This window comes from Micromonospora ureilytica (genome assembly GCF_015751765.1).
In the GTDB taxonomy this organism is placed as follows: domain Bacteria; phylum Actinomycetota; class Actinomycetes; order Mycobacteriales; family Micromonosporaceae; genus Micromonospora; species Micromonospora ureilytica.
Map to the genome: position 1 here is coordinate 2,803,641 of NZ_JADOTX010000001.1, position 57,671 is coordinate 2,861,311.

Here is a 57,671-nt window from a genome sequence, read left to right on the forward strand (position 1 = left end):
GCGAGGTCGAGCAGCAGAGCCATAATCACGAGGAGTCTCCGTCGATCGGGTGATCAGCCGGTGGGAGCGTACCCATGGACCCGGTCGGTTGAAACGACCCGGACGGCACGCTCCCGGCACGCACCGCGACGGACTTCGGGCTGGGCCCCTCAGCGTTTGCAGCGCCACACCAGCGGCCGCCACGCCTCGTTCTCGTGGACGGCACCGACCACCGTCAGACCGTCGTCGCTGATCGCTTCGGCCGTGTACGTGCCCGCCTCGGTCGCCCGCACCTCGGGCCGGCCCGGCAACCGGCGGGAGGTGCCATCCGGGGCCACGACCAGCGGCGCACCGTCGACGACCAGCACCTCACCATTGCCGGCGACGCCGCTCGCCCCCGGGAAGGGCAGCAGGCTCACCGCTCCGGTGGCGAGATTCCACAGCACCGGCAGCATCTGCACGAGGCTGTTGCGCCGGCCGCCGGGAACCATGCCGATCGCCCATTCGCCGTGCGCCGAGTCGACCGACGCCCGCGGGTAGCCGTCGGGCACCGCCAGCGCCGCCCCGACGCCCTGCGGCGTCCACCGGTAGGGTCGATCGCCCACCGTGCCGACGATCGTGCCGTCCTCGGTGATCCCGGTCGCAGACGATCCCCGTTGGCCGACCATCCGGTACTTCTGGGGCTGGTCCGTCGACCACAGCACGGCCTGGTGCGAGTCGTCGGACCTGCGGGCGGTCCCGACGATGTCGCCCCGGCCATTGACGGCGTGCACGAGCACCGCGTCGTAGCCGGTCGGGGTGGCCAGGAAGCGCAACTTCCCATCCCGGTACAGCCAGCCGGTGCCATCGCCGTTGGTGCCGACCACATCGCCACTGGCGTTGACCGCGGCCGCGTGCCGCGCGGCAGCCGGCAGGACAACCGGCCGGCCGTCGGTCCACCGCACGACCCGCCCGTCCTCCTGCCCGGTTCCGATGTCACCGACGATGTGCCGCCCGGTGGGGTCGACTCCGTTGGCCACCGCGACCGGACCGCCGACCGGCTGCGACAGCCACTCCGCCTGGCAGGTGACCGGCGGGCGCGGAGCGGCCGACCCGGTTTCGGCGGGTGACACCGCGAGCGCCGACGTGGCAGGAGCCGGCGGGCTGGCGGTCCCCCCAACCTGAACGGCACCCACGGCGCCCACGACACCGACCCCGGCGAGCACCGTCAGCGCGGCGATCCCGCCGACGCGCCGACGCTGGCGGCGACGCCGGCCGTCGCGGACCGCCCGGCCCAGGTCGACCCGCGACTCGGGTACCGGCACCGACCGCAGCAGCTCGGCGATCCGCTGATCGTCCACCGTGGTCATCTCGGACTCCTCACTGACATCTCGGTGACGTCGAGCACCTGGCGAACGGCCGCCAACGCCCGAGCCGTCTGCGATTTCACGTTGCCCTCGGAGCAGTCCATCGCGGCGGCCGTGTCGGCCAGCGACAGGTCGCACAGGAACCGCAGGACCAGCACGGTGCGCTGGCCGCGCGGGAGGCGAGCGAGCGCGGCGAGCAGGCTGTCCCGCTCGGCCAGGTCGTCATGCGGCGTCACCGGCGAGCGCTCCGGCTCCGGCACCCACCCCAGCAGCCGGACCTTCGCCCAACTCAACCGCTTCTCATCGACGAGCTTGTGCACAAGCATCCGATGCACGTACGCGTCGACGTTGTCGGCCCGGCTGACCCGGCGCCAGTTCACGTAGAGCGCCGTGACCGTCTGCTGCACCACGTCGTCGGCCAGATGGGCGTCGCCGCACATCAGGAACGCGGTCCGATGCAGGCTCGGCAGTCGCGCGGAGACGTACTCCACGAACTCACCCTCGGCATCCACCATCGAGGCTCCCTCCTCCGCAAGCTCGACGGGACCGGACGACCATCAGGTTGCGTCCCCGTCGAAGAAGGCGGGAAGCCCTAGCCGACGGCGGTGGTCAACCGGCGGACCGCCTCGGTGATGAGCTCCGGCGCGGTGGCCAGGTTCCAGCCCGCGTCCGGCTGAACGCCCCGGGCCACCGCTGATTCGTCCACTGTGGTTGTACCGGAAGGACTTTCCGACGCTATCGCGCATTGACCAGCGTCTTTGCGTGTGGACTCCGATCCGTTTCGGAATAAACGTCGAAAGAATGCTGCGGGCCGCTGGTTCGTAACCTAGGCTCCGGATTGCCCACACCGACGGCCCGCCCTCACGCCGTGCCAGCCACCGAACCTCGCACGCCGGCCATCGCAACCCTCGACGCCGATTGGAGTATTCGATGACCTGGCGTCCCACCATTGCCGCACTTGCCGGCCTGTGCCTTGCGGTCAGCGCCACCACACTGCCCGCCGGTGCTGCCGCCGCTGAGCATGTTAGCGCTCACGCCGCGCTCGCCGGCCCGCCCGGCGCACCGCCCGGAGTCTGCCCGACGGGGGCCAGCTACGGCTCACCGCTGCCGGCCGGCACCCTGACGGCTCCACGAATCCAGGGCGGGTTCACCTTCCTCGAAGGGCCGGTCTGGGTCGCCGACGGCGGCTACCTGCTGATGTCCGACATGGCCGGCGGCACCGGGCCGTACAACGTCCAGCCGTCGACGATCCGCCGGTTCACCCCGCCGGCGACCTTCGACACGTTCATCGCCAACTCCGGCAGCAACGGGCTGGCACTCAGCGCCGACGGCCAGCAGCTCGTCGCGGCCACCCACGACCAGCGGAACGTGTCCGCGTACCAGCTGAGCGACCAGGCCCGCAGCACCGTCGCACCGAACTACCAGGGCCGGGCCTTCAATTCGCCGAACGACGTGGCGGTCCGATCCGACGGCGTCGTCTACTTCACCGACCCCAACTTCCAGCGCGGCAACCGCCCGGACCAGATGAGCGGGCGTACCAGCGTCTTCCGCGTCTCCGGTGGTCAGGTGTCGCTGGTCGACGACCGGTTGCGCCAACCCAACGGCATCTCGCTCTCGCCGGACGGGTCCACGCTGTACGTGGGCGCCTACTCCGAGAACAAGATCTACAAGTACGCGGTCCAGCCGGACGGCAGTGTCGGTGCCCGCAGTGTCTTCGTGAACTACATCGGCGGCCCGGACGGCGGCACCATCGACTGCGCCGGCAACGTGTACTGGACCTCGGGCGGCGACTCCCTGGTCCACGTCTACTCCCCCACGGGCACCCAACTCGGCACCATCCGATCCGGCAGCTCCGGCACTACCAATGTGGCGTTCGGCGGCCCCGACCGGCAGACCCTCTTCGTCACGTCGGGTCGGTGGGGCGACTCCGGCCTGTACAGCGTGCGGCTCAACGTCCCCGGATACCCGTACTGAGCGACGGCTGGAGGGCGTGCCGCTCTCGTCGTAGCCCGACGTGGCGGCACGCTATCCGGCGGTCGCGGCAATGAACACCACCGCCCCGACCACCACCAGCGTGGCGGCCAGGAAGGTCTGCCGGCGGGCCCGACGCAACGTCTCCCGGACCTGCCAGGCGTGCGCGGTGGCGAGCAGCCAGCGCAGGTACGGGTCGGTCCGGGCGATGTTGCGCCGCGCGGTGGCGAGCCCGTCCCGGAGGGCGGCCTGCTCCTGCGGCGGGGCCGTCGGCAGGCGGCTGGTGATCTCCGCGGCGATCCGGCGGTGCCGCAGCAGGCCGTCGACGTCACCCGCGTACCCGCCGAAGTGGTACCAGGGCTCGGCCTCCAGTCGCTCGCGCAGCCCGCGCAGCTCCGGGCTGGTGAGCGATGCCGGCGTGGTCATCGGCGGGACGAGCACCTCGCTGGTCCGCCAGATCGCCCAGGCCACGCCGAGCAGCGTCACCAGCAGGCCACCGCCCGCCCACGCCGCGTGAGCCCAATCGGTGACCTTGCCGGCGGCGATCAACGGGCCACCGCCGAGCAGCAGCGCGCCCACCGCGCCGGCCGAGGAGATGATCCACCGTGCCGCCGCCCGGCTGTCCGCGACCGAGTCCAACGGGGACGGCAGTGTGTCCAGCCCGGCGCCGCTCGTCGGTGACTCCCCGGTCATCGGGCGTCGTCGCGGAAGACGACGCCCAGCGGGCCGTTCTCGTCGTCGGGCAGATCGGTGTACGGCACCCAGCGCTGGCCGTCGAAGAACTCCAGCTCACCGCTGTCGTTGATCCGCACGGCGTTGATCTGCGCGAGCTCCTCGGGATTGTCGGTCATGGATACAGTATCGGTCAGTCCGGCAATCCGCCCCGGGGTCGGGTCGGCCGCCGGCTGACCGCAGGGGGCCTCTGTGATCCGGTTGACCGTCAGCGCGACCGACGTGGTCCTGGCCGTCGGGGACGACCGGTGGCGACACCCGGTGGGGCCGGCCGATCAACGCGTGGCCGACCTGCTCTGGCGACTGCGCGGCGATCCTTCGGTGGAGCTGTCGTACGAGGTCGGCGTTGCGCTCGGCCGCCGCTTCCTCGACGCTCCCGGCCCGGCCCTGCGCGCGGAGCTGGCCCGGCCCGGTCGGCACCGGCTTGGCATCGAGGTCGTCGACAGTGCCCTGGCCGACCTGCCCTGGGAGACCCTGGTGCTGCCCGGCGACGACCTGCCGCTGGCGCTGCACCCGGACGTCGACGTCTGCCGGACCGGCCCCGACACACCGGTACCCGCGGTCCGGGTGGACGGCCCGCTGCGGATGCTCGCGGCGATCGCGAGCCCGGACGACTCCACCCAGCCGCTGCTGGACCACGAACGGGAACTCGGGCGGATCCTCGGCGCGGTGGAACCCGGGCACCGGCACGGGGCACGGGTGCGCGTCCTGGAGTGGGGTAGCGCCGCCGCGATCCGGGCCGCCCTCGCCGAGGAGCCGTTCCACGTTCTGCACGTCTCCAGTCATGCGCGCCCCGGCGCGCTGCTGCTGGAGACCCCCACCGGCACGGAGGATCGCGTGGACGCCGCGCGGTTCCTGGCCGAGGTGCTGCCGCCGGGTCGGACCGTGCCGTTGATCGTTCTCGCCGGCTGTTCGACCGCTCGCCAGGATCAACGGGAGTTGCCCGGGTTGGCCGGCGCGCTGCTGGCCCACGGCGCGCCGGCGGTGCTGGCGATGAACGGGACGGTCAGCGACGGGTACACCATCGAGTTCTGCGCTCGGCTCTACAAGCGGCTGGCCGCCCGGAGCGAGCCGGAGCTGCTGGCGGAGGTCTCCGCCGTACGCCGCGAGCTGGCACCGACCGCCGCCGAGTGGTGGATTCCGACGCTGTTCCTGGCTGACCACGGGCTGCGGCTGGCCGGCGGCCGGGACGGCGCGGCCGGCGCCCCGCCGCCCGGCCAGTCGGTCGTCGGGGACGGTGTGGTGCGCGCGCCCACGGACTTCGTGGGCCGCCGGGAGATCCTGCGCCGGCTGTCCCGGGGAAAGCTGCGGGTGCTCGTACACGGCATCGGTGGCATCGGCAAAACGAGCCTCGCCGCGGAGCTCGCGCAGCGGTTCCGCGACGCAGGCGGCGTCGTGGTGGCGACCCACGGCGACGCCACCGTCGACGGGATCCTCGACGAGCTGCGCCGCCAGGTGGAGAGCCGGTGCGCGGAGGTGGCCCCGGACGAACCGCTGCGGCGATGGCTCGTCGCCCTCGCCGAGCCGGGCCAGGACTGGCGCCGACGGCTGACGTCGATCGGCGTCGGCGGCCCGCCACTGCTGCTCGTCCTCGACAACGCCGAGGACGCCCTGGACGCCGAGCACCGGTTGGCCGACGCGGACCTGGCCGCGTTCCTCGCCGCCTGGGCGGCCCGGCACGAGTTGGTCGTGACCAGCCGGCACCCGTTTCCGGTCACCGGCCTCGAAACCTGCCATCTCGGTCCGCTCTCCTGGCAGGAGACCCGCAAGCTGCTCTGGCGGCTGCCAGGGGTCGGCCGGCTGGCGCCGGCGGAACAGCAGCGGATGTGGCACCGGCTGGGTGGCCACCCGCGCGCATTGGAATACCTCGACGGCCTGCTGCGCGACGGCAGCGCCCGATCCGACGAGGTGGCCGGCCGACTGGCGACGGCCGGCGGCGGCCGGGACGCCGGGCCGGCAGAGATCGGCGCGCCGCTGGCCGAGGCCGGCGCGCTGGCCGCCGAGGACGTGCTGCTGCCCCGGCTGCTCGCCCGCCTGGAGGCCGTCCCGGCGGCCCGCCGGTTGCTGCTCGGCGCGGCGGTGTACCGCACACCGGTAGACCGCACCGGCCTCGCCTGGCAGCTCGCCGACCCGGTGGACGGCGGCGACCCACCACCGGAGCCCGCAGGGCTGGACGAGTCGGTCGAGACCCTCGCGCACCTGGGGCTGCTCGCCCCGGTGACCGGAGGCCACCTGGTGCACCGGTGGACGGCGGCGAGCCTGCTGCGGATCGCCGGCCGCGACGCGGTGGCCGACTCGCATCGCCGGGCGGGCCGTTACTGGGGCTGGCGGGCCCGGTCCGGCAGCGACCAGCACGACTACATCCGTCGAACTGTCGAGGCGCGCTACCACCACCTGGCGGCGGGTGACACCGACGAGGTCGTCGCCTACTCCGAGCTGGCCTGCCAGGAGTTGCACGCGGCCGGGCACTGGGCCTGGGAGGAGAAGATCTGGCGGGAACTGCTGCCGATGGCGCCACCGGGCTCGGCGCGCGCGGCGAGTTTCCACAAGGGACTGGGCGACGTGCACCTCAACCGGGGCGAGTACCCGCAGGCGACCGAGCGCTACGAGGCGGCGCTGGCCGTCTACCGGGCTCTCGGCGACGACACCGGGGTCGGCAAGCTCCTGCACCACCTGGGCCTGGTCGCCGACAACCGGGGCGACCGGGCGACCGCGGACCGGCTGTACCAGGAGGCGTTGACGATCCTGAGCCGGCTCGACGATCGCGCGGCCGTCGCCCGGACCCTGCACCAGCTCGCCGGAATCGCCCGCGGCAACGGCGACGCCGAGCTGGCCATGTCGCGTTACCTGGAAGAGCTCGCGATCGTCCGGGAACTCGACGACCTGGACGGGATCGCGGCGAGCCACCACCAGATCGGCGTCCTCGCCTTCGAAGCCCGGGACCTCGTGAAGGCGGAGCAGTGCATCGAGGTGGCGATCACCACCTACGGGCGGTTGGGCGTCCGGGTCCAACAGGGCAGTGGCCTGGTGATGCTCGGGCGGATCGCGCTCGCCCGCTTCGCCTACGACATCGCCGAGTCCCGGGTCCGCGCCGCCCTGAAGATCTTCGAGGAGGTCGGCAGCAACGGTCACATCGCGGAGTGCACGCTGCTGCTCGGTCACCTCTCCCGCGACCTCGACGACCTCGAATTCGCCGAGAGCTGCTTCGCCCGCGCCCGGACGATCGTCGCGGCCCTCGGCGAGGACCCGCTGCTGCGCCGCTGCGACGAACTGCTCGGCTGCGTCCGAACCGTCCTCGGCCGGGCTGCCGAGGCGGTGCCGCACACACTGAACGCGATCGGTGGGGACGACGAGCCGCCGCACCAGTCGGCCCTGGAATGGTTGGCCGTGCAGCGCCTGGAACTGGGTTTGCCGGCCTTCTCCGACCTGCTGGCCCGGCACCTCGACCCCCGGCGGGCGGCGCAGCGGGTCGAGTGGGTCGAGTCGTACCTGCGGTTCCGGTTCGACGGTTCGCACCCGACCCCGCTGGGCAGCGGATACGTCCTGCTCGCCATCGCGGCCGCCCAGGCGGGCGAGTTCGGCACCGCCCGGATGTGCCTGCTGCGGGCGTTGCCGATCTGCGCGGCCGCCGGCTACCGGGCGGGGGTCGCCAAGTGCCATGAGGACCTCGGCCGGGTGGCGCTGGAAACGCGCCGGCTGGCCGAGGCCCGGTCCCGCTACGAGCAGGCGCTGGAGGTCTACCGGGTGCTATGCCACGAGCCCAACCAGGCCATCGTCCTGCACCAGCTCGGCCGGGTCTGCGAGGAGCAGGAGGATCTCGTCGGCGCGGACGGTTTCTACCGCCGCTCCATCGCCATCAAGAAACGGCTGGGGAACCGGTCGGGTGTCTCCAACAGCACCTTCCACCTCGGGCGCGTGGCCGGTCTGCGCGGCGACCGGGCCCTGGCCGAGCGGTGCTACCGGACCTGCCTGCGGATCGACCGCGAGCAGGGCAGCTGGGAGGAGGTGGCGCTGGACCAGGTCGCGATCGGGCAGCTGCGCGTCGAGCAGGGCCACCCCGCGGAGGGGATCCCGCTGATCGTCGAGGCACTGAGCATCGACCGGCAGATCGGGTCGACGAACGCGGCGCTCGACCTCAACGCGCTGCGCGAACTGCGGGCCGGGCTCGGCGACGAGGCGTTCACGGCCATCCTCACCGACGCCTTCGGCCCGGCCAGCACCGCCGAGGTGCTCGATCTGATCGCGGTGCTACCGACCGCGGCGGAGCCCACCTGACCCGCCGCCACCGTCGCTGGGCCGCTGGCAGAACGTCTTCTGCCAGCGCGGCCCAGCGACCCCCCACCAACAAGCGGCGGCCGGGCCGGGGCGGTCCCGCCGCCGCCGACCGACACGCCAGCCAATGCCGCGGCGGGAGGAGCCCCCGTTGTGCTCCTCGCGGAGCTGACCCCTCCCACCGATGACTTCCCCCCGGGCTCGGCCGGCCGGACCGCATGCTCATCCGGCGCGCAACGGGCGTTGAGCCGATCGGGTTCGCACTCAACGCACGTTGCTCCAAACAGGAGCGAGCATACGCTCACGTTCCGTGCAGGTGTCAACCTCTGTTTCGCCGCGTAGCGCATCTGCGACACTGTCGTTTAGGCGGCTGGAGGGTGAAGAATCATGGTTGACGATCGACACGCAGAGCAGGAGCTGCCATCCCTCGACACGCTGGCCGCGAGGTTGGAGTACCTCTTCGACAAGATCCGCCCGACGCCCGACGAGCTCAGCGACTCCGACGAGCCGGGGCGCAGATACACAAACAAAGAAGTCGCCGACAAGATCAACGAAGTGGCGGCCGATACGGGTGTGACGATCAGCGCCGCCTACATCGGAGAGTTGCGCCGTGGCGTGGCCAGCGATCCCCGCACCTCGCACGTCCGCGCCCTGGCCGCAGCCTTCGGGGTCAACTCGGGCTACTTCGTCGACGACGCGGCAGCACGCCGCATACAGGACCAGATCACCCTGCTCAACCAGTTGCGCCAGATGGATGTCAAGCGGGTGGCTCTGCGCCAGGTGCTGGCCGACAACGGGCTCTCCGCGACGGACACCCGGCTCATCGAACAGATGGTGGCCCGACTGCGCGCCGTAGCGGCAGCTGCCGGCACTGGCACGACCAGTTCCACACCGGCCGATCGCGGCTGAGCATGCAGATCCTTCGGTGGCAGTACACCGACGAGCGGGAGAACGCTGACGTGAGGTTGCACCGACTACGCAGGCGCTGCGAGCAGCTCGTCGCCGAGCTTGAGGTGCCCGAGCCCTTCGACATCCAGAAGCTGTGCGACGTCCTCGGCGAACGGCGTGGCCGGCCCATCCACCTGGTGCCGCTCAGGCTGCCGGCACAGACCGTGTGCGGGATGTGCGTGCCAACCGGCGACTTCGACGCCATCTTCTTCGAGCAGGACACTTCGCCGCTGCACCAGTTGCTGATCATCGGTCACGAGTTGGGTCACCTGCTCGCCGGCCACCAGGCGACCGAGGTGCTGGACGCGGACGCCTCCCGGCTGTTACTACCGGACCTCGACCCGCAGCTGGTCCAGCGCAGCCTCGGTCGAAGCAACTACGCCGCCGACGAAGAACGCGAAGCCGAAATGATCGGTTCGCTGCTCCTCCGGCGGGTCCGCGGCAACCGCAGCGACATGGATGACGCGCCGTTGCACGGCGAGGACGTCGAGCTGTACGGCCGACTGCGGCACTCACTCGAACATCCCCACTGGTAAGGCCGAGATGGACACCGTCCTCTACGCCGTGTGCGCCGTAGCCGGCTGGATCGCCCTCGGGTACATGGTGCGACTCCAGCGCCGGCATCCCAGCCAGGCCCGCCGCGCGATCTGCTTCGGTCTCGGGGCGTTCGCCGCCGGGATCACTGTCGCCATCCCGCCCATCGCGACCGCGATCGACCAGGTATCGGGGCTGCCCAACCTGGCCAAGGTCATGGCCCATGCCGGCGCTCTGACCATCTCGGCGAACGCCGAGATCATGCTCCTGCACTTCGCGCTCCCCCCGGCGACGGCCGCCGCCCGGGCCCGCAAGTGGATCTGGGTCACCGCGTGCGCGTTTCTCGTCATGCTCGGCCTGTTCGTCTACACACTCACCTACGACGATCCGGTGCTCCTGACGGTCGAGTACGCGACCGACCCCGTCGTGACCGCGTACCTGCTGATCTTCCTGTTGCTCGGCTTCTTCGCCTACTGCTTCGACATCACGCGACTGTGCTGGAGCTTCGCGAAGATCTGCGGGCGGCCCTGGCTGCGCCGTGGCCTGCGCATCACCGCAATCGGCGCCGCCTTCGCCCTGCTCTACAGCACCAACAAGATCGGTTATCTCGTCGCCTACTGGGCCGGCTACCAACCGGCCGGCGAGCGGCAGATCGCGGCGGTCCTGGTGACCATCGGCGCTCTGCTCATCACGATCGGCCTGACCATGCCGGCGTGGGGGCCCACCCTCAAGGTCACCCGCCGGTGGGAGGACTACCACTCCTACCGACGACTCGAACCACTCTGGCGCGACCTCGTCGCGGCGTTTCCCGAACTCGAACTCGACCCCACCCTGCGCCGACGCCCGGCAGCCGTCCGCGACACCGACTACGCCCTGACCCGCCGGGTGGCCGAGATCCGCGACGGCCGCCTGGCGCTCCGCCCGTACATGGAGATCAGTGTGACGGCGCTGGCCGCACGGTTCGCCGAGCAGGCCGGGCTGACCGCCGAGGAGCGGCAGGCATCCATTGAGGCCGCCCACCTGGCCTGCGCCCTGCGTCGCCATGGCGCCGGTCTGGTGGCCGCGAACCCGCAGCCCGCCGACCAGCTGCACCGCCCGGACGGTGGCTACGCCGGTGAGGTCGCCTGGCTGACGCTCGTCACCGAGGTCTACGCCCGCTCGCCGGTGGTCGCGCGGACGATCGCCGCGACCCGAGAACGCACTGCCCCGGGCGCCCCGCATCCCACCGCTGGAGACGCCCGCCGATGAGAGCCCGCTACGACAACCTGACCCGTACCCGTGCTCTCGACCCGGAGCGCGACTACCTGGCCATCTACCAGACCATGCTGCGCCACGAGTTTCCGTGGGACATGAAGCTCGGGCTCAACCTCGCCTTCAACAGGTCGTTCTCCGTCCCCGCCATCGCGAAGGTGCACACCACCACCGGTGAGCTGACCGAACGCACTCAGAAACGGATCGACGACACCGGCCTGCTGATGTACGAGATGGTCCTCAACGGCTTCGAACAGCCTCGGGGCCGCGACGCGTTGCGGCGCGTCAACCAGATCCACCGTCCGTACGACATCAGCAACGACGACTTCCGCTACGTCCTCGGCTGCCTGGTCGTGGTCCCCACCCGCTGGTTGCAGGAGTACGGCTGGCGCCCACCCTGCTGCCACGAACGCCACGCCACGTACCTGTTCTACCGGGAGCTCGGCCGACGGATGGGCATCACCGACATCCCCGGGTCGTACGACGAGTTCGAGACCTGGTTCGACGCGCACGACGCCGCTCACCTGCAACCCAACGAGGACGCGGCGGCCATCGAACGAGCCACCCGCATGCTGATGCTCACCCGGATCCCCCGGATGCTCACACCGCTGGGAAACGCACTGGTCAGCGCCATGTACGACGCGCCACTGCGGCGCGCAACGGAGGTCGACACGCCGGCCTGGCCGGTCCGGGCGGGTTTGCACATGGCCTTGAAGACCCGCTCGCGGTGGCAACGCTGGTGGGGAACGCCGCGGACGACGGCGTTGTTCGCCGACGGGATCAAGGCCAGGAGTTACCCCGACGGGTACGACATCAACAAACTCGGCCCGCACCACGAATAGCACGTCGGGGCACACGGGGGGCCGCGGTCCGCCGACTGCCCACCGGGGGCAGCCGGCGGGCCGGCTTTCAGCGGATGTCGGTGGTGGTCCAGCGTGGGGAGGCGTTGGTGACCGGGACGGTGTCACCGACGAACGTGGTCACCGCCTCGGTGTCTCGCCGCGCGCTGGTGCCGACCCAGATCTCGACGTCGCCGGGCTCCACGACGCGGGTGAACGTGCGGTCGGAGAAGGCCAGGCGGGTGGCGGGCACCGTCAGCTCGACAGAGACGGACCGGCCCGGTTCCAGGTGGACCCGCCGATAGCCGAGCAGCTGCGCCACCGGCCGGGTCACCGAGGCGACCAGGTCGCGACCATAGAGCTGGACCACGTCGTCGCCGGCGACCGTGCCGGTGTTCGTCACCCGCACGCTCACCCCTACCGTCCCGTCGGTGGGCACCGTGCTGGGCACTGTGAGATCGGTGTACGCGAACGTCGTGTAGGACAGGCCGTGGCCGAACGCCGCCACGGGTGTCGCCAGCAGGTTGGTCCCCGCGTTCCCCGCGCCGAGGGTGGGGTGCAGGTAGGAGTACGGCTGCGCGCCGGCCGACCCGGGCAGGGTGACCGGCAGCCGGCCCGACGGGTTGACCCGCCCGGAGAGCACGCCCGCGATCGCCCCGGCGCCCTCCTCACCCGGGAAGAACGCCTGCACCACCGCCGCGCAGCGTGAGACCGCCCAGCCGACCGCGTACGGCCGGCCGGTGAGCAACACGAGGACGACAGGTGTGCCGGTCGCCAGCACCGACTCGACCAGTTCGCGCTGGACGCCGGGCAGTTCCAGGTCGTCCCGGTCGCAGCCTTCGCCGACGGTGCCGCGCCCGAAGAGGCCGGCGTGGTCGCCGACGACCAGGACCGCAACGTCCGCGTCGGAGGCCGTGGTGACGGCCTCGTCGAAGCCGGACCGGTCGTCGGTGTCCACGTCGCAGCCGCGTGCCCAGGTGACGAGATCGCCGCCGAACTCGGCCCGCACGGCGTCGAGCACTGTGGACACCTCGAAGCCGGTCTCCACGCCGGGGTGCTGGACGAGGACGTGGTTGAGGAACGAGTAGCACCCGAAGAGGGCACTCTGCCGGTCGGCGTTCGGGCCGATGAGGGCCACCCGTCGTCCCGCCGGCAGCGGCAGCACGTCCCTGTTGGCGACCAGCACGACCGATTCCTCGGCGAGCCGGCGGGCGATCGACCGGTGCTCGGGCGAGTCGAGGTCGATCGCCTCAGGCGGCTCGTCGCTGAAGGTTGCGTCGAGCAGACCCAGGTCCAGCTTCTGGCGCAGTACCCGCAGCACCGCGCGGTCGACGAGAGCCTCGTCGAGCGTGCCCGCCCGCACCGACTCCCGCAGGGTCAGATAGGCGTCGCCGGTCGGCAGTTCGACGTCGAGACCGGCGGCCAGCGCCTGCCCGGCCGCGTCCGCGTGGTCACTCGCCACGTGGTGCAGCAGGTTCAGGAACGCGACCCCGTAGTAGTCGGCCACCACGGTGCCGTCGAAGCCCCACTGGTCGCGCAGGATGCCTGTCAGCATGGTCGGGTCGGCGGCGACGGGCATCCCGTCGATCTCGGCGTACGAGTGCATGACGCTGCGGGCGTCACCGTCGATGACCGCCATCTCGAACGGGGGGAGCAGTACGTCGGCCAGTTCCCGGCGGCCGATGTGCACCGGGCCGAAGTTGCGCCCGGCGCGCGAGGCGGAGTAACCGGCGAAGTGCTTGAGGGTGGCGTGCACCCCCTGCGACTGGAGGCCGCGCACGTACGACGTGCCGATGGTGCCGACCAGGTACGGGTCTTCGGCGATGCACTCGTCCACCCGGCCCCAACGGGGGTCACGGATCACGTCGAGCACCGGAGAGAGTCCCTGGTGGATGCCCAGGGCCCGCATCGAGGCGCCGATCGCCGCGGCCATCTCGGTGACCAGTTCGGGGTCGAACGCGGCGCCCCAGGCCAGCGGGGTGGGAAACGTGGCCGCCTTCCACGCGGACAGCCCGGTGAGGCACTCCTCGTGGACGATCGCCGGGATGCCGAGCCGGGTCCCGGTGACCAGGTCGCGCTGGAACTTCCACAACCAGGCCGCGTGTTCCGCCGCGTCCACGGGGCGGGTGCCGTAGGTGCGGGTGAGGTGACCGAGCCCGTGCCGGGAGAACTCTTCGAGCTTGGCGTTCCCGCCGAACTCCCCCTGCATCGGTGCCACCGCCTCGCCGTCTTCCTTCTCCCAGAAGCCGACGAGCTGGGCGATCTTCTCCTCGATCGTCATTCGGCCGAGGAGATCGCGCAGGCGGGTCTCACCGTCGTGCCCGTCCGGTCGTCCGTGTTCCGGGCCTACCTGGGCCGGTGCCGGCCCGCCCACCACCGCGTGGACCTCAGTCATGCTGTGCCTTCCTGTGGTTGTGCTCGTACCGCTGCCGCTCAGCCCTTGACCGCGCCCTGCAGGCCGCCGACGATCTGCTTTTCCGCGAGCGTGAAGAAGAGCAGTGCCGGCAGCATCGCCAGCGAGGTGAAGGCGAGTACACCTGCCGTGTCGGTGGTGTACTGGCTGGAGAAGTTCTGCACGCCCAGCGGCAGGGTGTGCAGGCCGACGTCGCTGAGGACGAGCAGCGGCAGCAGGAACGAGTTCCAGCTCGCCACGAACGCCAGGACGCCAACAGTGACGAGCGCGGGCCGCGACAGCGGCATCGCGATCCGCCAGAGGAAACCGAGCCGACTCGCCCCGTCGATGGCGGCGGCGTCCTCCAACTCCCTCGGGATGGCCGACAGGAAGGGACGCAGGATCACGATCGTCAGTGGTAGTGAGAAGGCGACCTGCGGGAGGATCACCGCGTAGTAGGAGTTGATCAGGTTCAGGTCGCGCAGCATGAGGTAGAGCGGCAGGATCGCCGCCCCGGCCGGAAACAGCAGACCGAGTGTGAAGAAGGTGTAGAGCCCTTCCCGCCCGCGGAACGTGTAGCGGGCGAGCACGAACGCGGCGGCCATCCCGAGGACGACGACGGCGAGCGTGGTGCCGAGGGCGATGACCGCGCTGTTGAACGCCTGTTGCCAGAAGTTGCTCTGGGTCAGCACCCTGGCGTAGTTGTCCCAGACGAACGGGTCGGGCAGGCCGGCCGGGTCGGCGACGATCTGCGGGGTGGTGCGGAAACCGCCGATGACCACGTAGACGACCGGGGCGATCGACACGGCTGCGATCGCGAGGGCGAGCGCGTAGGTGAGCGGGGTGCCCCAGGAGACCTGACGGCGCCCGGTGGACGGGGGGAGAACGGAGTTCACGGCCATCGTCACTTCGCCCTTCCGGTGATGGCGCCCTGGATGTCGCGGCGAAGCAGGAACCGCTGGAACAGCAGCGCCGCCACGAAGGAGATGGCGAACAGGATGACCGCCACGGCGTTGCCGTAGCCCCAGAGCCGGGCGAAGAACCCGTTGTCCACCATGTAGGTCGCCATGGTGGCCGATGCGCCGAGGGACCGGACCGCGGGCACCGAGGTCACCCAGATCATGTCGAAGATCTGCAGTGAGCCGATCATGGACAGGAACATCCAGATCCGGATCGTCGGGCCGAGCAGCGGGATCGTGACATGTCGTTGGATCTGCCACCAGCTCGCACCGTCGATGGCCGCGGCCTCGATCAGCTCGTCGGGCACGTTGGACAGCCCGGCGAGGAGAAGGATGATGGCGAAGCCGACGTACTTCCAGGTGAGGACCGCCAGCAGGGTCCAGATGACCACATCCAGGTCCGCGAGCCAGGCCTGCACGAAGCCGCCCATTCCCAGGGACCGCAGCAGCGCGTCGACCGTGCCGTCACCGGTCAGCAGCAGCTTCCACATGATGCCGACGGTGACCTCGGCGAGCACATAGGGCACGAACACCAGCAGGCGGAACACGGCCCGCCCACGGAAGCGACGGTTGAGCAGCAGGGCGACGCCCAGGGCGATCGGCCCCTGGATCAGCAGCGACCCGAACACGATGATGGCGTTGTTGCGCAACGCGTCAAGGAAGATCGGATCCTGGAAGGCGAGGGTGTAGTTCCGGAGACCGACGAACTCGGTGGGAGGCCCGACACCGCGCCACCGGAACAGGCTGTAGTAGACCGCGAAGCCCATCGGCACCAGCACGAACATCACGTAGATGACGACGGCCGGCGTGGTGAGCCCGATGATCTCGTACCACTTGCGGCGGGTGTCGGCTCGGCGGGCGGAGTCGCGCCCGGCCTTGTGGTGGCCCGCCGGCGACGCGGAAGCGCCGCCGGCGGGCATACGGATCTGGTTGGCGGAGGTCACTTGCTTGCGGCCGCCTTCATCGCCGAGACGACCTTCTCAGGCGTCCCGTTGCCGGCGAAGATGGCGACGATCGCGTCGTTCATCGCGTTGCCGACCGTGCTGCCGTAGGCCGTGTCCAGCCAGAGCTGGACGTAGCTCGCCCCGGTGGTGGCGTCCAGGATGGACTTCAGCGCAGGATCCTTCACGCCGGCCTCGGCGCCCTTGGCGACAGGCAGGCCAGTGCCGGTCTCGGCGTAGCCCTTCTGCACCTCGGGGCTCACGAGGTACTTGAGGAACTCGACGCACTCGGCCGGGGCGTTCTTGGCACAGGAGAACCCGTCGCCACCGCCGAGAGCCGCCTTCGGGTCACCCGGCGAACCGGCGATCGCCGGCACGGGGAACCAGCCGAGGAACGACGCGAGCTTCGCCTTGTCCGTGGTGACGGTGTCCAGCGTGCCGCGGTTCCAGTCACCCATGAGCTCCATCGCGGCCTTGCCGTTGGCGAGCATGCCGTTGGCGCTGGTCGGGTCGTTCTGGCCCGGCGTGGCGATGAAGTTGGGCTGGAACGGCTTGGTGTCGATGAAGGACTTGAGGTCCTGACCGGCCTTCACGAAGCACGGATCGTCGAAGTTCTTCTCCGCGGAGGCCTTCTTGAGGGCGTCGACCGAGCAGGCGCGCAGCGCCATGTTGTACCACCAGTGCGCGGCCGGCCACTTGTCACCGGCGCCCACGGCGATTGGAATGACATTCGTCGCCTTGAGCTTGGTGACCGCGGCGTTGAGCTCCTCGAAGGTGGTCGGAGGCGCCGCGATGCCCGCCGCAGCGAACATGTCCTTGTTGTACCAGATGCCTTCGATGCCCATCCGGTACGGCAGGCCGTACTGCTTGCCCTTGACCTGCCAGATCTCCGCGGCGCTGCCGATGTTGCCGACCTCGGTCTTGGTCTGGTCGGTGATGTCCTTGAGGTAGTCGGCCTCCACCTGCTCGGTCATCTCGCCGCCGCCCCAGGCCTGGAAGATGTCCGGCGGGTCGCTGCTCAGCAGCGCGGCGGGGAGCCGGGTGCGCTGGAGCTGGTTGGTCTCGATCGCCTCAATCTCGATCTTGACGGTGGAGTGGAGTGCGGAGAAGTCCTTGGCGACCTTCTCCCAGTAGGTCTTGCCGGGCCCGTCCTGTGAGGCGTTGTGCCACCACGTCAGGGTCACCGGGTCCTTGTACAGCTCGCTCTGAGGGGCCGCCTCTTCGCCGCCGCCGCTACACCCGGCGACCACGAGAACACCTGTCATTAACAGTGCCAGGACGGCACTTCTACGCTGCTTCGTTGCCATCGATGTCTCCTCGACTAGTCAGTCGCGGTACTCGGCCTGCGGCGAAGTTTTACAGTCATGTAACTTGATGTCAATCGGTATCGATAACGTTTTCGAGTCGGTGACGACGCACCCCCGACGGCGGCCCTATCATCATCGACGTGGTGTTTCAGCAGCGCGTCAAGATGTCGGATGTGGCACGTACCGCCGGCGTCTCGGTTGCGACCGTATCGAAGGTTGTCAATGGGCGGTACGGCGTGGCCCAGGCAACCGTGGAGCGTGTCCAGCGAGTCATCCACGAGCTCGGCTACGAGGCGAGCCTGGGGGCGCAGAGCCTGCGCAGCCACCGCACCAACGTGCTGGGCATCCTGGTCGCCGAGTTCGAGCCGTTCTCGACCGAACTGCTCAAGGGGGCGTCCCAGGAGGTCGCGGGCAGCGGGTACCAGCTGCTGGCCTACTCCAGCGGGGACGGCGAGGGCGCCGCCGTAGGGTGGGAGCGGCGTTCACTCGCCCGTCTCTCCGGCACTCTCATCGACGGTGCCGTGATCGTCACGCCGACCGTGGTCGAGACCGAACACAGCTTCCACGTCGTGGCCGTCGACCCCCACACCGGGCCGTCCGACCTGCCCACCGTCGATTCGGACAACTTCGCCGGCGCCGTGCTGGCCACCAACTACCTGCTGTCGCTCGGCCACCGGCGGATCGGGCACATCAGCGGACGCACCGACCTGAAGTCGGCGCAGCTGCGCGAGGCCGGCTTCCGCAGTGCGATGGCCGACGCCGGCGTGCCGGTGGACGAGCGGCTCGTCCGCGTCGGCGGGTTCCGGATCGAGAGCGCCGCCGGCACGGCCGCGGAGCTTCTCGCCCTCGCCGACCGGCCGAGCGCGATCTTCGCGGGTAACGACCTCTCGGCGATCTCCACGATGACCGTGGCCCGCGACATGGGCCTCTCGGTGCCCGACGACCTGTCGGTGATCGGCTTCGACAACGTACCGGAGTCGGCGCTGGTCAACCCGCCGCTGACGACCATCATGCAACCGCTGCAGCGGATGGGCGCCGAGGCGTTACGCCTGCTCGTCGACCTGATCGCCGGCGTCGAACGCGACACCCACATCCGGCTACCCACCGAACTGGTCATCCGCTCCTCCTGCCGCCCACTCGACTGACGTCCCGGGGCACGGGGGCACGCGGGGCACGCGACAGGGTGGCGGAACGTGAATCTCACCTAAGTCGAGAATTATCCCCCTAGGTTCGATGCGCAGGACGCAGCCGAACCGGGGAGAGACGTGGACAGCTATCCGGCGATCGAGGATCACGGACTCATCGGCGACCTGCAGACCGCCGCGCTGGTGACGTGTGACGGGACGATCGACTGGTTCTGCGCGCCGCGGTTCGACTCGCCGAGCATCTTCGCCGCGCTGCTGGACAAGGAGAAGGGCGGCTACTTCCAGATCGCGCCGCACGACGTGCGGTACGTGACCAAGCAGCTCTACCTTCCCGGCACACCCATTTTGATCACCCGGTTCATCAGCGCCGACGGTGTGGCCGAGGTGATGGACTTCATGCCGGTCACCGGCGAGCAGGTCACCGACGCCCACCGCCTGGTCCGCATCGTCACCATGGTCCGAGGCAGCATGCGCTTCCGGGTGGAGTGCCGGCCACGGTTCGACTACGCCCGCGAAGAGCATCAGCTGGAGCGTCACCGCAACGGCTACGTCTTCCGCAGCCGGTCGGCGACGCTGACGTTCAACCCTGTCGACCCGGTGCGGCGGTTGATCTCCGAACAGGGTGACATCCACCTCGAGGGCGGCGACCTGGTCGCGTACGGCACGCTGAACGAAGGCGACACCGGCGGGGTGGTCCTGGAGACGGCCGGTAGCGAACCGCGCATCATTCCGCCGGAAGAGATCCAGGCCATGTTCGAGTGGACCCGGGACTACTGGCGGCGCTGGCTCGAACGCTCCCGCTACACCGGCCGTTGGCGGGAAATGGTCGAACGCTCCGCCATCACGCTGAAACTCATGACGTACGCGCCCACCGGCGCGATGATCGCCGCGCCCACCGCCGCGCTGCCCGAACTGGTCGGCGGAACTCGCAACTGGGACTACCGCTACACCTGGGTGCGCGACACGTCGTTCTCGGTGCACGCGCTGCTCGGCCTCGGCTTCACCGAGGAGGTCAGCCGGTACATGAACTGGTTGGACGAGCGCATCCGCGAGGCCGGCGACCACCAGGACCCACTGAAGATCATGTACCGGGTGGACGGCTCCTCCGACCTGCACGAGGAGGTGCTGGACCATCTGGAGGGCTACCGCGGCTCGCGGCCGGTGCGGATCGGCAACGGCGCCGCCGACCAGCTCCAGCTCGACATCCACGGTGAGGCGCTCTACGCCATGCACCTCGCCGACGAGCAGGGCATCCGCGTCTCGCACCAGGTGTGGAAGAGCACCGTCCGGCTCGTCGACTGGCTCTGTCACAACTGGGACCAGCCCGACGCGGGCATCTGGGAGAGCCGCCACCACCCCCGCAACTACACCTTCGGCCGGGTGATGTCCTGGGTCGCGCTGGACCGGGCCATCCGGCTGGCCACCCGCACCGGCCGCCCCGGGGACATGACCTGCTGGACCGAACAACGCAACCGCATCTACGACCAGGTCATGGCCCGCGGATACGACCGGGCCCGCGGCACCTTCGTGCAGGCGTACGACGAGACCGTGCTGGACGCGGCGCTGCTCGCCATGCCGGCAGTCGGTTTCGTCACGCCGAGCGACCCGCTGTGGCAGTCGACCTTGCAGGCGATCGAGCGCGAACTGGTCTCCGACAGCCTGGTCCACCGGTACGACCCGGTCCACTCCCCCGACGGTCTCCCCGGCCACGAGGGCACCTTCAACATGTGCACCTTCTGGTACGTCGAGGCGCTGGCCCGTTCCGGCCGCCTCGACGACGCCCGACTCACGTTCGAGAAGATGTTCACCTTCAGCAACCACCTCGGCCTCTATGCCGAGGAGATCGCCGCGACCGGCGAGCAGATCGGCAACTATCCCCAGGCGTTCAGCCACCTCTCCTTGATCAACTCCGCGCTGACGCTCAACGACCTGCTCGACACCGAGGCCGACGCCCGCCGCCGCCGGTGACGCGGGCACGCTCGGGTCAGCCGCCGTCGTGTGCGGAGCCGACGGCGGGAAGGGCTTGACGCGCCCACGTGCAGCGCGCATCGTCAATACGTATCGACCATCTCCAATGTATTGACGCGGGGGGAACCAATGAAGGTCTTCGTCACGACCGCCTCGGCCGCGGCCCTGCTGCTCCTGGCCACGGGCGGCGTATCCCACGGCCAGCCAGCAGCCGACGCGCCCTGCGCCGGACAGATCCACGCCAATCCGGGATTCGAGCACGGCACCACCGGCTGGACCGCCGGCCCCCGCATCGTCGTGTTCGGCGACGCGACCCGGCCGGCACACACCGGCCACGCGTACGCCGCCTTCGCCGGGCTGGACGTGACGCGTGGCGACCTGCTGCGCACCACCGTCACCGTGCCAGCCAACTGCGACCTGACGGTCCGCTTCTGGGTGCGGACCACCACCACGGAGACCAGCCGCGGCGACTACCTGAACGTCGGAATGGCGGTCACCGGGATACCCCCGAAGACGAGGTTCTCGCTGGCCTTCGACGGCGGGGCGCAGTGGCGGCAATACAGCATGTCGACCGGGACGGCGACGACCGTGCGCACCGCGACGGTCAGCTTCGTCGCCAGCGAGACGGCCGGCAACGGCGCCACGGCCTTCGACGTCGACGACGCGACCTTCACGCTGAGCTGACGTGAGCGGGGCCGGGCTTCGCAACCGCGGTGCGCCCCTCGTCGGTGGTCGGAAAGCACCCGCAGATCAGATAAGGACTGGACTGTCAATAAGCGAATCGAGATCGGTGAGGCCACAAGCAACCCCGGAACTGCAAGGCATTGAGACGCCGATCTCTGCCGCCGGATTTCCTGGTCGTTGAGGGACATCGACCCTATGCTTGCCGCCGAATGCGCTGCGGCTCATCCGGGCCGAGGGTTACCCCGATACAAGGATTCGCGAATGCGCCGGAAATCTGATTTGAGCAACAGCACCGCCGGCGTCCATGACGTAACACCGGACGGCCAACTGCCGACCTCTACCACCGAGAGCGTCGCGCTCCGATCCGCCGTCGCCGAGGAGCAGGCGTTTCTGGACCTGGCCACGGCACGGCGCGACAGGCTGACCGACCGCCTACAGGCCGAGCTTTCGTCAGAGGCCCTGGACGCGTTGGAGCAAGCCCGGCAGCGCATGCTCCGCCAGCAGCACGACGAGTTGGTGCGAGCAGGGGAAGGGCTGGTCTTCGGCCGCCTCGACGGCCTTGACGGCACCGTGCGACACGTGGGCCGTGTCGGTCTCCGCGACGACGCCGAGGGCAGCGAGCCACTGCTTGTGGACTGGCGCGCTCCGGCGGCTCGACCGTTCTACACCGCGACGGCTGTCGACCCACAGGGTCAGGCACGACGCCGACACATACGCACGACGGGATCGACAGTCGTCGGCGTGGATGACGAGCCGCTGGACGGGACCATAACTGCGGAACTCGTCGGCGAAGGCGCCCTACTGGCCGCCCTCGACCAGCGGCGCACGGGTCACATGTCGACGGCGATCTCCACCCTGCAACGCGAACAGGACGACATCATCCGTGCTGAGGCGACCGGCCCGCTGATCGTTCAGGGCGGTCCCGGGACGGGCAAGACCGTGGTTGCCCTGCACCGCGTCGCGTACCTGCTGTTCACCCACCGAAAGATGGCCGAGCAGGCGGTCCTGGTGCTCGGCCCCTCGCCGCGGTTCCTCCAGTACATCGCCCAGGTGCTGCCCGCGCTCGGTGAGACCGCCGTCGTCTCGGCGACCTGCGACACCCTGCTGAACGACGTCCACGTGGGTCGCGACGAGAGCCGACTTCTCGCCGAGATCAAGGGCCGCGCCCTCTGGCAGCCCGCGCTCGAGAACTACGTCGCGTCGCTGCTCCCCCGGGCCCGCGAGCTGAAGCTGCGCTGGGAGGGCGAGTTCTACCTCATCCCTGCCGCAACGGTGGCGCAGGCGCTCGCCTCGGCGGTACAGGGACGCCCGTACCACCGCGCCCGCGCGGCCTTCGCCGAGCAGTTGCACCACCTCCTTGCCGATGTCGTCGCCGAGCAGCGTGAGGCGCTGATCAACGAGATGGAGGAGGGCTTCGAGGACATCCTCGCCCGCGTCGACAGGAGCATGGGGCATGACCACCACTCCACCCGCACGTCCACCGGCAGTGACATCGACGGATTGCTCTCCGACGAGGAGACCGAGCAGCTTCGTCGTCGTATCGCCGAGAACGCCACCATCGCCCGGTTCATCGAGGCGTGGTGGCCCACCCTCGACCCCGCAACCCTGCTGGGTGATCTCCTGACCGACCGCACCCTGCTGGCCCGGTTCGCCCCGCAGCTGTCCCCCGAGGAGATCACCGCCGTCGCGACCGAGCCCGCCCCATGGGCAGCGAGCGACATTCCTCTGCTCGACGCACTCGCCGACCTGCTCGGCGAGGTCGACGCCCCGCAACCACCTGGCGAGTTCGTCGCCGACCGCGCTCGCCGGCAGCGCGGCTGGGTGTATGGCCACGTGGTCATCGACGAAGCGCAAGAGCTCTCCGAAATGCAGTGGCACATGGTGCTGCGGCGTTGCCCCAGTCGCTCCATCACCGCGGTCGGCGACATCGACCAGGCCGAGGCAGCGCACCGGCACGCGAGTTGGGCAGAAGCGGTGCGGGCCGTTCTGGGAGACCGCTGGACCGCCGCGGAACTCACCATCTGCTACCGGACCCCGCGCGAGGTCATGGACCTCACCGGACCGGTCTTGAAGGCGGCTGGCAGCCAGAACGCGCCGCCCCGAGCGGTACGCTCCTCCGGCGTCGCCCCCTGGGAACTCACGGTCACGCCCGCCGAGCTTGCCGGTGCCGCCGTTGAGGCGGTGCGGCAGTTGCAGCAACGGTGGCATGGCGGCACGGTCGGCGTCATCGCCCCCGCGGACCGCATCGCCGAACTCCTCGCCGTGGTGAGTGATGTGCCGGTGCTGACCGCGACCCAGTCCAAGGGATTGGAATGGGACGCGACGCTCCTCATCGACCCGCAGGGCATCGCCGCCGAACCGCGCGGCTGGAACGGCCTCTACGTCGCGCTCACCCGTTGCACCCAGGAACTCGGACAGCTGATTCTCACGCGCTGAGTTGTCTTGACAGCGCCGTGGCATCACCAAATAATTCAGCCATTGAACAAATCTCGCCCGTTGCCCGGCTCCGTCGGCGGACGGAGGGTTCACCATGTCAACAACGGAGGAACGGTGCCGCTCGTCGCCGGGGTCGACTCGTCGACCCAGTCGTGCAAAGTCGTCATCCGCGACGCCGAGACCGGGAAGCTGGTGCGCGAGGGCCGCGCACCGCACCCGCCCGGCACCGCGGTGCCGCCGGCCGCGTGGGAGGCCGCGCTGTCCGACGCGGTCGCGCAGGCTGGCGGTTTGGACGACGTGGCGGCCGCCTCGGTCGCCGGGCAGCAGCAAGGCATGGTGTGCCTGGACGCCGAAGGCGCCGTGGTTCGGGACGCCTTGCTGTGGAACGACACCCGCTCGGCCGGCGCCGCCGACGACCTGATCTCGGATCTCGGCGGCGGCGAGGCCGGGCAGCGAGCCTGGGCTGAGGCGGTCGGCCTGGTACCGGTGGCCAGCTTCACCGTCAGCAAGCTGCGCTGGCTGGCCTCGGTCGAGCCCGAGAACGCCGCCCGTACGGCTGCAGTGTGTCTGCCGCACGACTGGCTGACCTGGCGTCTGGACGGCGCGACGGGGCTGGATGCTCTGCGCACCGACCGCAGCGACGCCAGCGGGACCGGCTACTGGTCGGCCGCGACCGGTGCGTACCGGTCGGACCTGATCCAGTTGGCGTTCGGTCGGGATGGTCTGCTGTTGCCGCAGGTGCTCGGGCCGACCGGCCGGGCCGGGCAGCTGCGCACCGGCGCGCCGCTGGGCCCCGGCGCCGGCGACTGCGCGGCTGCGGCGCTGGGTGTCGGCGCCGAGTCGGGCGACGTCATCCTGTCGATCGGCACCTCCGGCATCGTGTCCACCGTTTCTGATGTGCCGGCCGTCGACCCGAGCGGGATCGTGGCCGGGTTCGCCGATACGACAGGCCGTTTCCTGCCGGTGGTGTGCACGCTCAACGCCGCCCGGGTGCTGGACGCGGCCGCGACCATGCTGCGGGTGGACCATGCGGAGCTGTCCGCGCTGGCGCTGTCCGCCCCACCGGGTGCCGACGGGCTGACCCTGGTGCCCTACCTGGAGGGCGAGCGCACACCGAACCGCCCGCACGCCACCGGGGCCGTGCACGGCCTGACCCTGCGGACCTCGACCCCCGCACACCTGGCCCGTGCGGCGGTGGAGGGCATTCTGTGCTCACTTGCCGACGGGCTGGACGCGATGATCGCGCAGGGCGCCACTGTCAACCGGATCTTCCTGGTCGGCGGCGGCGCCCGCTCGGAGGCGGTGCGCCAGATCGCGCCCACGGTCTTCGGCTGCCCCGTGCTCGTTCCCCCACCGCTCGGGGAGTACGTCGCGGACGGCGCCGCCCGCCAGGCGGCCTGGGTGGTGTCGGGCGGGCAGCAGCCGCCGGCGTGGACGATCGGGCAGGTCGAGGTGTACGACGCAGACGCCGTGCCGGCAGTCCGCGGACGGTACGCAGTCGCCCGCGCCAACGTCCTCGACCACGCTGGCTGACAGCACGTCCGCCGCGTCCACCCGATCATGAAGTCCCGCGAGGGGTGGGGCGAGCGGCGGTCCAGACCGTCCGGGAGGGGTGCTTGTTGGTGAGCGCTGAGCGGGTCGCGTGCATCGATGCCAGGAGCTGCAGCCGGTCCGCGTCGGCGCTGCCCGGCTCGGCGGTGAAGACGAGCATGAAGGGTCCGGGGTTTCCCGGTAGGGGGTAGGTGTCCCAGTCCAGGACAGTGTCGCCTACTCCGGGAATCCGGAAGGTCTTGGTACCGCTGACCGACTCACGTACGTCGTGCTGGGCCCACAGCCGCCGAAACTGGGCGCTGCGGATGCTCAGCTCACCAACGATCGCGGCGGCGCGTGGGTGGGTGGCGTCGATGGCGACGGCGGCGCGCATCATGCCGATGTAGTCCAGAGCCTGCCGTTCCCAGTCCGGGCAGCTACGCTCGCCGGTCAGCGTGTCGTCGAACAGCAGGAGGAGCATGTTGAGCCGGTCGGCAGGGTAGGCGTCCGGGTCGCCGAGCAGCGCCTGCGCCATCGGGTTCCAGTCGAGCAGGTCGAGATGCCGGCCGAGTATGACCGCAGGAGTGTCCATCACCCGCAGCAGGCGCCGTGTGCCCTCCGGCACCCGCTCCGGATCGCGATTCACCCGGGCGGGCATCGACCGGCGGGCGGCGTGGGCCAGGGTGAACAGGTGCCGACGTTCCTTGTGGTCGAGGCCGAGCGCGCCGGCAAGCGCGTCCAGGACGTCGTCGGACGGGCGTACCTCCCGGCCCTGTTCGATCCGCTGGTAGTAGTCAGTGCTCAGCCCGGCCAGCAGGGCCAGTTCCTCGCGCCGTAGCCCGGTGACCTTACGCCGGCCGCCCGGCTCCAGGCCGACGTCGTGCGGACGCAGCCGACTACGCCGAGCGCGAAGGAAGTCGCCGAGCTCACGAGCGTACGGATGAAGGCTGTTCATGCCGCAAGTGTGCAGCGGCCCGGACCGCCGAAGGTAGGTCCCTCAGACCTAGGCAACCGAGAACGACTGAACCCATCAGGATCGCTCCTAACGTCGATGGGGCCAGCGCACCGACACCTCCAGGAGCAGCAGATGACCGGATGGACCACCGACCACATCCCCGACCAGCACGGTCGGGTCGCCGTCGTGACCGGCGCGAACTCGGGCCTCGGCCTGGTCACCGCCACCGAACTGGCCAGCCACGGCGCCCACGTCGTGCTCGCCGTTCGCCACACTCCCGCCGGCGAGGAGGCCGCCCGCCGCATCGGTGGCGACGTCGAGGTACGCGAGCTGGACCTGGCCTCCCTCGCCTCCGTGCGGACCTTCGCGGCGAAGCTGGCTGTCGACCACCCGGCGATCGACCTGCTGGTCAACAACGCCGGCGTGGTGCTGCTTGGCCCACGTCGCACCTCCGCCGACGGATTCGAGCTGCACCTCGCCACCAACATGCTGGGCCACTTCGTACTGACCGGCCTGCTGCTCGGCAACCTGGCCGCGGCGCGGGAAGCCCGCGTGGTCAGTCTCAGCTCGATCACCCACAAGAACGCGCACCTGGACTTCAATGACCTGATGTTCGAACACGACTATCGGGCAGCCACCGCCTACGGCCGGTCCAAGCTCGCCACCACGATCTTCGGCATCGAACTGGACCGCCGCCTGCGCTCCGCCGGAACGCCGATCGTCAGCGCCCTGGCCCACCCCGGTCTCACCCGCACCAACCTGACTCCGCGTGCCTGGGAACACCGTGGCCGATTCGGGCGACTGATCGCGTCGGCCGGTCTGCTGGCAACCCAGCCGGTGGCGCAGGGCGCGCTGCCGCAACTGCGCGCTGCGACCGAGCCCGGTGTACGGGGTGGCCAGTTCTTCGGGCCGTCCGGGCTCTGGGAGACGCGAGGCAGAGTCACCGAGGCCCGGCTCAGCCAGGAGGCCGCCGACCCGGCCGTCGGCACGCGACTGTGGGCGGCAGCCGCGGACCTGACCGGCGTCAACTACCTCTGACCTACGACGGTCACCGGCTGGCCGGCAGCAATCCGCAGGACGATGCCCGTGGGATCGCTGTCTCGAGCACATCGTCGCTGAAGACTTCGAATCCACCCACCTGGTCACCGCGAATGGGTCTCGTCCCGGCGCGGACAGCGCCGGGACGAGCGGTCGGTTCACCGTCAGCGGCCGTATGTCTCCAACAGCCGCAGCCACACTTCGCTGACGGTCGGGTACGCCGGAACCGCATGCCACAGCCGGTCCAGCGGGACCTCACCGACGATGGCGATCGTCGCGGCGTGGATCAGTTCCGCCACGTCCGGACCGGCGAGGGTGAAGCCGACGATCACCTTTCGGTCCTCGTCGACGACCATGCGAGCGTGTCCCTTGTAGCCATCGGTGTGCAGGGAAGCTCCGGCGACGGCCCCGAGGTCGTAGTCCACGACCCGGATCCGCAGCCCGGCGGCCGCGGCCGCGGCCGCCGTCAAGCCCACCGACGCGATCTCCGGGTCGGTGAAGACCACCTGCGGCACCGCACGCTCGTCTGCCGTCGCGACGTGCCGACCCCATCGGCCGTCCTCGACCTTCGCACCCTTCGCCCGGGCCACGATCACATCGCCCACCGCCCGCGCCTGATACTTGCCCTGATGGGTCAACAGCACCCGCCGGTTCACGTCGCCTGCGGCATACAGCCACTCCCCGCCGCCGACGACGCGCAAGGTGTCGTCGACCGCCAGCCACGCACCGGGCGCCAGCCCGATGCCGTCCAGGCCGATGTCCTGCGTGTTCGGTGTACGACCAACGGCCACCAGCACCTCGTCAGCTTCGATCCGTTCGCCGGAGGCGGTGCCGATGCGGACGACTCCGCTGGCGTCACGCTCGACCGAGACGGCCTCCGCGCCGAGGCGTACCGAGACACCGGCCTCGCGCAATGATTCGGTGACCAGTTCACCGGCGAACGGCTCTGCCGAGGGCAGCAGGCCATCGCGGGCCAGCACCGTCACCGACGACCCCAGAGCGGCGAACGCTGTCGCCATCTCGGCCGCCACCACGCCACCACCGATGATGGCGAGCCGGCGGGGAACCGACCCGGCCGAAGCGGCCTCGCGGCTGGACCACGGCGCCGCCTCCCGTAGACCCGGGATGTCCGGCAACAGAGCGCTGCTGCCGGTGGCAACGACCACCGCGTGCCGCGCGGTCAGCCTCGTCGTGACGCCGTCGACGCCGGCCACCTCGACAGTCCGGGCGGAACTGATCCGCCCATGACCGCGGTGCAGCGCGATGCCAGCCGACTCCAACCACGAAACCTGCCCGTCGTCCTGCCAGTGCGACGCGAAGGAGTCCCGCCGGCCCAGCACCGCCGCGACGTCCAGGTCTCCCGTCACTGCCTCACGCGCGCCCGGCAGCTGGCGAGCCGCCCGCAACGCGGACGCACTGCGCAGCAACGCCTTGGTCGGCATACAGGCCCAGTACGAGCACTCACCACCGACCAACTCCCGCTCGACAATGGCGGCGGTCAGTCCACCTCGCACGACCCGGTCGGCAACGTTCTCCCCGACCGGACCGGCACCGATCACGACCACGTCGTACTCGATGGTGGTCATGTCAGTTGCCCTTCGCGGCGCGGCCGAGGCGGACGGCCGCGATGAGGAAGAAGATGGCGCCGGGAATGGCGTACCCAGCCGCGTTGGTCAGCGAAGGGTGATCCGCGGACGCTCCGACGATGAACGACCCACCAGCCAGAACCGAGATGCCGCCACTGATGATCATCGGCCACTGTCCGCCCATCTTCCGACGGGTGACCCCCACGATCAACTGGACCAGACCGGCGACGATCGCCCAGGCGCCCCACACCCGCAGGACGGCGGGAATACCGGACGCCCCGGCGACACCCACTCCGACCGCCGTGATCAGGCTCACCGCGACGTTGACATAGAGCAGGGTCGGCGAGCCGGTGGCCCGCGACGAACGAAGGTCGTAGATGGCGGCGCCCACGTCGAACAACGGGTAGAGCACGAACAGCGCCACCGCGAGCGGACCGATCTCCTTGGCGGTGGCGATCGTCACGCCAGCCCAGACGATGGCGAACGCGAAGCGGACGAAGTACAGCCGCCGCAGCGCGGACGCGGTCTGGGAGATACCGGGGGAAGCAGCAATGGTGGTCACGGGTGACCCTTTCAGCGGAGGGGTTAGAGAGACCGATCGTTCTGTCTTTCGAGCATGACAGACGCAACCCGCATCGTCAAGACCGACCGTTCTATCCGCCTCAGCGGAGGACCGCTCGCCTCCCCCAGACCGAACGTTCTGTCCGCTAAGATGGCCGCATGACGCGTGGCAAACCCGACGCTCGTCCCTCTGAAGCGCGCCTCCGGCTGCTCAACACGGCAACCAGGCTCTTCTACTCGGAGGGCATCCACTCCGTCGGCATCGACCGGATCATCGCCGAGGCGAAGGTGACCCGGGCGACCTTCTACCGGCACTTCCCCAGCAAGGACGACCTCATCCTCGCCTACCTGCGTGAAGTCCATAAGATGGAGCGCAGCACGGTCGACGCGGCAATCGCCACCGACGACTCATCCCCCGCCGACCCACTCCTTGCCATTGCCGGGTCCATCGCGCAGAACATCCAGTCCCCCGGGTTCCGTGGATGCGCCTTCCTGAACGCCGCGGCGGAGTATCCGGCCACGGAACATCCCGTACGCCAAGAGATCATCGCCCACCGGCAGTGGTTCCTGGACACGCTCAGCACGCTGATGGGGCGGGTTCACCAGGAGACGGCGGATCCCGCCGCGCGCCATTTCGTCATGCTCCGCGACGGCGCCATGGCGGCCGGATGCCTCTTCGACCCCGCGCTGGTGTCGGAGACCTTCCTCCGCGGCGTCGAAGGTCTTCTTCTGATCAATGCCGAGCGCCAGTCGACCGAGTCCGCCGGCTAGTACCACAACGGCCCTCGGCACGTCGCCTCACGCCTCGGAGTCGCGAACGTCGGAATCCTCCCGACCGACCGGCGGGGCGGGAACCTCCACCGGCCGTCCCCGGCTGCGCAGCGCGTCGATCAGCGCGACAAGGGCCAACACTCCGGCGACCACGCTCAGCCCGACCATTGGCGCCCAGCGGGTCAATGCCGGCGTGACCAACAGCAGAGCCACCAGTCCGAGCAGGCGGGAAAGGGAAAGTCGGCCAAATATCTCGTACTCCAGCCGCATACGGGCGACGAGGAAGAGCATCGGACCGCCCACCACGAACAGAAGCCAACTGGGCCGCGGCTGCCCGAACGGATGATCGATCACCAGCTCGTAGCCGACCGCCGTGACGAGCACGCTGAGAACGATCAGCAGATGCGTCCGTTCCGACGCCGCGCCCAGGCGGCCGGGCATGACCGCCCGATCCAACGCGTCGGTCAGCAGCAGACCGGCGCAGTGGAAGTAGATCCGCCAGAGCAGCGCGCTGGTGGCGAACGCGACAGCGAAGGCGGCTGCCCGCTCGGCGGAATAGTCCGTGCCGCCGAAAACCACGCCGATGACCAGAATCGACTCGCCGAGCGCGATGAGAAACACCTGCTGGTATCGGTCGGCAAGGTGGGTCCCCGCGATCCGCCAGCGGCTCACCTTCGAGGCCCCGAGCCACGGCAGCGGCCAGCCCAGACCCCAGGCGAGGTAGTCGACGGCGAGGGCGGCAGCCCACAACGGCAGGCGAAGTCGGTCCGGACCCAACGCGCCGACCAGCCACAGAGGCGCGCTCGCCGAAGCCCACACGGCAAGCCGGAACGGCACCAGCCGTCGTGGGTGGCCATGCAGCGCGGCGGCGACCACCAGCGGCCGCACCACCATCACCATCAGGTACGCGGCCACGAACGGCAGCGCCCGCTCCTCCATAGCGCGGGGCAGCGTCACCGCCATGATCAGGCCGGCGAACATGGTGCCGACCACGACGGCCTGAATGATCGGCTGCTCAGGTTCGTAGCGGCTGGTGATCCAGGCGGTGTGCGACCAGATCAGCCAGAGCGCCAGAAAGAGCAGCAACGTACGTCCGAACCCGGTGACGAGCGCCCAGCCGGTGTCATCGCTCAAGCCGGCGAATCGTTGCGAGACCCGGGTGAGGGCCACCACGAAGGCCAGATCGAAGAACAGCTCCAGGAACGTCGCGCGGCCCGAACTGGTCGGAGGACGCAGCAGCTCGGCACCCCGCCCCGCCGTCATCGTCCGCCTCCGTCCGCCCCCTGTCACCAACGAGCCGGCAGCCGAAGGAGTTGCGTCAACCCGAGCCGGGCGGTCGCTGGTGTCAGGCGGGTGGCGTCGAGGGTCGGCGGCTGAAGAATCCGTCGACCAGGTGGTCGGTGAAATCCGCGTCGACAGACTCTCCGGTCACCAGGACCCGGTAGAAAATTGGTCCTACCATCTGATCGAGCTCGGCCGCGACATCGAGGTCGGCGGAGATTTGGCCCCGTTGCACCGCCCGATCCAGCGGTAGGCGGTCCCGTTGGCGCTGCTCGTCGAGAAACCGGGCGCGGAACGCTGCTGCGAAGGTCTGGTCGTGCTGGGCGTGGCCGATCAGTGCCTTGAAGACGGCGCCGGGATCGGAGTGGCTGAGAAAGTCAGCCAGTTGGCGCAGGTGCACGCGTAGGTCGCGGTCCAGGTCACCAGTGTCGGCCGGGGTCAGGTGCTCGGCCGCGTCTTGCAGGAAGGCGTCCATGAGGACGTCCGTCTTCGACGACCACCAGCGGTAGACGGTCTGCTTGGCGACACCGGCGCTGGACGCGATTTCTTCCATGGTGACGCCCGCAAAGCCCTTCGCGGCGACCAGGTCGTCGGCAGCCTCCAGCACCGCCTGCCGGGCACGTTCGCTGCGCCCGTGCCGGTTGCCATGGTGGCGGCTTACTGCTGGCCTGGCTGGTTCGTGCCCCATCATCGCCCTCCTCCTGTCGCAGACGATAGACCAACGCCCTAGACGTGACGCAACGTTGCGTCTAGCCTAGGCGCCATGACGTTCACTAACACGCTGCACGACACCCGCGTAGCCGCTGCCCTGTCCGCGATGTTCCGCCGAGCCGAACACGACGACGCCATGACCAGGCGTTATCAGGCGCAGCGCACTCCCGGAGCGGCGCCGATGACGCACCGGGAACACTCCGACGCCGCCGCGCAGGTCTACATGCCGATCTCCGCCCGCGGCGGGCAACTGATCTACAACCTCGTCCGGGCTGTCCGTCCGGCCACCGTCGTCGAGTTCGGCACCTCCTTCGGGATCTCCACCCTGTATCTGGCCGCCGCCGTCCGCGACAACGGCACCGGCCGGGTGATCAGCACCGAGTTGAGTGCGACGAAGGTCGCTGCCGCGCAGCGCACCTTCACCGAGGTCGGCCTGGATGAGCTGATCACCGTGCTCGAGGGCGACGCCCTGCAGACCCTCACCACCCTTGAAGGCCCGGTGGATTTCGTCCTGCTCGACGGCTGGAAGGATCTTTGTCTGCCGGTGTTGCGACTGCTCGAGCCCCGCATCGCACCGGGCACCCTTGTCGTCGCCGATGACGTGAACCTGCGTTCCCTGCAGACATATCTCGACTACGTCCGAGAATCCGCCAACGGATACCACAGCGTGACTTTTCCCGTTGAGGACGGAATGGAGATCAGTTGCCGCCTCTGAAACGACACTGGCCGATGATCAGTTCCGGTGCCACCTCGATCAGGGCGCCCGATGTCGCCGTGCGGTCGGCTCGCTGATCCCATCCGTGACGGCGGCGGCCACCTGGCCGCATCACCCCCGCTTCGCCCGGAGCCGCGCGCCACCGTCGCTGGCGCGAGTTCCAGTCCCGCTCCGGCCGTCCGGCTCGGCTGCCGCCTGCTCGCCCGACTGCGGTACGCCGATGCGCCATGGCGCCGCTCCGACCTTCGAAGCCACTGTCGACCGCGCAGATGGCGGATGAGTTGGGAATAGATTTAAATCTATGTAAGGTGGGAACGCTCCCAGACCGCGTCCACCACCCACTTATTCGAGGAGCTCACCATGTCGCGACGGCGAAGTCGCCCGGCCACCATGCTGGCCGGGCTGCTCATCCTGACCCTGTCCGCGTTGTTGTTGCCACCGGCGCCGGTGACCGGCGCTGCGGCGGCCGGCACATCTCACACCCGCGCTGCGCCTCTCGCCGAGCTGACCGTGGTCTCCGAACGGGTGGCTTTCGGTCTGCAGCGTCCGATCGCGATCACCGGGCTCCCGGACGGCCGGATGCTGATCGCGGAGAAGAACGGCACCGTCCGCGCCTATCACCCCGACACCGGCCTGGCGCCCGACCCGGTGCTCGACCTCACCGCCCGGATCGACCCGTCGGACAACGAGCGCGGCCTGCTCGGCATCACGCCTGCGCCGAACTTCGCACGGACCGGGATGCTCTACGTGGCGTACACGAGCCTGCCGGCCGGCGCGCTGACCCTGGCGCGAGTGTCCCTCAACGCTCCTGATCGGGTGCAGGTGCTGCTCACCCAGGAGCACGCCGAGTTCGGCAACCACAACGGCGGACAGGTGGCGTTCGGCCGCGATGGCTACCTCTACTGGTCGCTCGGCGACGGCGGCAACGCGAACGACCCGTTCAAGAGCGGTCAGAACCTCGGCACCCTGCTCGGCAAGATTGTGCGGATCGATGTCAACCGCAGCTGTGGGGGGAAGCCCTACTGCGTGCCCTACGACAACCCGTTCGTCCGCACGTCGGGCGCGCGGCCGGAGATCTGGGTCTACGGGCTACGCAACCCGTGGAAGTTCTCCATCGACCCGGCCGACAACTCGCTGTGGATCGGTGACGTCGGCCAGGGCCTGATCGAGGAGATCAACCACGTCCGCCCGTCGCAGCGTGGCGCGAACCTCGGCTGGTCCTGTCGCGAGGGCACCCCGGTCTTCGACGAGACGCAGTGCCGGCCGGGCGTGCGGCTCACCGACCCGGTCGTCGAGTACGACCACTACATGACGGAGAACTGCTCCATCATCGGCGGCCTGGTGTACCGGGGGTCCGTCACCCCGGAGGCGCGGGGGACCTACATCGCGAGCGACTACTGCTCGACCCGCGCGTTCGCCGTGCGTCCCAAGTCCACGGGTGGCTACGAGTCCGCCGAGATCGGCACCTTCCCCACCCAGCCGACGGCGTTCGGCGCCGACGTGAACGGCGAGCTGTACGTGCTCAGTGACCTCCCTGGCTGGCTGAGCAAGGTGCGGTTCGAGCGGATCCAGCCAGCCCCCACCGGCGGCCCGGCGAACCGCTGAACCTCGGCACCCTCCGCAACACCCAAGGGGACGGCCGCCTTCGGGCGGCCGTCCCCGATCAGCCGGTCAGAGGCCGGCGGCGTGCGCGGCGGCGGTCCCGCCGACCACAGGTAGGACGATGTTGCTGCTCTTCAGCGCGACCTGCAGGTTCGCGGCGGTGGTGTCGGCCTGGCTGGAGTACTGCGGGTAGCTGGCCACGATGATCACGCCGATCCGGTGGCCGGGCTTGAAGACGTAGTCCTCCGGCAGCAGCGGGAAGCTGAAGTTGTACGACTCCCCCTGCACCAGTGGCACGGAGACGCGGATCGACTGCCGGTTCTGCGCGTCCATGATGCCCTTGGTGACCAGCTCGTAGTCTGCCGTGGCCACCCGCTTCGTCGTCTGCTTGTAGCAGCCGTCGTCGGTCGGGCTGCTCTGGCCCCAGCAGTCCTCCGTGGTCAGGGTGATGATTCCCTCGCCGGAGGCCCGGTGCGCGACCCGCTCGTCGGTGCCGTAGTCGACCAGGATCGCGCCGAGGTTGGTGTCGGTCTGGTCGGCGGAGGCCCGCAGCTGCACGGTGGGGGTGCCGGAGATGTGCAGCGGCGCGGAGAGTGGCGCGGAGAGGAAGGCCAGCCGGTTGGGCTGCACCACGTCCGGGTTGAGGATCATCGTGTTCTGACTCTGCGTGCGGTTGTCCTGGAACGCGCCGGTCGCCGGCTTCGCGGTGGGCACCAGCCCGAGGCCACCCGCGCCGGTGGTGCCGGGCTGGAGGTACACCTCCGTGTCAGCCTTGCCGGGGATCGGCCAGTCGGCGTGGGTCTCCCACACGTCGGCGGACCGCTCCAGGTCCACCCGCGGCTCGTCCATGATGCCGTTGGCGACGTTCTGCAGCCAGAAGTCGAACCACCGGTGCAGCGTCGACACCCACACCGCGCGGCGCGAGTCGAACGGGTCGACGTGGCCCTCCTGGGACAGCCACAGCTTGCGCGGCACGTTGTTCTCCGCCAGGGCGTACCAGAACTTGCTGAAGTGGTCCGGGCGGACGTTGTCGTCGTTGAGGCCGTGGTAGAGCAGCACGCTCGCGGTGACGTTGGGGACCTTCTTGACGTAGCTGCGCTCGTTCCAGAAGGACGTGTAGTCGCCGTGCTCGTCGCCGTCGGCGGCGCCTATCGCGTCGCGCACCGGCTTGCAGTACTCCCGGCGCTCGGGGTTGGTGACCGTGTTGGCCAGCGAGGACACGTAGCTGTTGCCACGGGTGACCACGCCGTTGCTGCGCACGTAGTCGTAGTACTCGGTCGGTCCGCTGATGGGCACGACAGTGGTCAGGCCCTTCACGCCGGTCACCGCCGTGGCCATGGCCAGTGAGCCGTCGTACGACTTGCCGATCATCCCCGTCTTGCCGTTGTGCCAGTCCGCCTTGACGACCTCACCGGCGGCGTTGCGGGCGGTGGCCCTGCCGTTGAGCCAGTTGATGGCCTGCTTGGCGCTCAGGTTGTCCTGGTTGGCGTTGGTGGTCGGGCAGCCGGTGGAGTTGTTGGTGCCGACCATGTCCAGCAGGATGACCGCGTAGCCGCGCGGCACGAAGTAGTTGTCGTAGAACAGCGGCCACTTGTCGAGCAGCCCGTCGCCGTCGAGGTCCGCCTTGCACTCGGACTCGTTGCCTCGGCAGACCGTCGAGTAGTACGGGCTGGCATCCATCACCACGGGGGCCTTGAGCCCCTGCGCGGTGGCCGCCGGCCGCATCAGGTCGAACGCGATGATGTCGCGCAGACCGTCGTTGTCGCTGTCGAAGGTGGAGTCGATGAAGAGGCGTTCCCGAATGGCGTCGGCGTAGCCGAACGCCGGCTGGGTGACCCCGTCCTGGACGACGATCGACGGCGGGCCGTCCGCCGCCAGCGCCTGCGGCGCCGCGCCGAGGGCGGCGAGCACTGTCGCGGACAGTACGGCCACGCCTCTGCGCCAGCGCGTTCCCACTGTAGACATGCAATCTCCTTGATATGTCCGAGGCTGCGTACGCTACGAGCCGGTGGCCTGCGCCACCATCTGCACGTGTAGGAACTTCGCCGGGTGTGGTTCGACGCGGTGCCTGGGCGACGGGACTACGGCTGGCCGGCCAGCACCAGCTCCCGCAGCCGCCTGTCGAGGGTTGGGGCGTCCAGGCCACCCGGCCAGCCGCGGAGCAGGGCGCCGCCCTTGGCCACCAGCACCACGGCCGGCGGCTCCCGCACCGCGTACGAACGCCAGATCGTCTGCTGGTCGTCCAGGACGACCGGATACTCCACCCGGTGAGCGCGTAGGTACTCCTGGACCTCGTCGGCCTGGTCCGCGCCGGCCACGCCGACGAAGACCACCCGGTCCCGGTAGGTGCGGGCAAGCTCACTGAGGGCGGCCTGGCGGCTGGCGCAGGTGGTGCACCAGGAGCTGAAGAAGGTGAGCACGACGGGACGTTGCGCCCACAGCTCGGCGGCGGCGAACGGTGTGCCGTCGGTCAGCGCGCCGGTGAACGCCGGGGCGGCCGGGGCGGTGCCGGGCGCCGGGCGCAACGCCAGGTCGGCGGGGAGCGGCCCGGGCAGCGCCGCCGCCCCTCCGGCGGGAGCCGGCGGGGGCTCGGGCTCGGGCGTACTGCTGCATCCACCCAGCAGCGCCGCCGCCAGCACCAGCGGCAGGAGTGCCTGTCTCATGACGGGACCACCGCCACCAGTGCCGGGCCCTCGCTGCTGTCCGGCGTCAGGTCGAGCGCAGGGCGGCCGTCCACCTCCAGCCGATAGGAGGCCCGCTGCGGCACCCGCACTCCGACGGCGAATTCGCAGTAGGTGGGCAGGCGCTCGACCCCCAGATCCTCGGCGAAGGCGGCCACCGCGGTCCCCGCCGACAACTGTCCGCTGGCCAGCGCCGCCCCGTCCGGGTCGAGCACGCGGAACGGCGCCCGGTTGTGGAAGTGCTGGTACGGACCGGTGCCGGCGCAGTCCACGCCCGCGGCCCGGATGTTGATGTCGCGGACCAGGACCCGGACGGTCATCGGATCGACCGCCTCCTGGGCTGCGCCGACGGCGCCGCAGCCGGTCGCGCCGGCCAGCAGCAGGGGCAGCAGAGTCGTGATGCTTCGCCGCACGTCATTCTCCTTCCGCCCGCCTGTCGGGTCCGCGGCGGAAGGCCGCCGCGGACCCGACAGGAACGGGGTCACCCTCGGGCGCAGGTCAGGACTTCTCGACCCGGCATTGCTTGGTCACCGTCTTCGTCGGGTCGCTCTCCGAGGTCGCGGTGAGCTTCACGAAACCGGTGTCCGCGGCGGCGGCGGTGGCGCCCACCGACACCGTGACCGTGGTGGCCTTGCCGAACTGCGCGGTGGCGAGCTGGTTGGGCAGCCAGGTCCGCCAGCCCTTGCCGGCCACGTCCGCCGACAGGCGGTAGACGTCCGACTTCAGGTACGCGCTGACGTTCTCCGGGTGCTGCTGCCCGCCGGCCGAGTACGAACCGGTGTTGGTCAACTCGAACGAGCAGGTCACCCCGCGGTTGGTCGGCTTGCCGCCGCCGGTCACCTCACCCTTGCCCAGCAGCACGCCGTGACTGCTCGGCCCGCCGGTGCCGTCCAGCGAACGCACCGCCACGGTGTAGGAGAGCGAGCCGGCCGAGTCCCGCTTGAGGTCGATGACGTAGAAGTGCAGCCGGTTGGCCTCGTCGACGTACTCGTACTGGCTGCCGGTGTCGGCGCCGGCGTGGAACAGCGCGTCGGAGAGCTGCCGGTAGTCACCCATGGTGATCTTCTGCGGGGTGCCGTCCGGCCGATAGAAGTCGATCATGTCGATGTCCTGCGGGTTGGCGTCCACCACCCACTGAAACGGCGCGCTGTCGGCGTTCTTCGTCTTGCTCAGCAGCACCCCGCTGTCCGGGGTGAAGGAGTCCGCGCCCATCCGGTCGACGACCTCGACCGTGTAGTTGTTGAAGCTGCCACCGTCGCACAACGGGTCGGTGGTGACACCACACGTCGGCGACAGGTCCTTGTTCAGCGCGATGTTCACGCCGCTCAGACCCTTCGGGCCGGCGTCGACCGCCCGGGCCGTGACCTGCGCGACCACCATTCCCGAGGAGGCCAGCGACTCCCGCGAGAGCCGCAGCACGTGCTCCTCACCGAGCAGACCGATCTTGAGCTTGTCCCGCACGGTGTGCAGCGAGCCCATCGAGCCACCGTTGGTCGGCGGGATCTGCCAGCGGGTGTGCGGACCGCCCGGGCCGTTGAACGACCCGCGCGACATCATGCTCCAGATCCCGGTGTACGCCCTACGCAGCGGCTCGCCGTACGGGTTGTTGTAGTTGTCGCCGATGCCCAGCAGGTGGGTCAGCTCGTGGGCGTAGACGCCCATGCCGGAGCTCTCCCCCTGCGTCGAGGAACCGCCGCCGGCGTTCGGCCACAGTGTCGCCGCCGCCTTCCACGAGGTCCAGTCCACGTAGCGGGTCTTCGCCCAGTTCGGCAGGTTGGGGTCCGGCGGGCCCCAGGCGTCCGGCACGTCCTCCTTGTTCTGGAAGATCATCTGCCCGAACTCCTGCCAGGTCGACGACTCGTCCTGGCCGGCGCTGAGGATGAACACCAACTCGTACTGGTTGGCGACCTCCTCGCCGACGGCCGCCCGCCAGGCGCCCAGGCCGTCGGTGCGGATGTTCTTGCCGCACACGTCCCCGCTCGGGCAGGCACCCGGGTTGAACCCGTTGTCCAGCCCGTACTGGTAGGACTTGGCCGGCATCTGGTACGGCCCGAACCCGGCGAGGTCGACGCCGTAGCGGCCGTTGGAGTCCTGCATCCAGTACTCGTGCAGGGTGTGGCCCTTGTTGAGGGTGTTCGGGGTGTTCAGGAAGTCCTGGTAGAACTTCGGCACGTCCGCGCGAGGAATGTTTGTCGCGACGGACTGCGGGTTGCCGAAGACCGTCGAGCGGGCCCGCTGGGAGACGGCGAACGTCTCGTCCGGATAGTCGAGCGCCACCAGGGCGATCTTGAAGTTGCGGACCGAGCCCGAGACGCTCGGGTCGGCCCAGTTCCTGCCAGGCACGGCCTTGAAGTCGTTCCAGGTCATCGTGTCCGGGTTCTGCCAGACCTGCGGGTCGACGACCTGGAACGGCGCGGCGCCGCCGGCCGGGTTGGCCGGGGCCGCGGCGGCCTGCGCCGCCCCGGTCGCCACGAGCGTGGTCACCACGGCTGCGGCCAGCACGGCCCGCCTCAGCCGGGTTCGATGGGGGGTAACACGGTGCACGGAACCACCTCTCGTCGGAGGAAAACGCGGCGCCGGCGTCCCGGTGGGGGGTAACGAGGAACACCGGTCAGCAGGCCGCGCAGCGAAATCTAGGAGTACGGGCCGGTGCCGGTCACCGTGCAGATGTCGGCAGGTGGGCCGGCGACTTCCGACACCTGAAGGACCGGCGCCCACCGGCGATCAGCCAGGGCCGACCTCGGAAGCCGGTTCGGCCGTTGCCGCGAGGGCCCGCAGCACGTCCCGGCGCACCTGGTCGGCGGTAGGCCCGGACAGGGGTCCGCACGGTGGACGGCACCGCCCGCCGAACCGCCCGGCGCACTCCATGGCGAGCTTGACGGCCTGCACGGCTTCCGGCCGGGAGGCCCAGCCGAAGATCGGGTGCAGCTCGGCGTAGAGCGGCAGCGCCCGGCCCAGATCGCGGGCGACGCACAGCTCGTACAAGCGCACGGCCTGGCGGGGCAGCGCGTTGGGCAGGGTAGCGACCCATCCCGCGGCGCCGCACAGCACAAGTTCGAGCACCACGTCGTCGGCGCCGACCAGCACGTCGACGTGCGGGCAGAGGTCCCGCAGGCGATGCAACCTGCGTACGTCGCCGGTGACCTCCTTGACCGCGACGATCCCGTCGATCTCGGCGACGGTCGCCAGCAGGTCCGGCGTGAGATCCAACCGGGTGTCGTACGGTTCGTTGTGGGCGACCACCGGCAGGCCGACCGCCGCCACCTCCCGGTAGTGGGCGACCACGTCGGCGGCGCGGGCGGCGGGTCCGTCGGGTGGCCGCGCGAGCACGCCGTGGGCGCCGGCCTCGGCGGCCTGCTCCGCCCAGCGGCGGGCCTGCCTGCTGCCGTAGCCGCCGACGCCGGGCACCACCGCGCAGCCGGACGGCGCGGCCTCCACCGTCGCCCTCACCACGGCGGCCCGCTCGTCGTCGGAGAGGGCGCGGTACTCCCCCATCGACACGCACGGTGCGACCCCGTGGCACCCCTCGGCGGCGAGCCAACTGACGTGTTCCTGGAGCTGGTCGAAGTCGACCGACAGGTCGGCGCGGAACGGCGTGGTGATGGCGACCAGCACGCCCCGCCAGGGCCTACCAGCTCCCACTCGACAATCCCCCGCCCGTCATCCCACCCGCACCCGTGCACGCCGACGCTGGCGCGGTCCGTACCGGAACCCTAGGAATGTCTGTCGCCCCCGGTCTTCGGACAGATGCCGGAACCGTCGCGACGCCGCCCGTCTTTATGTCGTGACTTCGACAGTGGACCTTGCGCGATGCCCCACCCGCACCGGAGGGTAAGGACTGGCGGTCGCGCGATCCCTGTCACGCAGCGCAACCAGGGGAGATATATGCACGGTGAGCTCCAGCGAATCGTCGACGCCGTCGCCGCCCGGGTGGGGCGACCCGCCCTCATCGAGGACCGGCGACAGCGGGTGGTCGCCTACAGCGAGCACGACGGTCCGATGGACGACGTCCGCCGGACGTCGATCCTGCGCCGGCAGACGACGCCGGAGGTGATCGCCTGGTTCCGAGGCATGGGTGTGCTCACGGCGCACGCGCCGGTCCGCACCCCCGCGTGCGCCGAGCTGGACCTGCTGGCGAGGGTGTGCGTGCCGATCCGGCACGACGACCTGCTGCTCGGGTTCGTCTGGTTCATCGACGCGGACGGTTCGATGACCGACGCCGACATCGCCACCGCGACCGGCCCCTTCACCGACCTGTCACTGGCCCTGTACCGGGAGAACCTGCTCGGTGAGCTCGCCTCACAGCGGGAGACCGAAGCTACCCGCGCCCTCCTGGTGGAGAGCCGGCAGGCGCGCGAGCACGCGGCGCGGGCGCTGCTGGAGGAGGGCGTCGTGGTCGCCGACGGGTCGACGGTCGCCCTGGTCGCCCAGCTCGTGCCGGCCGCCGGGCGGCAACCCGACGAGGTGGCCCGGATCGCCCTGGAACAAGCCCTGGTCACCACCCGCCGGTGGATCGGAGTACGGGAGACGCTGCACCTCGTCTGGCACGACCACGGGGTGCTGCTGGTCTGCGGCGACCGGATCGCCGGCCGCCCCTCGCCGGAAGCCTCCGCCGGGCACCTCACCGAAGCGCTGGGCACCGCGACCCGGGGGCTGGCCTCGGTGGACCGGACCGTGACCGGGATCGGCCAGCCTCGCGCCGGGCTGTCGAACGCGGTCGAGTCCTACCAGGAGGCCGCGCAGGCCGCCCGGGTCGGTACGCAACTGCCCGCGCTGGGCCGGGTGGTCTCCTGGGCCGGACTCGGCATCTACCGGGTGCTCTCCCAACTGGACAGCCAGCACCTCGACGTCGCGGGCGTCCATCCCGGGCTGGAGCGGCTGCTGCGCGACGACGCCCACCAGGTGCTGCTGGAGACCCTGGAGGCCTACCTCGACCTGGCGGGCAACGCGCACGCCACCGCCGAGAAGCTTCGACTGCACCGGACCACCCTCTACTACCGGCTGCAGCGGGTGGAGCAGCTCGCCGGGACCGACCTCAAGGACGGCAACGAACGGCTGTGCCTGCACCTGGCCATGAAGCTCGGTCGGCTCAACGGCCACTACCGAGCGGCGTGACACCGCTGGCCAGGCAGGCGCCGTGGTCCCTGGCTGCAACGCGCTGCGTTGACCCGGCAGCACCCCGTAGTTAGCGTCAACAAGACCCGTCCACTTGAGAAAGAACACCACCCCGTCAAGGAGGATCAATTGAGACTGCGACAGCGAAGGCCACGCCGCGGGCTGATTCCGCAGGGTAGAGGTGTCGCGGTCCTGGCACTGGGTGCGCTTCTTTCGGTCTCGTTCGCGGTGACGCCCGCGCACGCCGCCGGGGATCAGCTCAACGATGGTCTGGTGCATCGCTTCGCCCTCGACGAGACCAGTGGGACGACATTGGTCAACTCGGGTAGCGCGGGAGCGGCGGCGAACGCCACGCTCGTGAATCCCGAGAAGGCAGCCTTGACCGGCGAAGGGGTCAGGTTCAACCCCGACTCCTACGAGAGCGCCCTCGACGGCGCATACGTGGCGCTGCCGAACGACATTACCGCCGGCATGTCCAACCTCACCGTCGACTATGACGTGTGGGTCGACCCGGCGAACGTCGGCGAGCACCAGATGTGGAGTCTTGGCCGCAAGTCCGGCTCGTGCGACGTCGACACCGGCGCCGAGGGCTCCATCTTCGCGTCGAACACCCAACGGTTCCGCGTCGCTGTGGGTCCGGCGAACCTCCAGCAGAACCGGGTCCGCATGCTTGAGGGAGCGTGGACTCATGTCACCTACACCCAGTCACTGAACCCGAACGGAACGAGCTGGACCGGCAGCCTCTACCTCGACGGCGTGCTGCACGCGACGTCGACGAACCTGACCACGGCGCCGTCGGTGAACGCTGCGGGGACCAACTGCAACTTCCTCGGTCGCTCGCAGACGTCGGGCCACTACTCGTTCCGCGGAACATTGCGGGACTTCCGCGTGTACGACCGGGCAGTGAGTCTCGACGAGACAGTCCTCCTGGCAGAGAAGACTGTCTCCGACGGCGTACGCGCCGACGCCGCGGCCATCGACCTCGGCCTGACCAGTGCGGTCGTACGAGATGTCGTTCTGCCCAAGGTGGGTTCCGTGGCGGGCTCGGCCATCACCTGGAGTAGTTCGGACCCGTCGGTCGTCGAGGTCTACACCCCGCCGGCCCTCGCCAGCGCACGCAAGGTTGCGGTGACCGGCAGGATCACCCGGCCCGCGCAGGGGCAGCCCGACGCGACAGTCATGCTCACGGCGACTGTCCGCAAGGGTGCCGAGGAGGTCACCACCCGGGAGATCCCCGTTGTGGTGAAGGCCGAGTTCGACGATGCGCAGGCGGTCGACCGTGACGCCTTCGACCTGACCCTGGACGCCACCGACGACGTACGCGGAAACCTCGACCTCGCTGCGAAGGGCGAGTTCGGATCCACGATCACCTGGAAATCGACCACCGGCCTCGTCACCCCGACGGGTGAGGTCAGCCGCCCGGCCTTCGGCCATAAGGATGTTGCCGCCACCCTGACGGCGACCATCACCAAGGGTACGGCCTCGCGGAAGAAGTCGTTCCCGGTGACCATCACCGCCATGCCACGTTCCGAGGATCACGAGCGGTACTTCATGGGGTACTTCAAGGGCGAGGGAATTGCCGACGGCGAGCAGATCATGTTCGCCACATCCAACGGAAACACCGCTCTGGACTGGACCGGTCTGACCGGAGGTCGGCCGTCACTCATCTCCCAACTGGGCGACCAGGGGCTTCGGGACCCGCACATCGTCCGCTCACCCGACGGCGACACGTTCTACATGATCGCCACGGACCTGAACTGGTACGACCAGGGTGGATACGCCATCAACGACACCCAACACATCGAGGTGTTCGAGTCGCACGATCTTGTGAACTGGACCCCTCAGCGGCACGTGAAGATCGCGCCCGACAACGCGGGCAACGCCTTCGCACCAGAGTCGCTATGGGTCGAGGAGATCGGCGCCTACGTCGTGTTCTGGGCCCAGTCGCTGTGGAGCGACCCGGTGACCCGCACCGGTCAGGGGAACGCGCAGATGTGGTACGCCACAACGCGGGACTTTCAGACGTTCTCCGCTCCCCAGGTCTGGCAGAACCCGGCCCCGCTGTCGCGGATCGACACGACCGCGATCCGGGTCGGTGACCACTACTACCGGGTGACCAAGAACGAGGCCGGCAACCAGGGCTCGGACATCTTCTCGGAGAAGCACACCGACTTCCTGGACAGCAACATCAACAACTGGACGTTGGTCGCGCCGGCTCTGGGGCGCACGACATGGGTCGCCAACCAGGGGTACGAGGGACCGGTCATCTTCAAGGCCAACCCCGGTGACACCTCCTGCCCCGGCCAGTTCTACCTCTGGGGCGACCGGTACACGAACGGTGGGGGATACCAGGCCGCGTGCCACGAGAACATCGAGGCTCCGACGTGGAACGCCAAGGCGATCACGATGACCAACGCGGGTGTCGTCCGTCCGCGTCACGGCACCGTGATCCCGCTGACCATCCGCGAGTGGAACGACATCCGCGGGAACCCGAACAGCGACGTCACGACCACCACCGAGGTGGCCGTCGAGCCCTACGCGAGCGGGGCCCCGACGACCAGTGCCACCGTGACAGTCACGGCAGCTGACGGGTTCGAGACCGGCGGTCAGGTGCGGTTCAGCATCGGCTCGTGGTCGAAGCTCGTCCACCTGAGCGACGGCAAGGCCACCGTCACGTTGCCGACGGGTCTGCCCGCCGGTGCCCGGACGGTGAAGGCCGAGTACCTCGGCTTCGACTACCTGAAGGCGTCGGAAGGTACGGCGTCGTTCGAGGTGCCCTCGGGCCCGGCCGCCGTCAAGGTCCAGGCGAAGGCCAAGCCGGCGTCGGTTGTGCGCGGGGACACGTTCAGGTTGAACGTGACTGTTGGGCCGGCGGGCAGGCCGAAGCCGCACGCTCCGACCCCGACCGGCGAGGTCACCGTCACCTTCGGCGGCACGGTGCAAGTCGTGCCACTGGCGGCCGGTAAGGCCATCGTCGAACTGCAAACCGCCGATCTGCAGCCCGGGGCCTACCAGGTCCACGTTGCCTACTCCGGCAACCCGACCTACCAGCCCCACGCCGCCACCTACCAGAAGTTGACGGTGCGGAAGCCAGCATAGGCACCCCGAGGCGTGCTGAGACTCGCCACAAGGAGGAGCGGGCGAGATCTAATGATCTCGCCCGCTCGCTACTGCACGGCACGTCATCGGGACGTGCCCGCGAGGTAGACCCCGAGACCAGCCAGCAACAGGCTGATCAGGCTGGCACCGGCGCGTACCGAGTTCCACCACGTCCAGGCGGACGAGTAGGAAGCCCACACCCGGGTCGCCTCCGCAGGATCGGCCGGCACGCCGGTGGCGTCGAGCGTCTCGTTCATCGGCACGTTGACGAGCACCGTAGGGATGAACGCGCCCACCAGGTACACCCCTGCGGCCACCAGGAACAGCACACCCGCCGACCGCCTCCCGAGGATCAACAGGAACACACCGGTCACCGTGGCGGCGACGAGCGGGCCGAAGAACGTGACGAAGAACAGCGGATTCTGAATCCTCTGGTTGATGCTCGTCATGGCCCGGATCGCGGTGCCGGCGTCGGCGGCGTTCAGACCGGGCATCACCGCCACCGAAAAGGCGTAGTAGACGCCGGTGATCGCACCCGTCACCACCAGGGTCACCGCCGCCGACCAGGCAGCCAGGTTGGCGTTCATGCCCAGTCTCCATCAGATGACGTGTCCCATGCACCAGCGGCGGCGGCTTCCCGGGCATAGTCGGTGAAGTCGCGCGGCATGCGGCCCAGCGCCCGTTGCACACCATCGGCGAGCTGCGCATTGCGGCCGTCCAACACCTTGCCGAACAGCTCGGTCAGCACCGCCGCGAGCTCCGCCGGCACGTCGTACCCGGCCAGCACGGCGGCGTACTCCTCGGGCGATACCGATCGGTAGCGGATCTTCCGCCCGAGCGCGTTGCCGATCTCCGAGGTCGCCTCGGCGAAGGTGAGAAGCCGCGGGCCGGTCACCTCGTAGAGCTGCCCCGCGTGCCCATCGTCGGTCAGCGCCGCGACCACGATGTCGGCGATGTCGAGGGCGTCGACGAACGGCTCCGGCACGTTCCCGGCCGGGAGGATGACCTCGCCGCCGCGTATCGATTCGGTCAGGAAGTCCTCGCTGAAGTTCTGACTGAACCAGCTCGCCCGCACTATCGTCCAGGCCACTCCGGAGTCCTGGACCACCCGCTCGCTGAGTTTGGCCTCCTCCTCGCCCCGGCCGGAAAGCAGAACCAAGCGATCGATCCCGCCGGACACCGCCTGTTCGGTGAACGAGCGGATCGTCGCGAGGGCGTCCGGCGCGACCAGGTCCGGGTAGTACACCAGGTAGACCGACGAAACCCCGTCCAGTACGGGTGCCCAGGTGCGCTGGTCGGTCCAGTCGAACGGCGGCTCGCCGGAGCGGGAGCCGACCCGTACCGGCCGGTTGAGTTTGGACAGCCGGTCCACCACCCGGCGGCCGGTCTTGCCGGTGCCGCCCAGTACGAGGATTGGCTGCTCATCAACGGTCTTCGTCATGCCGACCAGTCAAGTCGAGGGCGAGCACACCGGGAATGGGCGAGACTCTCGATCGCATGTCCCGGCGTCTCGACCGCCCACGTCACGGGGCTAACCTGAGCGCATGGATGCGCTCGCGGGGCTGCTGGACGGGCCGAGGGCGCGCGGCGCGTTCCTGATTCGGTCGGTGTTCGACCCGCCCTGGTCGGTACGGATCCAGGATCGCGCGCCCCTCACCCTGGTCACCATGCTGCGCGGTACGGCGTGGGTGGTGCCGGACCGCGGTGCTCCGGTGCCGCTACGCCCCGGCGATGTCGCGATCATCCGCGGCCCGGAGCCGTACACGATCGCCGACGACCCGGCCACGGCCCCGCAGGCAGTGATCCATCCCGGTGAGCACAGCACCACGCCCACCGGGGACGAGTTGTGCGAAGTGATGGACCTGGGTATCCGGACTTGGGGCGAACGCGCTGACGGGAAGGCGGTGCTGCTCAGTGGCACGTACCAGTTGCAGGGCGAGGTCAGCCAACGGCTGCTGAGGGTCCTGCCCCATCTCCTGGTGCTGCCGGCCGGAGCACTGGACAGCCCGCTCATCCCGTTGCTCGGCGACGAGATGACCAAGGACGAGCCGGGGCAGGATGTGGTCCTGGACCGGCTGCTCGACCTACTGCTCATCGCCGTACTTCGGGCCTGGTTCTCCCGGCCGGAGGCGGCGGCGCCCGCCTGGTACCGAGCGCACGGCGATCCGGTGGTCGGCAGGGCGTTGCGACTGCTGCATGACCACCCGGCAAAGCCCTGGACGGTGGCCACCCTGGCGGCCGGCAGCGGTATCTCGCGGGCGGTGCTGGCCCGCCGGTTCACCGAACTGGTCGGCGAGCCTCCGATGGCGTACCTCACCAACTGGCGGCTCGCGCTGGCCGCCGACCTGTTGCGCGAACCGGACGCCACCGTCGGCGCGGTGGCCCGCCAGGTCGGCTACGGCAGCTCATTCGCACTCAGCGCGGCCTTCAAACGGGTACGCGGTCTCAGCCCGGCCGAACACCGGCAGGCCATCAGGTCGCCCGACCTCACTCCACTGGGATGACAGTGCCGAGGCTGGCCGTGGGCATCCGTTCCTCATCGTGGCCTGTCCTCCGGTCGAACTGTTGCTCGTGCCCCGCCTGGCAGTCGGGTCACCGCGCCGGATCGGCCGGGAGCCGATGCCTGCGGATCAGCCGCTGCCCGATGAAGGTTCGCCAGACCCGGTCCGCGACAGTCGGTTCGACGATCCAGAGCCGACGCTGCGCCTCGGCGAGGGTGAGCGGCGCGCTGAAGAGATCCAGGAACAGCCGGCTGCTGCGGTTGAGTGCGAACACCTGACCGTCGACCCGGCGGAACAGGTGCCGGTCCGCCGGCAGGTCGCCGGGGACGCCTTCCTGCTCGTCGGATCGGATTCGCCGGTACGCGTCCCAGACCTGCTCGTCGTCGCGATCCACGAAGGCGCCGTTGGCGAGGAACTCGGTCTGGTCGTCGGTGTCGTGGCGTACCCGGTCGTGGGCGAGGAGGCCGCGTACCGCGGTGCCGTACCGGTCGTGGTAGAAGAACGTGTGCGGGGTGTCGGTGGCGCCCAGCCACGGACGGTGGTAGTGCCCGGGGTTCAGGCCGGCCTTGGCCTGGGCGACCTCGGCCTGCGCGGCCTCGGTGACCGGCTCGTCGTACTTGAGCATCCGGACGATGTCCGATCCCTCCACCGGCCGCACGTTGGTGATGCCGAACCGGTCCGGCTCCTTGGCGACGATGGCGCCCGGCGTCAGCATGAAGTCGCCGAGCCCGCCGAGGGTCCACAGGTCCGGGTTGTCACGCAGGAAATTGACGCTGTCCAGTGCCTCTTCGCGGGTCTCGGTGGGGAAACCAGTGAAGCCCATCATCTGCACACCAATGTTCGCCTTGGTCATCGCCATCATGGTGCGTCGTGCCTGCTCCGGCTTCGTACCCTTGTCGATCAGATCGAGGACGCGCTGGTTACCGGACTCGAAGCCGACTGAGATGGCCACGCAGCCGCTGCGCCTCAGCAAGTCGCAGCGCTCGTCCGACCAGTACTTCTCCAGCCGGATCTCGGCACCCCAGCGGAAGTCCAGACCTCGCTCGACGACCTGCTCGGCGAAGCGCAGGATGGTCGCGGGAGCGAGCACATCGACCGAGAAGTAGATGAACTTGGCGAACTTCGACAGTTCGGTGACGTCCGCGATCATGGTGCTCACCGTGTCCTGCCGCCATGGGCTGGTGGGACCGTCGGTGTTCAGTCCGTAGTCGCAGAACGTGCACTTGTTCCAGTAGCAGCCTCGGGTCGGCGAATAGTAGACGAACCGCTCCGGGCTGAGGTAGAGGTCCCAGGGCAGACCGGAGAAGTCCGGGACCGGCACCTGCGCCAGGCGTTCATAGCGCAGGGGCAGTTGACGCTGGCGGCCGTACTTGGGGTGCAGCCGGACGTTGGGGTGCCCGGCCGGCAGGGTGCCGGTCTGCACCGCGTCCAGGATCTCCGTGTACGCGCTTTCCCCCTCCCCGACCACTATCGCGTCGAAGTCGGCCAGCACCTGGAAGACGTACTCGGGTTTGCTGGCGCACTTCCAGACGTCGGAGATCTCCGTGCCACCTGCGATGAGGAAGACGTCCGGGCAGGCCTGCCGGACGAGTCGGGCGATCCAGAGCGCGAACGGCAGCTGCCACTGGTAGGTGGCGCTGATGCCGATCACCTGGTGCCCGCCAGCGGCCAGCCGCGGGATCAGCACGTCCTCGTAGTACGGCAGGAAGGGTCGGTTGAGCCGGGCGAGCAGCGCCTCGTCCGTCAGCGCGGCCACCGAGCCGATCGATATCATCGGCGGTGGGTGGAGCCGGAAGCCGGCGTGGAACTGCCCGGGGAACCCGACCGTGCCGAGGGCGTCCATCCAGGAGATCACGCCCTCGACGGCGTCCTGGTAGTGCCGGTAGTCGTAGAACAGGGTCGGATCCTGCAGCACCCCGATCGACCGGCGCAGCCGCTCCGGATCGGGGTCGGGCAGGCCGAGCTGGTTCGCCCGGGCCATCAGCGCGTCCGGGCCGCTGAGGTCGTCGATCGAGAGCCGGGACAGCTCGCGCCGAAGCCAGTCGTGCGCCGACGGCGTGTACGAGTGGTGGAACGCCTCGATGTTGGCGTCGATGATCTCCGCCGGCTGGTGCCCCTGTGCCCGGGCGTACGAATCGAGGTAGTTCAGGGAGTGGTATCCCGAGGTGGGATCGGTCAGCGGGGGGTAGATCAGTGCTGCCTTCACCGTGCCGCTCATCGACTCCTCCTCAGCCGACCCGGGCCGCGGAACCGGCCAGGGTGTCCTGCGTGCGCATGCTCACCGCGGGCAGTCGCGGGGCACCGAACGCCTTGACGTACGCGACAAACGGTTCGGCGGCGTACCGGAACGCCGCAAGGTCGACGAAGCCCCGGTCCCACGCCGCCGCTTCCAGCCCGTCGGCGGCACAGCCCCACAGCCTCGCGAAGCACGCATCGACGATCTCGGTGCGGAAGTGCAGCCGAGCACCCGGGCGGCGACGCCCCGTCGTACGCGGGACGAGCGTCTCGTTCAGCGACGCCGCGGTCGCCGCCACCTGCCGTGCCGCGGTGAGTAACACGGGGGTACGCAGCGGCGTCGCGACCATCCACAGAGCCAAGCTGCGGTACGGCGTGGTGCCGAACGCCCGCACCAACACCCGCAGCACCGCCTCGCGGTCGTCGAGACTCCGTTCCCGGTCGGTCAGCCAGTCCCACCCGCTCGGCGGCGCACCGGTCAGCCCTCGCCGGCGGGCCACCTCGTTGGCGCGCTCCTCGACCCTCGGGTCGTCGATGTCGACCTCGGCCAGCCCGGCCAGCACCCCCCTCCGGTGCCAGGCCGCCGACTCGGGATGCAGCAGCATCAGCACCGCGGCGGCCTCCCGGTCACTGGCCCAGTGCCCGCCGACCGACTCTCCGGCGAACCGTGCGCGCCAGCTGTCGAGAAAGCGGGTGTGCAGGTTGTCGAGGGGCTGGTCGCCGGCGTGCGCCGGGCACAGCTCGGGGGCGTTGTCCGCAGCCATTGACAGCAGCAGCCGTGCGTCTGCGCCCTTGGTGTCGCAGGGGTCCCGCCGGTGCCACGTCAGGAACCGGCTCACCACGGCCGCCGCCTCGGGTGGCGCGCTGCGTTCCAACGCCTGGTACGACCGCCGCCGGAAGGGCAGGTCCCGGCCGATGTCCAGCAGCAGCGCAGCCTCGGCGTCGCTGAGCACACCGGCGGCGACGGCGCGGCACAGCGCGACCCGGATGTTCACCAGCGGGACGCTGAAGGCGCGGTGGCCTTCCTCGGCTGGCCCGTGCACGACGGCCACCTCGTCGTCGCCCGTGACGACCCCGTCGCGGTAGAGCTGGAATACCTCGCCCACGCCACGCATTCCGAACGGCCACAGCTCGGCGGCGCGCAGCGCGCCCATGCTGGCAGCACCGGCCACGGTCACGCCACGGTCGAGCAGGTCGAGGATCTCCCGGTGGCGGACCGGCGGGTGTTGCAGGAAGAACCCGTCGATGACGAGGACCCGGTCGCCGGGGGCAACGTCCAGGCGGAGCAGGTCGCCGTGCGCGACGGGCGGCAGCACCACCGCGTCGGGCAGCAGCCGACCGACCTCGTCGGGCGGCAGGCTCGGACCTATGAAGACGACGTCAGTCACGGGGCACTCCCGGTCGGGTACTCAGGGCCCGCTCGTCGAACATCCGCAGGCCGGGGGCGAACACCTTGCTCACCGCAATGCCGATGTCGTCGTGCGTCAGGTCGACGCTGAACGGCTCGACGCCGGTGACCCGCTGCACCCGCGACGCCAGCTCGCGCAGCACCTGGGTCACGTCCCCCACGGGTGGTGCATCCCGGCGGACCGGCCGGACGGGCCGGTCGACGGTGGGAGGCGGCACCGGCGGTGCGCCGACATCGTGGTAGGCGGTGGCGTCGATGTCATCACGGGCTCCGGAGACCATGACCAGCCGCGATTGCGCTGCCTCCGCCATGGCCCGACCGACGGCGATCTCCGGGTCGACGTGGCAGCCGAAGCCGCCGAAGGTGACCGGCAGGTCCTCCGACCAGATCGAGGCGGCGTAGCAGGGTACGTCGACCGCGTTGGTGATGTCGCAGACCTCCACCCAGCAACCGGCCCGCACCAGCGCCTCGTGCACCGTGCGGGTCATCACGTTGGTGGCGGTGCCCGGGTCGGCGTAAATGCGCTCGGTCAACGGTGAGGTGCAGTACGGGGCGATGCAGTCGCGTTCGACGACCTCCAGCAGAGCGTGCAGGCTGGCCTCGGCGAAGGTGTTCCCGGTGGCCAGCCCGTTGCTGCTGGGTGTGAACAGGGCGCGGTCCCAGCCACGCCGGATGGTGAAGTCGAGTTCGATGGTGGCGCGGGGCACCAGGCAATCCGCACCGGTCACCAGCCCGCGGCCAGCCACCCAGTCGAGCTCGACGGCAGGGGTCAGGGGTGACCGTTCCGCGAGGTGCAGCCACCGGACGTCGTACGACAGGTCGAGCGCCTCGGCCGGGGACCGGACGACGGTCCCCGGCCGGAGGTTCTCGGCATGCCAGGACTCGATGCTCTCCATGACCGCGCTGACCCGGGCCTGCGTCGCGGTGGCGCCGGTGCCGACGCTCACCGCCATGGTGGCTCCGACCGGCCGGTAGGCGACGTGCACCGGTAGGCCGATCTCGTCGAGCCGGGTGATGTCGGCGACCCGGGTGATCCGGAACCGGTCGAGCATGCCACCGACCCGCTCCCAGGTCTGCTCCACGGTGGCCGTCCGGTAGGTGCCGGATCGGAACGCAATGGTCTCGGTCGTGTCAGTCATCGAGGCTCCCGGAGGGGGTGGGGAACTCAGAGGATGAGGACGGCGATGATGTTGACGTTGTTGTCGGCGATCGGGGCCACGCCGCCGGCGACCGTCTCCAGCTCGGCCTCGGTCAGCTCGTTGAGGTCGACCAGCGGCACCTCGGGCACGTGCAGCACGTGCAGGCCGGGCGTGCCCGCCCAGTCAGCGACGACCTGGTCCTTGGTGTAGAGCGTGGCGGGCTGGGCGCGGTCGACCTCGACCCTGGCGCCGGGGGCGACCGGCAGGCCGGCCGCGGTCGCGTAGCCGGTCGGGTCGGCGAGCAGGCGCTGCAGTTCCTCGTCGCTGCGCCATACCGCGGTGACCAGTTCCGAGTACTTGGTCACGAACCTCGCGCCATATTCCTGTTCGTCGTTGCTCATCGTTCGGTCCTTTCCTCGGGGGTCGCTGCGAGACGGGGTGATCGCTGTGGCGAGAACGCTACGAAGATCGAGCTTCGACAATCAATGATTTCGTCTGAGTGCCATCAGAATCTGCCGCGCCGACGAGTGGGCGGCAGACTTCGGTGTCAGGTGCAGCAGCACGGGCAGCAGCAGGCACAGCTGGGGTCCAGGCCGGCGACGACGCTGTCCAGTTCGTCCTCGGCCAGTTCCGCCTGGGCCACCGGCAACAGCGACGGAACGAAGAGCACGAAGGTGCCGGTGGTCCCCGCCTGCTGCCAGGACTCGATCTGCACCTCAAGGTCCGGATCGGCGTCGGCGATGTCCCGCACCACCCGGACCTGCACATCCTCCGGCAGGTGCAGCCCGTAGCCGGCGAGGAACCCGCGTGGGTCGCGGTCGAGCGCCTGCTCCTTGACCGGGTCGGCCCAGACGTCGGCGACCAGCCGGCTGTACGCGGCCACGAAGACCGCTCGATCGACAGGTGTCATACCCTGCTCCCTTCGGTGGTCGACCGCCGGTGGCGGTGACGGGCAGCGCGGGAGGTTCCGGGCCGCCGGTTTTGCTTCATCGTGGGTCACCTGTGGATCCGATCCGCCCGGAGAGCGGGAATTTCATCGAATGTGGCCGCGAAAAGGTCGCGCCACGGCGAAAGCCGGGTAATTGGGAATCAGCGACTTTCGGCGGACGGCGATCCTAATCAATGTCACCACTGTGGACAAGTAGTAATTCCTCGCCTTTTACCCGCCCGGTGCCCACACCTACGCTGCGATCGGCGGACCGCACAGCGTGACAGCGGTTCGACGGGGTTGCCGTGTTCCGTCACCGAGTGCTGCCGGAGGCCACCGTGACCATCGACGAGGTGACGACGACGCCGGGCGGTCCGGTCGGGTACAGCGTGGACGAGCTCGCCCGCAAGGTGGGGATGTCGCCGCGCAACATCCGAGCACACCAGGCCCGACGGCTGCTGCCCCCGCCGGTGCGGCGCGGTCGGGCCGCGCTCTACGACGACTCTCACGTCCGCCGGCTGGACGCGATCCTCGCCCTGCAACGACAGGGCTTCAACCTGGTGTCCATCGAGGCGATGCTCGGGGTCCGGGCCAGTGACGAGGCGCCCGACGGACTGACCGCGATGCTGCAACGCCTGACCGCCGACCGTCCCGCGCTGGCCCACGCGCTGACCCGGCACGGCGTGATCGGCCGGACCACCGACGGCACCGTCCGCACCGTCCGACCACGTCCGCTGCGCGCCGCCCTGGACCTGCATCGGGTACGGGTGGGCACGGTGCCGGCACTGCAGACCCTCAGCGAGGTGCTGGACAGCCTCCGGCCGGTGGCCGACGAGCTGGTCGCCGCCGTCACCGCCCGGCTGCTGACCCTCGCTCCGGAGCTGGTACGCAGCGGCGCCCGGTCGTCCTGGGCCGATCTCGACCGGGAAACCCTCCTGCTGACGCAGGGCGTGGTCAACGTGCTCACCGAGGCGTTCCGGCTCGCCGTGGAGAACCAGTCGGAGGCGCACGTCGCCGAGCTGCTGGAGAACCACCTCGACGCGGACGTGTGCCTGGAGGACAGCACGGACATCGACAACGGCTGACCGGGCCGTCAAGTCGTCGCGGGCTGCCCGTCCGCCTGCCGGCTCTCCGGCACGGTGTCGGACCGTTCCGGTTCGGTGAGCAGTTGCCGCCGCGCCAACCGATGGAACAGCCCTTCAGGGTGGTCCATCAACTCGTCGAAGCTGCCCCGCTGGACGATCCGCCCTGCTTCGAGGACCACGATGGTGTCCGCAGCACGGACGGTGGACAACCGGTGGGCGATGACCACCCGGGTCGCGGCCAGGGCCGCGGTGCTCCGGCTGACCACCTCCTGGGTCCGGTTGTCCAGAGCGCTGGTCGCCTCGTCGAGGAAGATGATCCGGGGTAGCGGGGCCAGCGCGCGGGCGATCAGCACCCTCTGACGCTGCCCGACGGAGAGCGTCCCGCCGCCGAACGGCACCATCGTGCTCATCCCCATTGGCAGCGCCTCCAGGTCATCGGCGAGGCCGGCCATCCGCGCCGCCTCCCAGACCTGGTCGAGTGGAAAGCTGCCGGCGCCGCAGATGTTGTCGCGTACCGAGCCGGCGAAGAGCTGACCATCCTGCAGGACCACTCCGCACTGCCTGCGGACCGCGTGGACGTCGAGTTCGGAGAGGTCCTGGCCGTCGTAGAGCACTGCGCCCTGCTGCTGGCGTTCAAAGCCGAGCAGCAACCGGAGCAGTGTGGATTTTCCGCAGCCACTCGGTCCGACGATGGCGACGAACTCACCCGGGCGGACGCTCAGGTCGATGTCGATGAGCACCGGTGGCTCGTCCGGCTGGTAAGCGAAAGTGAGCCGGTGCAGCGCGATCTCGCCGCGCAACTCGCCCGGGTCCACCCGGTCCGGCCGCGCCTCGGGGTCGGCGCGCAGGATCTCCCGCAGGCTGCCCAGCCTGGGCACTGCCGCGATCACTTCGACCCCGGCCGACACCAGCACCAGCAGCGCGCCGAGCAGCATCGCGAAACCGACGTTGAGGATGAAGAAATCGGCCGGCGCGACCCGGCCGGCCAGCGGCCCCATCAGCACGGCGAACAGGACCAGTTGGCCGGCGACCGGCAGCACGGTGCCGAAGGCGACCAGGCCCGCCTGACTCTGCCGGACCCGTTGCAGCGCCGCTCGGGCCGTCGCGGCGACCTCCGACCAGCGTGCGTGGGCACGGGTTTCGGCGGCCGCCAATTTGATCTTTACGATGCCACCGAGCAGTTGGTTGGTCATCGCTGCCGCCCGGTGCTCGGCCGGCAGCGCGGACCGTTGCTGACGGACGATCAGCACGGCGAACGCGCCGAAGGTCAGCATGGTGACGGCGACGATCCCCGCTCCCCACAGCCCGAGCACGGGCTCGACCACCAGGAGCATGCCGAGGGTCACCGCGACGGTCGCGGCCGCCGAGACGAGCTGCGGCAGCAGCGCGCTCAGCGCCTCGCCGACGAACGAGATCCCCAACATCGAGTTGGCGATCTCACCGCTGCTGCGACCGGCGAAGAACCGGGCCGGTAGCCGCATCAGCCGGTCCCAGATCGCCAGCTGCGCGCCGGACTGCATCCGGCCGTCCAACCGCAGCAGACGCAGGTTCTGCACCACACCCACCAGCCCCGCGACCACCGCAGCGCTGAGCATCAGCGCGAGGAAGCCGCCAAGGCCGTTCACCTCGCCCCGCCGGGCCAGTTGGCCGAGCACCTCGCCGGTGGCCAGCGGCACGCCCAGGCCCAGCAGTGCCACGCAGGTGGCGGCGAACAGCAGACCCCGCACGTCGCGGGACGCACCGACCAGCCCGGCCCGCAGCAGGTGGCGCATCCGAGCGGTCGGCGGCAGCGGCGCCTGCACCTCGGTCGCCTCGGCAGCGAACGTCGCGGCCACTGTCGCGTCGATCGGACCGTACGCCCGGGTGTCCGGGTCGACGTGGTGGTAGCGGCCTCGACGGAACACCAGGGGCACCGCGGCGGCGCGCTCCGGGTCATCGCCGGCCCGCCACCCCACCAGTGGCCCCAGGTCCCGCCGCCACCATCGGTCCGGGAGCCGCACCTCACGCAAGAACAGGCTGGAAGCTCGGGTCACCGCGTGCACCGCCGCCCGGTCGTCCAGCGGCGCGCGGCTGCGGTCGGCCGGCTCGTTGATCGGGGTTCCCATCCCCTCGGTGACCACCCGGACCACCGAGGCTGCCCGCCCATACCGGTCGAAGCCGGCCTCACCGTCGGGAACCGGAACCGCACCGCCCGCGCCGATCACCCCGATCGACCGGCGGGCCGCCGCGGCGAGCACCGCCGCGTCGGTCTCCCGGCGCCGCTGCACGGCGCTCAGCAACGCCGCGTCGGCCTCCTCGATCCGCGTCTCCACCATCCGCAGCAGCCGGGCCACATGCTGGTCGACGGCCGACCGGAGCTGACCGTTGACCAGCAGGTCCCAGCTGCCGCGGCTCTCCACCGCGCACGGCGACTCGGCCACCACCCAGTCCCGCTCGGCGACCAGCAGCAGCTCCCGTTCCCCCGACATCTCCGCCGGGCCACCGTCGTTGCGTCGCAGTTGTCCACCGGCGCTGCGCAGCCACCACGCGCCGCCGGTGGAGGTGAGGGCGCTCCCCTGCGCCAGCGAAATGATCTCGCATCCGCGGAGGGTGGACGCCGCCCGGGGCGCCTGCCCGCGGCGCAGCGCGTCGGCGACGGTGACCAGCACCAGGTCAACCGCCGCGACCAGCTCCGTCGCGGCAGTCCGTGCCCGCAGCGACGCCCCGTCGTCCGCCACGCGGCCGAGCCGAACATGCCGCTCCAGCAGGGAAAGGTGACGCCGGGACAGCCCGCGCAGCTCCGTGCCGGGTAGCGGCACCAGGATCAACCGCCACGCACCGATCGCTGTGGACGTCGGCACCAGGCCACCCGCAGGCAGCCGGGCCACATGGTGACGACGCGAGGGGCTCATCCCGGCCCGGCGCACCGCGAACAGATCGGCCTCGCCTCCGGTCACCAGCCAGCTGGCCGCCGGGCCGTCCAGGCGGCAAACCTGGCGTACGCCGTCCGAGCAGAAGTCGATCAGGCCGCCGGCCGGGGGATCCTC

46 protein-coding genes (2 of these 46 cut by a window edge) are annotated in these 57,671 nt (G+C 70.0%); 19 read left to right on the forward strand and 27 right to left on the reverse strand.

All coding sequences use genetic code 11. The annotated features are described in order from the left end of the window. The 3 genes from IW248_RS12520 to IW248_RS12530 all read right to left on the reverse strand — a co-directional run. Positions 1–23, reverse strand: the 5' portion of a protein-coding gene (locus tag IW248_RS12520; protein WP_231397130.1) for a hypothetical protein. It extends 361 nt beyond the left edge of the window; 23 of the gene's 384 nt are visible here — the first part of the coding sequence; it begins with the start codon at positions 21–23; its stop codon lies beyond the left edge, outside the window. A gap of 126 nt (positions 24–149) precedes the next feature. Beyond that, positions 150–1,328 carry a hypothetical protein gene (locus IW248_RS12525; protein WP_196927126.1) on the reverse strand — a complete coding sequence of 393 codons (1,179 nt, stop codon included), beginning with the start codon at positions 1,326–1,328 and terminating at the stop codon, positions 150–152. Further along, positions 1,325–1,840, reverse strand: a complete 516-nt coding sequence (locus tag IW248_RS12530) for a SigE family RNA polymerase sigma factor (RefSeq protein ID WP_196927127.1) — start codon at positions 1,838–1,840, stop codon at positions 1,325–1,327. Before IW248_RS12530 ends, IW248_RS12525 begins: the two co-directional genes overlap by 4 nt. A gap of 415 nt (positions 1,841–2,255) precedes the next feature. On the opposite strand from IW248_RS12530, the gene IW248_RS12535 reads away from it, so the two are divergent. After that, on the forward strand, positions 2,256–3,299 hold the full coding sequence (locus IW248_RS12535; protein ID WP_196927128.1) for an SMP-30/gluconolactonase/LRE family protein: 1,044 nt from the start codon (positions 2,256–2,258) through the stop codon (positions 3,297–3,299). A gap of 51 nt (positions 3,300–3,350) precedes the next feature. On the opposite strand, the gene IW248_RS12540 is transcribed toward IW248_RS12535, so the two are convergent. Continuing rightward, the gene (locus tag IW248_RS12540; RefSeq protein ID WP_196927129.1) at positions 3,351–3,989 is read right to left on the reverse strand and encodes a hypothetical protein; all 639 of its coding nucleotides are present in this window, start codon (positions 3,987–3,989) and stop codon (positions 3,351–3,353) included. Then, entirely contained in the window at positions 3,986–4,147 is a 162-nt protein-coding gene (locus tag IW248_RS12545) for a hypothetical protein (RefSeq protein WP_196927130.1), read from the reverse strand. Before IW248_RS12545 ends, IW248_RS12540 begins: the two co-directional genes overlap by 4 nt. Before the next feature lie 73 nt (positions 4,148–4,220). On the opposite strand from IW248_RS12545, the gene IW248_RS12550 reads away from it, so the two are divergent. The 5 genes from IW248_RS12550 (at position 4,221) to IW248_RS12570 (ending at position 11,875) form a co-directional block, all read left to right on the forward strand. Further along, positions 4,221–8,303 carry a tetratricopeptide repeat protein gene (locus IW248_RS12550; RefSeq protein ID WP_196927131.1) on the forward strand — a complete coding sequence of 1,361 codons (4,083 nt, stop codon included), beginning with the start codon at positions 4,221–4,223 and terminating at the stop codon, positions 8,301–8,303. A 384-nt stretch (positions 8,304–8,687) separates the two neighbouring features. Continuing rightward, positions 8,688–9,209: a hypothetical protein gene (locus tag IW248_RS12555; protein ID WP_196927132.1), complete on the forward strand. Its 522-nt coding sequence runs from the start codon at positions 8,688–8,690 to the stop codon at positions 9,207–9,209. 2 nt (positions 9,210–9,211) lie between these two features. Then, entirely contained in the window at positions 9,212–9,784 is a 573-nt protein-coding gene (locus IW248_RS33040) for an ImmA/IrrE family metallo-endopeptidase (RefSeq protein ID WP_231396288.1), read from the forward strand. A gap of 7 nt (positions 9,785–9,791) precedes the next feature. Beyond that, positions 9,792–11,030, forward strand: a complete 1,239-nt coding sequence (locus IW248_RS12565; protein ID WP_196927133.1) for an MAB_1171c family putative transporter — start codon at positions 9,792–9,794, stop codon at positions 11,028–11,030. After that, positions 11,027–11,875 carry an oxygenase MpaB family protein gene (locus IW248_RS12570; RefSeq protein ID WP_196927134.1) on the forward strand — a complete coding sequence of 283 codons (849 nt, stop codon included), beginning with the start codon at positions 11,027–11,029 and terminating at the stop codon, positions 11,873–11,875. The genes IW248_RS12565 and IW248_RS12570 overlap by 4 nt, the downstream gene beginning before the upstream one ends. Positions 11,876–11,942: 67 nt before the next feature. Here IW248_RS12570 and IW248_RS12575 read toward each other — a convergent pair whose 3' ends face one another. From IW248_RS12575 to IW248_RS12590, 4 genes are read right to left on the reverse strand one after another with little or no spacing between them, the layout of a single operon-like run. Then, on the reverse strand, positions 11,943–14,267 hold the full coding sequence (locus IW248_RS12575; protein WP_196927135.1) for a beta-xylosidase/alpha-l-arabinosidase: 2,325 nt from the start codon (positions 14,265–14,267) through the stop codon (positions 11,943–11,945). A 38-nt stretch (positions 14,268–14,305) separates the two neighbouring features. Then, positions 14,306–15,166: a carbohydrate ABC transporter permease gene (locus IW248_RS12580; RefSeq protein WP_231396289.1), complete on the reverse strand. Its 861-nt coding sequence runs from the start codon at positions 15,164–15,166 to the stop codon at positions 14,306–14,308. A gap of 2 nt (positions 15,167–15,168) precedes the next feature. Next, positions 15,169–16,167, reverse strand: a complete 999-nt coding sequence (locus tag IW248_RS12585) for a carbohydrate ABC transporter permease (RefSeq protein WP_196927137.1) — start codon at positions 16,165–16,167, stop codon at positions 15,169–15,171. After that, a complete protein-coding gene (locus IW248_RS12590) occupies positions 16,164–17,471 on the reverse strand; it encodes an ABC transporter substrate-binding protein (RefSeq protein ID WP_196927138.1) in 1,308 nt (435 codons plus the stop codon). The genes IW248_RS12585 and IW248_RS12590 overlap by 4 nt, the downstream gene beginning before the upstream one ends. Positions 17,472–17,611: 140 nt before the next feature. Between IW248_RS12590 and IW248_RS12595 the strand changes: the two genes are divergently transcribed. The 5 genes from IW248_RS12595 to IW248_RS12615 all read left to right on the forward strand — a co-directional run bounded on the left by IW248_RS12595 (position 17,612) and on the right by IW248_RS12615 (position 25,237). After that, positions 17,612–18,616 carry a LacI family DNA-binding transcriptional regulator gene (locus IW248_RS12595; protein ID WP_124821082.1) on the forward strand — a complete coding sequence of 335 codons (1,005 nt, stop codon included), beginning with the start codon at positions 17,612–17,614 and terminating at the stop codon, positions 18,614–18,616. Positions 18,617–18,736: 120 nt separating this feature from the next. Next, a complete protein-coding gene (locus tag IW248_RS12600; protein WP_196927139.1) occupies positions 18,737–20,584 on the forward strand; it encodes a glycoside hydrolase family 15 protein in 1,848 nt (615 codons plus the stop codon). A gap of 129 nt (positions 20,585–20,713) precedes the next feature. Beyond that, positions 20,714–21,268, forward strand: a complete 555-nt coding sequence (locus tag IW248_RS12605) for a hypothetical protein (protein ID WP_196927140.1) — start codon at positions 20,714–20,716, stop codon at positions 21,266–21,268. Between the two features lie 261 nt (positions 21,269–21,529). Continuing rightward, positions 21,530–23,704 carry a HelD family protein gene (locus tag IW248_RS12610; RefSeq protein ID WP_196927141.1) on the forward strand — a complete coding sequence of 725 codons (2,175 nt, stop codon included), beginning with the start codon at positions 21,530–21,532 and terminating at the stop codon, positions 23,702–23,704. 114 nt (positions 23,705–23,818) lie between these two features. Further along, the gene (locus tag IW248_RS12615; RefSeq protein WP_196927142.1) at positions 23,819–25,237 is read left to right on the forward strand and encodes a xylulokinase; all 1,419 of its coding nucleotides are present in this window, start codon (positions 23,819–23,821) and stop codon (positions 25,235–25,237) included. A 25-nt stretch (positions 25,238–25,262) separates the two neighbouring features. Here IW248_RS12615 and IW248_RS12620 read toward each other — a convergent pair whose 3' ends face one another. Continuing rightward, positions 25,263–26,189: a helix-turn-helix transcriptional regulator gene (locus IW248_RS12620; RefSeq protein ID WP_196927143.1), complete on the reverse strand. Its 927-nt coding sequence runs from the start codon at positions 26,187–26,189 to the stop codon at positions 25,263–25,265. 132 nt (positions 26,190–26,321) lie between these two features. On the opposite strand from IW248_RS12620, the gene IW248_RS12625 reads away from it, so the two are divergent. Continuing rightward, the gene (locus IW248_RS12625) at positions 26,322–27,227 is read left to right on the forward strand and encodes an oxidoreductase (RefSeq protein ID WP_196927144.1); all 906 of its coding nucleotides are present in this window, start codon (positions 26,322–26,324) and stop codon (positions 27,225–27,227) included. Positions 27,228–27,391: 164 nt separating this feature from the next. On the opposite strand, the gene IW248_RS12630 is transcribed toward IW248_RS12625, so the two are convergent. Next, on the reverse strand, positions 27,392–28,813 hold the full coding sequence (locus IW248_RS12630) for a dihydrolipoyl dehydrogenase family protein (RefSeq protein WP_196927145.1): 1,422 nt from the start codon (positions 28,811–28,813) through the stop codon (positions 27,392–27,394). A 1-nt stretch (position 28,814) separates the two neighbouring features. Continuing rightward, positions 28,815–29,375 (reverse strand): hypothetical protein, encoded by a 561-nt coding sequence (locus IW248_RS12635; protein ID WP_196927146.1) that lies wholly within the window; start codon positions 29,373–29,375, stop codon positions 28,815–28,817. 158 nt (positions 29,376–29,533) lie between these two features. Between IW248_RS12635 and IW248_RS12640 the strand changes: the two genes are divergently transcribed. Then, positions 29,534–30,145 (forward strand): TetR/AcrR family transcriptional regulator, encoded by a 612-nt coding sequence (locus IW248_RS12640; protein ID WP_196927147.1) that lies wholly within the window; start codon positions 29,534–29,536, stop codon positions 30,143–30,145. A gap of 27 nt (positions 30,146–30,172) precedes the next feature. Here IW248_RS12640 and IW248_RS12645 read toward each other — a convergent pair whose 3' ends face one another. Both IW248_RS12645 and IW248_RS12650 read right to left on the reverse strand, forming a co-directional pair. Next, positions 30,173–31,408 carry a low temperature requirement protein A gene (locus IW248_RS12645; protein WP_196927148.1) on the reverse strand — a complete coding sequence of 412 codons (1,236 nt, stop codon included), beginning with the start codon at positions 31,406–31,408 and terminating at the stop codon, positions 30,173–30,175. Positions 31,409–31,490: 82 nt separating this feature from the next. Beyond that, the gene (locus tag IW248_RS12650; RefSeq protein WP_196927149.1) at positions 31,491–32,114 is read right to left on the reverse strand and encodes a TetR/AcrR family transcriptional regulator; all 624 of its coding nucleotides are present in this window, start codon (positions 32,112–32,114) and stop codon (positions 31,491–31,493) included. A 75-nt stretch (positions 32,115–32,189) separates the two neighbouring features. Here IW248_RS12650 and IW248_RS12655 point away from each other — a divergent pair, with 75 nt between their 5' ends. Both IW248_RS12655 and IW248_RS12660 read left to right on the forward strand, forming a co-directional pair. Then, positions 32,190–32,852, forward strand: a complete 663-nt coding sequence (locus tag IW248_RS12655) for an O-methyltransferase (protein WP_231396290.1) — start codon at positions 32,190–32,192, stop codon at positions 32,850–32,852. Between the two features lie 360 nt (positions 32,853–33,212). Beyond that, a complete protein-coding gene (locus IW248_RS12660) occupies positions 33,213–34,457 on the forward strand; it encodes a PQQ-dependent sugar dehydrogenase (RefSeq protein WP_196927150.1) in 1,245 nt (414 codons plus the stop codon). A gap of 66 nt (positions 34,458–34,523) precedes the next feature. Here IW248_RS12660 and IW248_RS12665 read toward each other — a convergent pair whose 3' ends face one another. The 5 genes from IW248_RS12665 to IW248_RS12685 form a co-directional block, all read right to left on the reverse strand. Further along, positions 34,524–36,419, reverse strand: coding sequence for a CocE/NonD family hydrolase (locus IW248_RS12665; RefSeq protein ID WP_196927151.1), 1,896 nt, complete (start codon positions 36,417–36,419; stop codon positions 34,524–34,526). A 116-nt stretch (positions 36,420–36,535) separates the two neighbouring features. Then, entirely contained in the window at positions 36,536–37,117 is a 582-nt protein-coding gene (locus IW248_RS12670) for a TlpA family protein disulfide reductase (protein WP_196927152.1), read from the reverse strand. Continuing rightward, complete coding sequence (locus IW248_RS12675) at positions 37,114–37,548, reverse strand: hypothetical protein (RefSeq protein ID WP_196927153.1); 435 nt, start codon at positions 37,546–37,548, stop codon at positions 37,114–37,116. The genes IW248_RS12670 and IW248_RS12675 overlap by 4 nt, the downstream gene beginning before the upstream one ends. 85 nt (positions 37,549–37,633) lie before the next feature. Next, a complete protein-coding gene (locus IW248_RS12680; protein ID WP_307787919.1) occupies positions 37,634–39,679 on the reverse strand; it encodes a M6 family metalloprotease domain-containing protein in 2,046 nt (681 codons plus the stop codon). Between the two features lie 180 nt (positions 39,680–39,859). Further along, positions 39,860–40,777, reverse strand: coding sequence for a dihydrodipicolinate synthase family protein (locus tag IW248_RS12685; RefSeq protein WP_196927154.1), 918 nt, complete (start codon positions 40,775–40,777; stop codon positions 39,860–39,862). A 243-nt stretch (positions 40,778–41,020) separates the two neighbouring features. Here IW248_RS12685 and IW248_RS12690 point away from each other — a divergent pair, with 243 nt between their 5' ends. Next, positions 41,021–42,250 (forward strand): PucR family transcriptional regulator, encoded by a 1,230-nt coding sequence (locus IW248_RS12690; protein WP_196927155.1) that lies wholly within the window; start codon positions 41,021–41,023, stop codon positions 42,248–42,250. A 48-nt stretch (positions 42,251–42,298) separates the two neighbouring features. Continuing rightward, positions 42,299–45,349, forward strand: a complete 3,051-nt coding sequence (locus IW248_RS12695) for an immunoglobulin-like domain-containing protein (RefSeq protein WP_196927156.1) — start codon at positions 42,299–42,301, stop codon at positions 45,347–45,349. Between the two features lie 83 nt (positions 45,350–45,432). Here the strand turns inward: IW248_RS12695 and IW248_RS12700 are convergent, their stop codons facing one another. Together IW248_RS12700 and IW248_RS12705 are read right to left on the reverse strand one after the other, a co-directional pair. Further along, positions 45,433–45,936 (reverse strand): anthrone oxygenase family protein, encoded by a 504-nt coding sequence (locus tag IW248_RS12700; protein ID WP_196927157.1) that lies wholly within the window; start codon positions 45,934–45,936, stop codon positions 45,433–45,435. Then, complete coding sequence (locus tag IW248_RS12705) at positions 45,933–46,790, reverse strand: Rossmann-fold NAD(P)-binding domain-containing protein (RefSeq protein WP_196927158.1); 858 nt, start codon at positions 46,788–46,790, stop codon at positions 45,933–45,935. Before IW248_RS12705 ends, IW248_RS12700 begins: the two co-directional genes overlap by 4 nt. 103 nt (positions 46,791–46,893) lie before the next feature. On the opposite strand from IW248_RS12705, the gene IW248_RS12710 reads away from it, so the two are divergent. After that, the gene (locus IW248_RS12710) at positions 46,894–47,853 is read left to right on the forward strand and encodes an AraC family transcriptional regulator (RefSeq protein ID WP_196927159.1); all 960 of its coding nucleotides are present in this window, start codon (positions 46,894–46,896) and stop codon (positions 47,851–47,853) included. Positions 47,854–47,941: 88 nt separating this feature from the next. Here IW248_RS12710 and IW248_RS12715 read toward each other — a convergent pair whose 3' ends face one another. The 5 genes from IW248_RS12715 to IW248_RS12735 form a co-directional block, all read right to left on the reverse strand. Beyond that, a complete protein-coding gene (locus tag IW248_RS12715) occupies positions 47,942–50,068 on the reverse strand; it encodes a B12-binding domain-containing radical SAM protein (RefSeq protein WP_196927160.1) in 2,127 nt (708 codons plus the stop codon). A gap of 10 nt (positions 50,069–50,078) precedes the next feature. Further along, entirely contained in the window at positions 50,079–51,473 is a 1,395-nt protein-coding gene (locus IW248_RS12720) for a TfuA-like protein (protein ID WP_196927161.1), read from the reverse strand. Beyond that, entirely contained in the window at positions 51,466–52,632 is a 1,167-nt protein-coding gene (locus tag IW248_RS12725) for a YcaO-like family protein (RefSeq protein WP_196927162.1), read from the reverse strand. Before IW248_RS12725 ends, IW248_RS12720 begins: the two co-directional genes overlap by 8 nt. Positions 52,633–52,658: 26 nt before the next feature. After that, positions 52,659–53,033, reverse strand: coding sequence for a class IIb bacteriocin, lactobin A/cerein 7B family (locus IW248_RS12730; RefSeq protein ID WP_088948968.1), 375 nt, complete (start codon positions 53,031–53,033; stop codon positions 52,659–52,661). Positions 53,034–53,179: 146 nt separating this feature from the next. Next, positions 53,180–53,542, reverse strand: a complete 363-nt coding sequence (locus IW248_RS12735) for a hypothetical protein (protein ID WP_196927163.1) — start codon at positions 53,540–53,542, stop codon at positions 53,180–53,182. 323 nt (positions 53,543–53,865) lie between these two features. On the opposite strand from IW248_RS12735, the gene IW248_RS12740 reads away from it, so the two are divergent. Next, positions 53,866–54,645 (forward strand): MerR family transcriptional regulator, encoded by a 780-nt coding sequence (locus IW248_RS12740; RefSeq protein ID WP_196927164.1) that lies wholly within the window; start codon positions 53,866–53,868, stop codon positions 54,643–54,645. A gap of 8 nt (positions 54,646–54,653) precedes the next feature. On the opposite strand, the gene IW248_RS12745 is transcribed toward IW248_RS12740, so the two are convergent. Beyond that, on the reverse strand, positions 54,654–57,671 hold the 3' portion of the coding sequence (locus IW248_RS12745; RefSeq protein ID WP_196927165.1) for an ATP-binding cassette domain-containing protein. It continues 15 nt past the right edge of the window; 3,018 of the gene's 3,033 nt are visible here — the last part of the coding sequence; the start codon falls outside the window, past its right edge; it ends in the stop codon at positions 54,654–54,656.

Coding starts and splice junctions, on each gene's coding strand:
- IW248_RS12570 (WP_196927134.1), top strand. CDS start 11,027: ATGAGAGCCCGCTACGACAACCTGACCCGTACCCGTGCTCTCGACCCG.
- IW248_RS33040 (WP_231396288.1), top strand. CDS start 9,212: ATGCAGATCCTTCGGTGGCAGTACACCGACGAGCGGGAGAACGCTGAC.
- IW248_RS12650 (WP_196927149.1), bottom strand. CDS start 32,114: ATGGGGCACGAACCAGCCAGGCCAGCAGTAAGCCGCCACCATGGCAAC.
- IW248_RS12580 (WP_231396289.1), bottom strand. CDS start 15,166: ATGGCCGTGAACTCCGTTCTCCCCCCGTCCACCGGGCGCCGTCAGGTC.
- IW248_RS12690 (WP_196927155.1), top strand. CDS start 41,021: ATGCACGGTGAGCTCCAGCGAATCGTCGACGCCGTCGCCGCCCGGGTG.
- IW248_RS12735 (WP_196927163.1), bottom strand. CDS start 53,542: ATGACACCTGTCGATCGAGCGGTCTTCGTGGCCGCGTACAGCCGGCTG.
- IW248_RS12525 (WP_196927126.1), bottom strand. CDS start 1,328: ATGACCACGGTGGACGATCAGCGGATCGCCGAGCTGCTGCGGTCGGTG.
- IW248_RS12590 (WP_196927138.1), bottom strand. CDS start 17,471: ATGGCAACGAAGCAGCGTAGAAGTGCCGTCCTGGCACTGTTAATGACA.
- IW248_RS12610 (WP_196927141.1), top strand. CDS start 21,530: ATGCGCCGGAAATCTGATTTGAGCAACAGCACCGCCGGCGTCCATGAC.
- IW248_RS12605 (WP_196927140.1), top strand. CDS start 20,714: ATGAAGGTCTTCGTCACGACCGCCTCGGCCGCGGCCCTGCTGCTCCTG.
- IW248_RS12715 (WP_196927160.1), bottom strand. CDS start 50,068: ATGAGCGGCACGGTGAAGGCAGCACTGATCTACCCCCCGCTGACCGAT.
- IW248_RS12725 (WP_196927162.1), bottom strand. CDS start 52,632: ATGACTGACACGACCGAGACCATTGCGTTCCGATCCGGCACCTACCGG.
- IW248_RS12665 (WP_196927151.1), bottom strand. CDS start 36,419: ATGTCTACAGTGGGAACGCGCTGGCGCAGAGGCGTGGCCGTACTGTCC.
- IW248_RS12530 (WP_196927127.1), bottom strand. CDS start 1,840: ATGGTGGATGCCGAGGGTGAGTTCGTGGAGTACGTCTCCGCGCGACTG.
- IW248_RS12630 (WP_196927145.1), bottom strand. CDS start 28,813: ATGACCACCATCGAGTACGACGTGGTCGTGATCGGTGCCGGTCCGGTC.
- IW248_RS12640 (WP_196927147.1), top strand. CDS start 29,534: ATGACGCGTGGCAAACCCGACGCTCGTCCCTCTGAAGCGCGCCTCCGG.
- IW248_RS12625 (WP_196927144.1), top strand. CDS start 26,322: ATGACCGGATGGACCACCGACCACATCCCCGACCAGCACGGTCGGGTC.
- IW248_RS12575 (WP_196927135.1), bottom strand. CDS start 14,267: ATGACTGAGGTCCACGCGGTGGTGGGCGGGCCGGCACCGGCCCAGGTA.
- IW248_RS12545 (WP_196927130.1), bottom strand. CDS start 4,147: ATGACCGACAATCCCGAGGAGCTCGCGCAGATCAACGCCGTGCGGATC.
- IW248_RS12645 (WP_196927148.1), bottom strand. CDS start 31,408: ATGACGGCGGGGCGGGGTGCCGAGCTGCTGCGTCCTCCGACCAGTTCG.
- IW248_RS12555 (WP_196927132.1), top strand. CDS start 8,688: ATGGTTGACGATCGACACGCAGAGCAGGAGCTGCCATCCCTCGACACG.
- IW248_RS12565 (WP_196927133.1), top strand. CDS start 9,792: ATGGACACCGTCCTCTACGCCGTGTGCGCCGTAGCCGGCTGGATCGCC.
- IW248_RS12660 (WP_196927150.1), top strand. CDS start 33,213: ATGTCGCGACGGCGAAGTCGCCCGGCCACCATGCTGGCCGGGCTGCTC.
- IW248_RS12730 (WP_088948968.1), bottom strand. CDS start 53,033: ATGAGCAACGACGAACAGGAATATGGCGCGAGGTTCGTGACCAAGTAC.
- IW248_RS12670 (WP_196927152.1), bottom strand. CDS start 37,117: ATGAGACAGGCACTCCTGCCGCTGGTGCTGGCGGCGGCGCTGCTGGGT.
- IW248_RS12710 (WP_196927159.1), top strand. CDS start 46,894: ATGGATGCGCTCGCGGGGCTGCTGGACGGGCCGAGGGCGCGCGGCGCG.
- IW248_RS12705 (WP_196927158.1), bottom strand. CDS start 46,790: ATGACGAAGACCGTTGATGAGCAGCCAATCCTCGTACTGGGCGGCACC.
- IW248_RS12540 (WP_196927129.1), bottom strand. CDS start 3,989: ATGACCGGGGAGTCACCGACGAGCGGCGCCGGGCTGGACACACTGCCG.
- IW248_RS12535 (WP_196927128.1), top strand. CDS start 2,256: ATGACCTGGCGTCCCACCATTGCCGCACTTGCCGGCCTGTGCCTTGCG.
- IW248_RS12700 (WP_196927157.1), bottom strand. CDS start 45,936: ATGAACGCCAACCTGGCTGCCTGGTCGGCGGCGGTGACCCTGGTGGTG.
- IW248_RS12655 (WP_231396290.1), top strand. CDS start 32,190: ATGACGTTCACTAACACGCTGCACGACACCCGCGTAGCCGCTGCCCTG.
- IW248_RS12620 (WP_196927143.1), bottom strand. CDS start 26,189: ATGAACAGCCTTCATCCGTACGCTCGTGAGCTCGGCGACTTCCTTCGC.